This is a genomic window from Mesobacillus sp. (genome assembly GCF_047739415.1).
GTDB lineage: Bacteria > Bacillota > Bacilli > Bacillales > Cytobacillaceae > Mesobacillus.
Window position 1 is genome coordinate 1 of record NZ_JBIQOE010000184.1, and the last position, 57671, is coordinate 57671.

Sequence of the window (57671 nt, forward strand, 5' to 3'; positions counted from 1 at the left end):
TTTTTCAAGTGAAATAAACCCATTGTTTATTTTAACAAAATATAATTCAAAAAACCCCTTCGACATGAATTCTACCGTTTCTTTTGTCCAGCCTCTATGCTTGGCCAATTCACCGCCATACCGTTTAAGATCAAATGACCCTTTCTTTGCGAGGAAAGCATAAAACCATTTGAAATGCTCCCTGGTTGGCATAGTCGTGAAGAAATCGCTATTTTCTTTGTAAAAATGGACATAGATTCTTCCTGGATTTTTCCCGGCAAATAATTTCTCCAGTATCTCTTTGGAAGGCGGCAGATCCAACAGAACGACATAGGATTGGTCTAACTCAATTTGCTCAGCTTTCTCATATGTGGATACTAGTTCCAATGAGTCTCCGATTACTGAAGAAAACTTATTTTTTAAATCGGAGTTGAAGAGAATCCACTTAATATTACTCCCTGGAATCATATCTGGAAGCTTTTCCAATCTTTTAAGCCCTCGGAAATCGAATAGCTGCCAGGACTTGACTGCCACGTCCCTGAGAAAAATCTGCGGCTTCTTGATATTGTTCCATTCGTTGATCGACAGTTCGCCAATGACCGACAGCTTCGAGCTCGGCGAGATATGGTCATGGAGATGTCCAAAACCGAATCCTATTCCATCAATCACAGTCCCTTCCTCTTCTAGTGCCAGCTTAAGATGTGACTGATCTGCCCCTATCTTTCTCAGGGTTGAAATATTGGCTCCATCAATCAGCACTTTCGGTTTAGGGTTGCTTACGCCGTATGGAGAAAGCATTCCAAGTTCATTTATCGTTTCAAGCGTAATCTCTTTAACATCAATCCTGGCATCGATATGGGATACCGGAATTAAATCTTCTTCCTTCAGCTGCTCTTTTGCCAGTCCATTCAACCTTGACCTTAATGAATCAACATCATTAAGATTCAATGTCATGCCCGCAGCCATTGGATGTCCCCCAAAGTGCGGAAGGATATCCCTGCAGGTTGATAGATTCTTAAAAAGATCGAAACCGGCGATACTGCGTGCAGAACCCTTCGCAAGCCCCTTCTCTTTATCAAAACTGAGCACAATCGTTGGACGATAATATTTTTCAACGAGCTTGGAGGCTACGATACCAATGACTCCTGCGTTCCAGCCTTCCTTGCCGACGACAAGGACTGAATTATCTTCTATTGGATAATTCATTTCCACTTCAGCAACTGCTTCTTCAGCAATTTGTGAAACAATATTCTGCCGTTCTTTATTTATTGAATCAATTTCTTCCGCAAGCATCATCGCCTCTTCCGGATCATGAGTCATCATCAATTGGACAGCGGGGTCGGCACTGCCAAGTCGTCCGGCTGCATTAACCCTCGGGCCAATCATAAAACCTATTGTTTCTTCATCAATGGCTGCCCTATCTGTTTTAGCCAGCTTAAGAAGCGCATTCAAACCAGGTGTCTGGCTCGACTTCAATTTCTCTATTCCCCTCAGAGCAATCAGCCTGTTCTCGCCAAGCAGGGGTACTAGGTCGGCAATTGTCCCAATAGCGGCAAACTCCAACAAATGCTCCGGGACTCTCCCAAGCAAAGCGTGTGCAACCTTAAAAGCGACACCTACACCAGCTAAATCCTTGAAAGGGTATAGACTGTCGTCCAGCTTTGGGTGGATGATCGCAAACGCATCCGGAAGGACTGGACCCGGTTCATGGTGATCCGTTATGATCAGGTCGACACCTAGGTCTTTGGCAACAGTAGCTTCATGAAGAGCTGAAATGCCCGTATCGACAGTAATAATCAAGCCAACTCCGCTGTCTGCGGCACTGCGGAATGCTTTCTCATTAGGACCGTACCCTTCTGTAAAACGGTTCGGTATGTAATAGTCGGCGTTCGCTCCGAGTTCAGCCAGGGCGTTCATCAGGACCGTCGTACTGCTTACGCCATCTGCATCATAATCACCAAATACCAAAATGGGCTCCTGAGTTTCTATTGCCTTATTGATCCGTTCAACTGCCTTATCCATATCTTTCAGCAAAAACGGGTCGTGAAATTCGCTTTTTTGCCCAAATAAAAAATACCGGGCATCTTCCACGGTATCCAGTCCGCGATTAACTAACAGAGAAGCAGTCAGATGATTTATGTTCAGGTCTTTAGCGAGTGAATCTATTATTGTTTGGTCAGCTTTTTTAACAATCCACCTTGATTTCGGCTTTAACATACGTTCACCTCTCAGCTTTTTCATTATACAAAAGCAAAGAGCCGGTTTCAATGACAATGAATGCTAATATAGGACAATAAATTCATAGAATGAATGGAATTATCTCAAATATATTAAAATGAAGATCTCCCAAAATGTTGAACACACTCTTTAAAAAGTCCGTTGATTTCCGTTCCAGGCGATTCGCTTTCCGCGGGAAGAATATGAAAAAGACCACTTGCCGTCTTTCATAAGCAATTCTTCCTCGGGGCTGGAGCTGAGCCCGCAGGACTTTGAAGATTCTTCCTCGAACCTTCCTACGCACGATGGAAATCGTTAGCATTTTCGGAGGAGTCTTCGCACCTTCCAATACAATCAACTAAGGTTTATTAATGAATTTTGATATCGCCATAACCAATATAAAAGAGGAGAATTTTCTTGTCCAATTGACTGTTTTGCTGTCAACCAGATTAAATTAACTAGTTAGAATAATAAAAGAGGCGACTCTCTTGTTGAATTAAACAACTTTTGAGTCAGCCTCATCTCACTGATTAATGGATATCTTCTATTTCGTGCTGGGGTGCTGTTTCCTCCGGCAGAGTTTCCTTTTGGGCCAGCTGTTCTTCTAGTGAGTTGTTTTTCTTCTTCAATGTCTTTACTTCCCTTTGAAGCACAAACATCCTGAATAGACCGACAGAGCCAACAATGATTCCGCCCATCAACACAGATCCTAAGATGACCAAAATTAACGGCCATTCTGATTCCCCAAATAAATAGTTCACTGTTACTGGATCAACATTGATGACTGCAAAAACAGCAACAATCAATGCAAATGCAAGTCCTAACAGCAATGTCCATTGAAACTTCATGCTATCTCCTCCCCTGAGACTTATAGAATATCTACTCCATCTTCATAACTTCCACTCTCACTGTATGGGTTTATATGGACCAGAACGTTTTGGACATTTTTGTTTTCCATCAGTTTCTTTTTCACACTTTTCCCAATCCGGTGGCCCTGTTCTACGGTAATATGTGGATCAACAGATATCTTCAAATCAATGATAACATAGTGACCGTGCTCTCTGGCATGTAATTCATCCAAGTTCTTTACTTCTGGTATTGACTGTACAACATTCCTGAATTCTTCTGTATCCTCATCATGAAGCACATGGTCAAGTGTGCTGTGAATTGATTCCTTGCCAAGCTTCCATGCCATCCTGATGACCAGCAAGGCTACAAGCAGTCCGGTTACCGGGTCTGCATACTCTCCAGCCAGCCTATTCCAAAGATGCCACCCAGCACGGCAGCGCTGATCCCTATAAGTGCTGCTATGGAGGAATAGACATCCGATCTATGCTCATACGCATTGACGATCAGCGCATCACTTTTCAATTGCTTACCTAATTTGTATTTGTATCTGAACATTCCCTCTTTAACAATAATTGAAACGACAACAGCCACTATCGCGATTGCTTTGGGAGGTTCAATGGGATGCAAGAATGCCTCGATTGATGATCTGCCGATTTCGACTCCCACTAGCATCAGTAATACTGCAACAATGATTGCAGCAATTGATTCTACCTTTCCATGCCCGTATGGATGGTCTTCATCCGGCGGAGCTTTCGCTGCCTTGAGACCTATGTATACAGCTAATGAACCAGCTACATCCGATGCAGAATGGACAGCATCCGCTACAAGTGCTTTACTGTTCGCATGAATGCCTACTCCCCACTTTAATCCTGCAAGTATAATAATTCCGACAACAACAACCATTGCCGCAAATTCAGCATTCTTAAATCTAACATATTTTTCCAATAGCAAAATCCCTCCCTGTACAGAGCTTTGTATCTTCGTTGCTTCTTTTTCCGCCAAATTTAGTCTGTCGGCATTCCTTTTATATTATCCTGAAAAATGGTTTTTCTAACCAAAAAACAAAAAGTGCAAGCGCCTTGGTCAGCCCCGACAAGCGCTGCCCGCCTAAAACGCCACATCGTGTGGCTGGCGGTTTGCACGTCCTGTGCCTTAGAGGGCCGACCGGTGAAGTCGCTCTTTGACTTCATTGGGCGGACCGAAATCGAAAAGTATAGCCGACTGCCCAGAAACGCAGAAACTGGAGCCTCCGACAAAGAAGCCCTTTTTGCTTCTGTCGGCGGAGTTGAAGTTTCGGAGTTTCTAGGAGGCGCAACTAGACAACTCGAAAAGCGGAGGCGACTGCCCAACTCCGAAAAGCGCTGGAGGGCCTGACAGCGAAGTCGGTCTTTGACTTCATTGGCAGGACCGAAGCGTCTCGAGGAGTTAGGAGCCGCAGCTAGACAAGCGACTCGAGGGGCTAGGCGCTGGAGCTGGATTAAGATAACTTCATGAAGTTATCCACAACTCAATAATTTAATAAATTCCTTTACCATAAAAAATACCACGGGGGAACCCGTGGTATTTTAGTTTTGCTTTTATGAAATTAAACTTGCGGCTCATCTGAGTAGACTTTCTTTTCCTTGTAAGTCTTGATTGTGCCTTTTTTCTTAAGCTCTTTATTTTTCCATACATACCACAGCTGTGCTGCGATGAAAATCGAGGAATACGTACCGGCAATCAGGCCAATAAGGAGAGCGAAAGAGAAATTCCAGATTGATGTACTGCCGAAGATCAACAGAGCCACTACTGTTATGACAACAGTCAGAATTGTGTTGACCGAGCGGCCAAGTGTCTGGCGAAGAGCAGAGTTCACTACATCCGCAATATCTTCCGGTGTCTTCAAGCGTTTCTTCTTCACCATATTCTCACGCATTCTGTCGAAAGTAACAATCGTATCATTGATTGAATAACCAACAATTGTCAGGACGGCTGCGATAAAGGTAATATCCACTTCAAGCCTTGTGAGACTGAATAGAACAATGATAAAGAAAGCATCATGAAGCAGCGCTATTATAGCGGCCAGTGCCATGTAAATCTCAAATCGGATCGTTACATAGATAATGATCCCCACGGAAGCAATGGCAACAGCAATCATTGCATTCTTAGCCAGTTCTTTACCGATTGTTGGTGAAACAGTTCCTACATTCGGCTCGGCACCGAATTCTTCCTTGAAGTGAGATTTAAGCTCAGAGATCTTATCTTTGGAAAGAACTGTTTTAAATCTTGCAACGCCAATTTCACCATTATCACCGGAGATGACAATATCGTTTGTTTCCAAATCAACTTGCTTAAGCTCTTCTTTTAACTGTGCCGCTGTAAGTTTGCTGTCAGACATGACCTCTACCCTTGTCCCAGCCGCAAAATCTATTCCAAGATTCAGGCGGAACACAAGGAGTGCAATCAGACCAATACCGATAAGAACTGCAGATGCAGTAAAGAACTTGTTTCGGCTCTTGATAAAATCGAAACGATCGAATTTAGTTTTTAAATCTAGTGAATCTAAGCCTTCCGAGATATCATGAACTTCACTAGGTTTTACGCCAAACAATCCCGGCTTGTTTTTGAACAATCCGCTGTTCACTAGCAATCCAAGGAACAAGCGTGCACCGAAGACTGCTGTGATAAAGCTTGCCAGGATACTGATGATCAGCATCGTCGCAAAGCCTTTTACAGAGCTTGTACCATATGCGAATAATACAATCGCCGCAAGCAATGTCGTGATGTTGGCATCAAAAATCGTAGACAGTGAGCCTTTGCTGCCCGCGTCAAACGCCGCTTTGATATTGCGGCCAACCTTCAATTCTTCTTTAATCCGCTCATACGTTATGATATTCGCATCCACCGCCATACCGACACCGAGGATCAAGGCCGCGATTCCAGGCAGTGTGAGTACACCGTTCATCCAGTCAAATACAAGCAGGATGAGGTAAACGTAAATTGATAACGTAATAACTGCAACAATTCCAGGAATACGGTATAAAGCCAGCATGAATACGAAAACAGCAAGAATCCCGATGATTCCGGCAAAAATAGTTTCATTTAAAGCCTGTTCACCGAACTTCGCCCCTACTGAAGTAGAGTAGGTTTCTTCAAGATTAACCGGTAATGATCCCGCATTAAGCAATGAAGCAAGCTGTTGGGCTTCTTCTATTGTAAAATTACCTGTGATTTCAACATTTTTTTGATTTAAGATCTTATCAACGTTGGGATTGGAAAGGAATTTAGGTTCAGGCTTCATCCTTTCTTCCTTATAGGAATCCTTCCCTTCCTCGAAATCAAGCCAGATGATCAGCTGATTCTCCGGATACATATCACGGATTTCCTTTGTGATCTCCCCAAATTGGTCCCCATCTTTAAGCGTGATCGAAATGCTTGGCTTGTTTTGCTGGTCGAAGCTTTGCTTCGCGCCATTTTCTTCCAAGTCACTTCCATCCATCATGACGCGGTCGTTAACGTCACGGAAGGTAAGATTCGCTTCGGTTGAAAGGATTTCACGTGCTTTGTTCTGGTCTTTTACGCCAGCGAGCTGTACGCGAATCCGGTCATCACCTTCAATTTGGATGTTCGGTTCACTGACACCAAGGACGTTGACCCTTCTCTCAAGCGCTTCAGCAGTGCTCTTCAAGGTTTCGCGGTCAACTTTCTCGCCCTCTTTTCCATTTAGAGGCGTGACTTCATAAAGAACCTCAAAACCACCCTGCAGGTCAAGACCAAGTTTGATATCTTTCAATATGTTCTGGGTTGTTGCACCCATGGCACTTCCAATTAAGATCACCAGCAAAAAGAAGGCCACGATGCGGCTGCGTTTTACCATTATGTATAAATCCTCCTTATTCTTCGCACAAACATGCTGACAGACAAATATAACAATAAGACCAAAGAAAATAGACAGTAGCCAATTTATAGCATTCTAATTATGTAACAGTTTAAAAAAACTGTCAATTAAGCTTTTTCCGTAATCTCCATAAAGAAAGTCTCTATCTAGAAAAAATCGTTATCAGGATCTTTTCGGGTTTTATTACAAAATAGGTTAAGAAAAATAAGATGCAGTATCAAGAGTAAATGCTACTATGTACCATTTCAAACCAACCTATAAAAGCAGAAAAAATCTGCACCTGGATTTTTTTAGATAACTCAGCCGAAAGAGCTATTCCCCCTGCTACTTTAGAAGTTCCTTTCGTTCCTCTTCATCATCGAGCGCAAAGTCTCCCAGTTTGAAGGCTTCAACGGTGGTAAAATTCATTACGTCTCCGATTTTCGCGGATAAAATATCAGCGACGACTTCATACATCTGAATCTCTTCTTTCGGTTTTTTCCATTTTTTCTTAGTGAGATAATCCCATAATTCCTTTTCTTTAACCTGTTCATAACCGAATATTTTGAATTCTTCAATTTTGCTTTTCAACGCCGGCTTCACTTGATTGTAAAACCGTCCGTATTGATGGCTTGGATTCATCCCTTAGCCCCCTCGTCCAATTTTCTAGTCTTTTAATGTTTTAACCTTGTCATGCTTTGTCCACTTTCTTGCATATAGTTAATTGTATATGAAATATGCATTTTTGAGAAGGCAGGGAGCGGAATGTCGAAGTTTTTAAAAGGAACATTTATTTTGTTAATGGCCGGGCTCGTCACGAGAGTGCTTGGTTTCATAAATCGGATTGTCATTGCCCGTTCCATCGGAGAAGAAGGTGTTGGTCTTTACATGATGGCCTTCCCCACTTTGGTGCTTGTCGTGACGATTACTCAGCTGGGTCTCCCAGTTGCGATTTCAAAAAATGTGGCTGAAGCCGAGGCAAGAGGCGACTTCCGAAAAATCAAGAAAATCCTTGTCGTTTCGCTTGCAACCACAATATCTCTATCTATTGTCTTTACACCTGCTCTCATTTTCCTTGCTCCATACTTGTCTGAGACATTGTTCACGGATCCCCGGACACAATGGCCATTGCTAGCCATCGCACCAATCGTACCAATCGTTGCGGTATCTTCTGTTCTCCGCGGCTACTTCCAGGGAAGGCAGAATATGCGGCCTTCCGCAATCTCCCAGGTGATCGAACAGCTTGTCCGGATCACGTTGATTGCTGTTTTGACAAAGACTTTCATGCCTTATGGAATTGAATATGCGGCAGCAGGTGCCATGATTGCCTCTGTGATCGGAGAGCTCATTTCTCTAATCTATCTAATGACGACCTTCAAGCTCCGGAAAAAATTCAGGCTGCGGAAGAACTTTTTTCAGTTCGTCCATTCCGGAAAATCGACCTTGAATGATTTAATGAGAATTGCCTTGCCAACTACAGGTTCAAGGCTGATTGGCTCTGTTTCCTGGTTTTTTGAACCAATCGTCGTTGCACACAGTCTGGCGATTGCCGGTGTGGCCGCCGTGGCTGCCACGAAACAATATGGAGCTTTGACCGGCTTCGCCATGCCATTGCTGTTATTGCCATCATTCATCACCTATTCTTTGTCCACCTCTCTTGTACCGGCAATCAGTGAAGCGAACTCTCGCAAGAACATGAAGGTAATCCAACACCTTCTGCAGCAATCTTTGCGATTTTCCCTTTTGACAGGCGGCCTGGCGATCGTTGTTTTATATGTACTGGCTGAACCATTAATGACATTGATGTACGGGACGGCAAATGGTTCACAATTCATCAAGCTGATGGCACCATTCTTCCTGTTCTACTATTTCCAGGGACCACTGCAGGCAGCACTGCAGGCTCTTGATTTGGCGAGGGCAGCGATGATCAACAGCCTGATCGGAAATCTCGCCAAGACCGCTGTCATCTTCCTGTTGGCAAGCCAGCCAGCTTTTGGCATAAACGGTGTAGCCCTTGGAATGGTCATGGGGATCGTCCTGATCACCCTACTCCATTTCGCGACAATGCTTAAGGCCGTTTCATTCACCTTTTATGTAAAAGATTATCTAAAAGTACTTGCCGTTATCATTCTTTCGGGATCACTGGGTTTCCTGCTATGGGATTGGCTGGATGAAAGTCTTTCATTGGCAGTAAGAATTCTTATAAATGCAGGAACTGTAACCATCCTGTACTTGTCGCTCTCTCTTGCTCTCGGTCTAATCAGGAAAAATGAACTTTCGAAATTACGATCTGTAATTTCATCTTTTTTAAGAAGATAAGTAAAAAAACGTGGACATTGTCTCCACGTTTTTATTTATCCTTTAAGTCAATATAGAATTTTCCATTTTGGTAGCTACAAAAAGAAATCTCTCCTGGATCTTCATATCCCTGTTTTTTCAGTTGCTCCAACAGCCAGGAACTCGATTTGTCAATCATTCCAAGGTTATCCTCCTGGACCTCGCCGTCGATGATTAACGGCAGTGCAAGGCTGCTGCTGTCTTGCTCACCTTCCTGTTCTCCCTGTTTCTTTTGGAAAATGGACAGGGTACCTGATGGCTCCAAAATGGCATACTCCACATCGGCAATATCCCCTACATCCTTTTCTCTTAATTGAAGCAGCAGATCGTCAAAATTATATCTTTGCGACCGCATTGCTTTTTCATCGATTTTCCCATCATTGATTATGATTGTCGGCTTTCCATCGACGATATCCCTGAACTTTTTACTTTTTAGAGACAACATCGCCAATGTGATCTGGATGATGACAAGCACACTGATTGGGAGAAGCGTGTCAACTAATGGGTCTTTTGTATTCTCAATAGCCAGGGAAGCCATTTCGGCGATCATAATGTAGACTACCAAATCCAGGATGCTTAATTCACCGATTTCCCTTTTTCCCATTAAACGAAAAATCAACAGGATCAATAAATAAAGGAGAACTGTCCTAAAAAGGATGATGAAATATTGTTCCACGTTTCCCCCCGCCCTTCACACAGCATTCCTCTTTAGTCTTTAACGCAAAAGTAAATTCATACTTATTGTTTCAGTAATTTTTATCTGAGTTCCTGAATAAAAACTGATTCTATTTGTCCATTTCCATGAATATGCTTGTACTAGGCAATTCCCGTTTAGAGGGATTAGATTAGAGAGGAGAGGGGTTAATGGAATCTAAAAGTTTAGGCAGGGCCGTCCTGTACGGAGTGATTGCAATATTCCTGTTGGCAATCGTAAGCAGCTTTATATTTTCTCTTCTTTTAAAGTTCACCTCCGTCCAAGAATCTTCGCTTCAATACGTAATGACATCTATCTCTTTTTTATCGATTTTCATTGGCGGCTTTATCACTGGCGGAAACGGCAAAGAAAAAGGCTGGATGATTGGGGGAGCTACAGGGCTGGCATATTCTTTGATTATTTTCCTGTTCCAATACCTGGGTTATGACAGCTTATTCTCGCTTGAACAAATCATCTATCATATTTGCTATATCCTCACGGCAATGATGGGCGGCATCCTCGGGGTAAACATCGTTGGGGGAACCTCAAAGGCATAAAAAAGAAGCGAACAGAGTTCGCTTCTTTTTTCGTTACACACCTGCTGCTGATTCTCTGACATCACGAATCGCAGCGCGGTCATATGTAAGACGGCTTCCGTCTCCACATTTGATGACAACAGTGCCTTCATCAAGTGCATCAACAATTCCATGCAAACCGCCGATTGTTACTACCTTGTCACCTTTTTGCAAGTCACTTTGCATTTGTTGAACCGCTTTTTGCCTCTTTTGCTGAGGGCGGATCAATAAAAAGTAGAACAATACAAACATCAGTAATAGCGGGAATACTGTACCTAATAATCCTTCCATTCATTTTCGCCTCCTTTCATTGGTTGGCATTGTCCGCATAACGAAACAGCCTTAATAAAAGCAGTTTATTTAGAAGTTTTTGGCATTCGGCTTATTGTAGCCATATTGCTCAAAGAACTCTTCTCTAAAGTCCCCCAGACGGTCTTCACGGATTGCCTGTCTGACCTGCTCCATTAATTTTAGCAGAAAATAGAGATTATGGTAAGAAGTAAGTCGAATCCCAAACGATTCATCCGTTTTAATCAAGTGGCGGATATACGCCCTGCTATAATTTTTGCATGTATAGCAATCGCAGTTCGGATCTAATGGTCCAAAGTCACGCGCAAATTTCGCGTTCTTGACGACCAATCTTCCCTCGCTCGTCATCAATGTGCCATTCCTGGCAATACGAGTTGGCAGCACACAATCAAACATATCAATGCCGCGGATGGCGCCATCAATCAATGAATCTGGTGAACCTACCCCCATTAGATAGCGCGGCTTGTCCGTTGGCAGCCATGGTGTGGTGAATTCCAGCACTCTGTCCATGACATCCTTCGGTTCGCCGACTGAAAGTCCTCCGACAGCGTAGCCAGGGAAGTCCATTGAAACAAGGTCCTTGGCACTCTGCTTTCTCAATTCCTCATATTCTCCGCCCTGGACGATACCGAATAAGCCCTGGTCCTTTGGACGCTGATGAGCTGTCAGGCAGCGCTCTGCCCAGCGGGAGGTCCGTTCTACCGACTTTTTCATGTAATCATATTCAGCTGGGTATGGTGGACATTCATCGAACGCCATCATGATATCTGAACCAAGGGCGTTCTGGATTTCCATCGCTTTTTCCGGAGAAAGGAAAAGCTTGTCCCCATTTAAGTGATTGCGGAAATGGACGCCTTCTTCTTCGATCTTCCTGAACTCACTCAGGGAGAACACCTGGAAGCCGCCCGAATCGGTGAGGATGGCACGATCCCAGTTCATGAATTTATGCAGCCCGCCTGCCTCCTTGACTATTTCATGACCTGGCCTTAACCATAGATGGTATGTGTTGCTCAGGATAATCCCTGCACCCATTTCAACTAATTCTTCAGGTGACATTGTTTTAACGGTTGCCAGAGTGCCTACCGGCATGAAGACAGGAGTTTCAAAGGAACCATGAGGTGTATGTACACGACCAAGCCTTGCTCCTGTTTGTTTACAGGTCTTAATTAATTCGTAACGGATTGCTGACAATGTTTAAGCTCCTTCCAGAAGTGCAAATTCATTTTTCGTGTGTGTATTTTTTCGAAGCAAAGAAACTATAAAATCAACATTGCATCTCCAAAGCTGAAAAAGCGATATCTCTCTTCGACAGCTCTATTATAGGCATTAAGGACATTTTCCCGTCCAGCCAGAGCACTCACAAGCATGATCAATGTCGATTTTGGCAAATGGAAGTTGGTAATCATCCCATCGATTGCTTTAAACTCATATCCAGGATAAATAAAAATATTGGTCCAGCCATTTTCAGCAACAAATTTGCCATCATTGGCCGTTGCAATCGTTTCAAGTGTCCGCGTTGAAGTTGTCCCCACCGTAACTATGCGTCCGCCCTGTTCACGGACCGAGTTCAACAGCAATGCTGTTCCTTCTGTTACCTGGTAAAACTCTGAATGCATATCATGCTCTTCAATCGAATCAACGCTGACAGGCCTGAATGTTCCTAAACCCACGTGAAGAGTGATAAAAGCAATATGGATGCCCATTTCTTTAATTTCCTCAAGCAGTTTTTCTGTAAAATGCAAGCCAGCCGTCGGGGCGGCTGCAGAACCTCTTTCCCTTGCGAAAACCGTCTGGTATCTGTCCTTATCCTCCAGCTGCTCCTTGATATATGGAGGTAGAGGCATTTCACCAAGCTGTTCCAGCACTTCATAGAAAATACCGTCATAGGAAAATTTCAGATTCCTGCCGCCATGTTCAGCTTCCCCTGTGCATTCTGCGGTCAATAATCCGTCTCCAAAGACGATTTTTGTGCCTTCCTTCACTCTCTTCGCCGGTTTGACAAGCGTTTCCCACTCATCGCCCTCAAGCTGTTTTAGGAGGAGTACTTCAATTTTAGCGCCCGTGTCTTCTTTCATGCCAAAAAGCCTTGCTGGAAGAACTTTTGTGTCATTCAGGACGAGGCAATCACCTGGTTTGAGATAGTTTTTGATGTTCTTGAAAACATCATGTTCTATATTGCCCGATTCTTTATTCAGTACCATCAGCCTGCTTTCCGCTCTTTGTTCAAGCGGAGTCTGGGCAATCAGTTCCTCTGGCAAATGGAAATCAAACAAGTCTACTTTCATGTTGTCACCCTTACTAAGTATTCTTTATATTTTGTTCATGGGCCGCTCATCTGAATCGGCCGATAAAGTAAAAGATCGCAGATAAGATAATGCTTGCCAAAATGGAAGTAACAATCGGGAAGTAAAAGGTCGTGTTGCCTTTTTTAATGACGATGTCTCCCGGCAGCCTTCCCAAATTGACAAACTGCATAATAAAGCCAATGATGAAAATGACTGCACCGGCGATCATCACGAACTTTGCTGCACCTGTCATCGTTCAGGCACCTCCATTTCAAAATGTCGGTATACTGCCTCCGTTACAATTCTTCCCCTTGGTGTCCTCTGCAAAAAACCGATCTGCAAAAGATATGGTTCATACACATCTTCAATCGTCTGTGATTCCTCGCCGATGGTTGCGGAAATTGTTTCTAAACCAACCGGTCCGCCGCGATATTTTTCAATGATGCCCTTGAGTAATTTATGGTCTATATGGTCAAGACCCAAGCGGTCAACCTGCATCAGTTCCAATGCCTCCTGGGCAAGAGTTTCCTCTACGGCGCCATTGCCGCGCACCTGCGCAAAGTCGCGAACTCGCTTCAATAGGCGGTTGGCAATTCTCGGTGTCCCTCTCGATCTCCTTGCAAGCTCCTGAGCGGCAGGCCAGTCGATGTCAGTTTCCAAAAGCTCAGCTGTCCTGACGACGATATCAGTAAGCTGCCTCTCATTATAGTATTCCAACCTGCTCAAAACTCCAAACCTGTCTCTTAATGGAGCTGACAACGATCCAGCGCGGGTTGTCGCGCCAACAAGCGTGAACGGCGGAAGGTCAAGCCTGACCGATCGGGCACTTGGTCCTTTGCCAATGACGATATCCAGGCAGAAGTCTTCCATTGCAGGATAGAGAACTTCTTCAATCGTTCTTGGAAGCCTGTGAATTTCATCAATGAACAAGACATCACCTGGCTCCAATGCCGTTAGAATGGCGGCAAGATCTCCAGGCCTCTCAATTGCAGGTCCGGAGGTCGTCCTAAGATTGACGCCCATTTCATTGGCGATGATTGCCGCAAGCGTTGTCTTCCCCAAACCAGGCGGTCCATAGAGCAATACATGGTCCAGCGTTTCACGTCTCATTTTGGCCGCTTCAATAAACACTTCAAGATTTGCTTTTACTTTATCTTGGCCGATATATTGCCTGAGTGTCTGCGGACGCAGACTCTGCTCAAATGAAACATCCTGGTCGCCCGCTTCACTGGAGATGATTCGTTCTTCCATCTGTTTCTCACCCTTCTAATAAGCTGGTTAACAGATCATTTTTAACACAGCGTTACTTTAATAGCTTCTGTAATGCTTTCTTGATATATTGGTCTGTCGTCAACTTTTCTTTCTTCAACTCTGGAGTGATCTTGCGAATTTCCTTTTCCGAGTAACCCAGTGCCTTCAGTGCCAATACTGCTTCATCAAACTCGGTCGACTGGCTTATGGTTGCTGCTACCTCATCCGAATTGAAAAGGTTAGGGAAATAATCTGGCACAAGGTCATGCAGTTTTCCCTTTAAATCGAGTATCATTTGTCTCGCAGTCTTCTTGCCGACCCCTGGGAACTTTACCAGGAACGACTCATCTTCATTTTCAATTGCCTGAACCACTTGACCCGGTTCGCCGGATGCAAGGATGGCCAGTGCCCCTTTCGGACCGATTCCCGAGACATTCAAGAGCCTGGTGAAAAGGGCCTTTTCTTCACGATTCTTAAAGCCATAAAGAGCAATTAAATCTTCTCTGACATAATGATATGTAAAAATACAAATCTCTTTACCTGCTTCTTTCGTAAATGCAAATGGGTTTGGTGTCATGATTTGATACCCAATCCCGTTGTTTTCTATCACTATATATTCAGGACCGACGAAATCGACGGTACCTTTTATAAATTCATACAATACTCTCGCCCCTCTGCTTTGCTGTAACTCATTTTAACATACTCTTTTAAAAGGTATGAATAAAAATATGCGAAAAGGCGAACGTATGATCATTTTTATAAGAAAAGCGCAAGATCCTTGGTCAGCCCCGACAAGCGTTGGAGGGCCGACCGGTGAAGTCGCTCTTTGACTTCATCGGGCGGACCGAAACGTCTCGAGGGGCTAGGCGCTGGAGCTAGACACTTATCTAAGTGGATGAATTTATACTTTCTTATCCAGTAATAAAATCTCTCCGAAACCTTAGGAAACACAAATAAGAGCCAGTCAGCCCGGCTCTTCGCTGTTTTCCCTCACAGTGTATGGTTTAAAAGTCTCTAATACCTCTTCATAGCATTGTTTATTCCTGATTGGAATCCCTTTTTTCAATTGATCTCGTTTAATACTTTCAAGTCTGCCAAGGTCGATTTGAAAGAACGATTGAATGATATTCGAACCATCAGGCCTTCCATTAAAAATAGTAAGTACCCCTTCATCTGACAACCCGAAATAACCGTTTGTCTTCAATAGCGGCGATATATCATCATAATCCTGTCTGAACACAGCCTTATTTGCTTCCATATCTACTAGCTGCCATTCATCATATTTGGCCCAAAAGTCTTCCATGGACCAAATCGTTTCCTCAATACGTTCCTCACTCATTTCACCATCAAGATAAACTCTTTGCAAAATGATTGTGACCTTAAGAGGTTCATTGATTTCATCGACTGCTTCTTCAGGCTTCTCAGCAAAAACCGGCTCTGTCTGAAGTACTAAACTGTATACCGATAGACCCATTAGGAGCATAACAGTTGTACCGAACGCTTTAAATAAGTTGATTGAAGCCATTGCTGTCCACCTCTCTTATTTGCTAAAATTTTTCATTTTCTTTTTCAATAATAGTGTAGCCAAAATTATCTTATTTATCCTCTCTAAATAACAGCATAAAAATAGAAGGCAAGATGTTACTCTGCCTTCTACCAATGATTAAGGGTTCCAGTTGATGCTTTCTCTCGGATTCCCGTTCTTCCGGTCATAATCAATATTTCTTGTTCTGCTGAAAGTTCCTTCATCCTCTAGGATGCGCAGCATTCTTCCTTCTGTATACGGATGTACAGCCTTCTTAATTTTCTCATCTGTTTGTTTTTTCAGCGACTTATCCTTATATGTCACAGTCACTTGTACTTCGCGGCCAAATAACACGGACCTCACTTTATCAACATTGTCGACAGACTCGGCTGTAATCCCTACTTTGCGGGCCAATCTGTTATCTTGTTCAGTATTAGAGTAAATCCCAGCCTTGCCGCTTCCCCTGTGCTCACTAAGGTGTCCATGATAATTCAAATCACCGCGGCTATATCTATTATCTCTTTGGAAAAAGTTATGGTCGTGATCAGAACGAGGGACGGTTGGATTCGGAGGGTTGCCATTTTCATCACGCGACTGTAGCATTCTCCGCTTTCGGTCTTCGGCAGCTGTTCCCTCTTTCCCAAAATTATGGTCAAAAATTTCCGTGATCGCACCCTCTCGATCATCCATCACGTCAATTTCATTCCCTTTTTCATTCGAGTAATAGCCAAGTGGCTGCCCACCATCTGCATTCTGGCTTTGAACAGCGGCTTCATCATTTCCGTTGCAAGCCGCCAGTCCTATTGTGAGCAAGGAAGCTATAGGTACGAACAACATCTTTTTGTTCAATCGAAAAACCCCCATCCTAGCTAAAATGAGCACTTTTTTTCATGCTCATTATTAGAGTGCGGATGAGGCTGGATTTTCATTCTGACAGATACGTCCAAAAACCTAATCATTCAATCTCGATTTAACTTTTTCCTGGAATTGTTTCCTTTGCTGAAACTGTCCGACAGTCATTTCAACGATTGGTGCCAGGCTATACGGATGTGACTGGTTTCTGTTCCTCAACAAGCGGTTCCATTCCCTTAAAATATCCGCAGGGTACAATAGTCCGTATAAAAAGGCGTCAGAATCCAACCATTTATTCAAATGGTTTATTTTTTCCAGTGATTCAAATTGCCAATCCAAAAAAGGCAGGATACGGTTTGCATACTGCAGCATATCATATGCTCTTGATCCAGAGCTGATTAAATCAAAATCAATTAAGTACAGCTTTCCTTCCTTTGATCGAAGAAAATTGTGATGAGCTACATCCCCATGGAGGATGGATGGTGGCCCTGTTTCAAGATCTTTTCTCGAATTCACAAAATTCCTCAGAGAAAAATCCGCCCATTCCAGCAGCTCTTCGGTAATGGTTTTATTCACATAGAAATTAACTCCTGGCTGGTTTTCGGTAAATTCATTCTTTCGATGGTGCCATTTTTTCGCTAAATCTGTTTTCGGAAGCATGCCAGCATATGAAGGAACAAGCACCGATGTATGGTCATGGAACCGATTTAACAGTTCAACGCCTTCCTCTCTGTCTGCTTGAATTCCATAATCAAAACGCTTTTCATGGTGGTCTATATATTCAATACAACCATAGTATAACCCATGGAAATGAAGGGGATCTTTATTCTGATTATAAAATCGGTAGGATTGGTCAAAACCGGATTTTCGTAAAGATGAAGCAAATGCTTCTTGAATCTTTAATTTCCGCAGATCTTTATACCCTTTTAAAATAAATCGGGTATTCTCTGTTTTAATGAGAAAGACATCTCCTCTTAAATGGGTCATTTCCTTGATTCCAATGTTGAGTTCGCTATTTAAATAAGAGAAGAGACGATTGAAAAAATAATCGTCTCCACCTCTCTTGATGTTAATATTCATTGCTCTCTTCATCTTCGAAACGCGGCATCGGCATACCATAGCCTCCACCCATCGGACCTGCTCCATAAGGATTCATGAACCCCTGTGGACCCATGCCCATCTGGTATCCTTGGTGAGGGTTAATATGCATTCCTGGTGCTCCATGATAGCCTTGGTGCATCATCATATGGTGAGGATGGTGCATGCCTGCTCCCATCAAGCCATAAGGATTACCCATTTGTCCCCCGCAGCCACAATCATAGCCGGCACCCTGCACAGCCTGCTTAGGCATCATTGGCTGTTTCATCATTCCGCCCACCTGTGGCATTTGATTATCCATCATTCCACCGACCTGTGGCATCATCGGCATCTGATTACCCATCATTCCGCCTACCTGCGGCATCATCGGCATCTGATTATCCATCATTCCACCGACCTGCGGCATCATCGGCATCTGATTATCCATCATTCCACCCACCTGTGGCATCATCGGCATCTGATTATCCATCATTCCACCGACCTGCGGCATCATCGGCATTTGATTATCCATCATCCCGCCGACCTGTGGCATCATCGGCATTTGATTATCCATCATTCCGCCGACCTGTGGCATCATCGGCATCTGATTATCCATCATCCCGCCGACCTGCGGCATCATCGGCATCTGATTATCCATCATCCCGCCGACCTGTGGCATCATCGGCATCTGACCCTGCATCATTCCGCCTACCTGTGGCATTTGGTTATCCATCATCCCGCCAACTTGCGGCATCTGAGGCATTGGCATTTCTGAAGATTCGTCATCCATCATACCTCCGACTTGTGGCATTTGATTATCCATCATTCCGCCAACTTGTGGCTGCATAGGCATCTGATCCTCCATCGCACCTGCTACCTGAGGCATGTATGGCATCTGTTGCGGATATCCCTGCTCATACGGCGGGCAGTAGCCTGGTCCAGGCATGACCGGCGAAATCGGCATACCATGGAAGACTGGACCTGTCATTTGTGGAGCAGCATGATGAGGCATATTTTCCATAGCCGGGCTCAATGGCATTTGCATATTCGCAAAAGATGAAGATTCGATATCTTCTGCCGGCAATGCCATGTTAGGCATCATTCCTGGATATTGCGAAACTCCCTGTACCTGTGGATAAGGCATTTGCTGGGCTCCCAGATAGCCATAAGCTGGACCTGACATGGAAGGCGCCCCTGGATAACAGTTATAAGGATAAGGGATCATCGGCTGCTGGTAACCTCCTTGAACGAATGGCATCATTGATGGTGATTCATCCATGAAATCATTCTTTTCAATTTTTATCTCTGGCTTTATTTCTGGTTTCACATTTGGTTTCATCTCAGCTTTTGGCAACTGGGGCTTTATCTCTTGTTTAACCTGTGGTTTGACCTGCTGCTTTACTGGAGCCTTGACCTCAGGCTTTACCTCTGGTTTGATTTCCGGAAAAATATTATCTGGTTTTGGCGGGAGCTGCGGTTTCGGCTGTGGTTTCGGCTGTGGCGGCAGCTGCATATTAGCCATATTCATCATATAGTAATTGTTGATGTCAATCTCAGGCTTAATTTGCACTGGCATCTTCGGTTTATATGGTTTAACTGGCTCTTCCTTTGGAACAGGTTTAGGCATTTCTTTCTTCGGTTGTTCCTTAACTGGAGCCTCTTTTGGAACTTCTTTCTTCACTTCTGGCATTGGCATTGGTTTCTCTTTGGCAATCGGCATTTCCTTTTTGCCACCCATATTGATTTTTGCTTGAGGCGTTCCACCTGCGATTGGAGCTTCTTTTTTTACTGTTCCTCCAGCAGTTGGAACTTTTATTTTCATACCGGGCATAATCATATCAGGGTTGCTGAGCTGTGCGTTCATCTTTTTCAGCTCTTCAAAGTTCACGCCGTACTTTTTGGCGATTTTCCAAAGAGTATCCCCTTTCTGTACGATATGGATTTTCACTCTGATTCCCTCCTATGGCATAAGTCCATATATTGTATGTGGGTGTGGGCAAATTGCTAACAATCTTCAAAAAAACTTATGCTTCTATGTAAATAAATATGTTTTTCAGCAGGAGATTAAGCTTTTCCCATAAAAAAATCCTCCCCGGTTTGGGAAGGATTTCAATTTACGATTGCTCAAGCATGCGGTTTAAGGCAAGCTTCGCATTAAATGCTGTTTCTTCATCCACTTTTATAAGATTAATTTCCTGACTCTGGATTACCGAATCCAGACTCCAGGCAAGATGCTGCAGGTCGATTCTGTTCATTGTCAGGCATGGGCACATATGCGGGTTCAAAGAAATAATCTGCTTATCTGGATGTTGTGAAATCAAACGATTCACCAAATTCATTTCTGTCCCCACCGCCCAGGATGACCCGGCAGGAGAAGCTTCGATGGCTTCAATAATATAATTTGTAGAGCCTGCCTTATCTGACAACGCAACAACTTCACGTGAGCATTCAGGGTGAACAATGATTTTCATGTCCGGGTATGCTTCACGGACATGGGAAATATTTTGCACTGTAAAATTCTCATGAACAGAGCAATGGCCTTTCCAAAGTATAACCTTCACTTTTTCAAGCGGGCCCTCAAATTCAAGGATATTCTCAATCGGGTTATAAACGGCCATTTCGTCCAGATTGACGCCGATATTAAAAGCAGTATTCCTTCCTAAATGCTGATCTGGAAGGAAAAGCAGGCGTTCCTTTTTTGAAAAAGCCCATCGCACCATCTTCTCAGCGTTGGAAGACGTCACAGTAGCACCGCCATTAGCTCCGACAAATGATTTGATTGCTGCCGTGGAATTCACGTACGTTAACGGCAAAATAGTTTCCCCAAACAGCACCTGCAGGAACTCCCAGGCTCTTTCTGTCTGGTAAATATCTGCCATATCCGCCATCGAACATCCCGCCCTCATATCAGGAAGGTAGACCTTCTGACTTTCGGTAGTTAAAATGTCGGCCGTCTCAGCCATGAAATGGACGCCGCAGAACACAATATGTTCCGCTTCCCTGTTCTCTGCTGAAAGCTGGGCTAATTTCAATGAATCTCCTGTAGCATCAGCGAATTGAATGACTTCATCTTTTTGATAATGATGACCAGGGATAAAGAGCTTCTTGCCCATTTTCGCCTTAATACTCTTGATCATGTCCTCAAGTTCCTGCACAGACATATTTTTGTACTTATCAGGAAGCATCCTAGATTTCGTTTCGAGCGCCTCCAATATATTCATATGCTACAGCCCCTTTCGTTTCAGCCATCACTTTTGCGCTAATATCCAATGATTTTACAGAGTGCGTGAGGAATCCAAGAGAAATATAATCTACACCGCAATCTCTATAGCTATGGAGGTTATCGAGCGTAATGCCTCCAGATGCTTCTGTTAAAATCCCTGCTGGAACATTGCCGATCCATTCCTCGATTTGTTCCGGAGTCCTGTTATCGAACATGATGCAGTCAACTTTTGAGTCAATTGCTTCAAGAAGCTGATCCTTTGTTTCGATCTCAACCTCGACCTTCACCATATGCCCAAGATTTGACCTTACTGCTTCAACGGCATTGTTGATTGAGCCCGCGAATGAGATGTGGTTATCCTTGATCATCACAGCGTCATACAGCCCATAACGATGATTGAAGCCTCCGCCGCAGCGAACTGCATACTTCTCAAGCATCCTGAGACCCGGGGTAGTTTTACGCGTATCACAGATTCGCGTTTTTGCGCTGTCCAATACTCTGACAGCTTCATTCGTTTTCGTCGCAATCCCGCTCATCCGCTGTACAAGATTAAGAACGACTCTTTCTGCTTTAAGCAAATCGGAAACCCTGCCGGTGATCAACGCAAGCTCTTGACCCTTTACAACTTTCTCTCCATCTTTCACATTCAGGGTTAACTGACTGCTCTCATCAAGCAGCCGGAAGCCAGTATGGATGATTTGCTCACCACAGAAAATCCCTTCATCCTTGGCGATTAAAACGAGACTTCCTTTATGTTCATTGCCGAAAATCAGTTCACTGGTGACATCACGTTCACCTATATCTTCAATAAAAAATTGTTCAAGTAGCAAGCGCAGTTTGATTGAATTCATGCTTACCATCCTTTACGTTTTTTCGTTGATGGATGATTTGTTTCTTCATCCAATTGGCGTTATCTTCATGAGGAAAATCTTTCCGAAAGTGCCCGCCCCTGCTTTCCGTCCTTTCCAAAGCAGACTGTGTGATTAAGGTGGCGGTGATGTACATGAAAAGATTGTTTAATTCAGATGGCTCCAAATGGTCCAGCGAAGCCTCCAGCCATCGATCTAGGCTGAACTGACCAAGCCACTCATTCTGTAAGATCAGCAATTCTTTTGTCCGGACAATCCCTGTTCGGTCCATCATGGTTTGTTTTAGTAAGTCCATGTCAGGAAGCTCACCTTCAAATTCAATTTGATTCATGTTAGCTTCTATTTTGGCAAGTTGATTTTGAATTCCCATGATACTTACTGCTTTTCTATTGGCATCTTGGTGGCTGTTGATCCATTCAGCAAGGTTTTCGCCAACAAACATGCCCTCCAATAGGGAATTGCTTGCCAATCTGTTTGCACCGTGGATTCCTGTGCATGCAGTTTCACCGATTGCATACAATCCAGGGATGCTTGTTTGGCCCTGCAAATCAGTCTTTATCCCGCCCATGATAAAATGGCTCCCAGGCACAACAGGGATCAAGCCTTTTTCAATTTCTATTCCATGCTCGGTACACAGCTTGCTAATCGTTGGAAAGCGGCTACTGAAATCATGGATGGTCGAAATATCTAAAAAGATTTGAATTCCTCTTCGTGAGTAGTCATAAATGGTTTGCGAGACAATGTGACGCGGTGCCAGATCCTTCAGCGGATGAATTCCTTTCATGATCCGCGTGCCTTCAGCAGTAACAAGTACGGCCCCTTCACCCCTTACTGCTTCAGATATGAGACCTCTCGTCTTTCCATCTACATAAAGGAGTGTAGGGTGGAATTGCACAAATTCCATGTCGGCAAGCTCAGCACCTGCCCTGTATGCTAGCGCCATTCCATCCCCGGTTGCAGTCTCGGCATTAGAAGTGAAGGCAAAGACCTGCCCGCAGCCGCCCGTAGCCAGGACAACGTGGGGAGCAAGATAAGTTTCATTCGTTCCGTCCATGCGCTTAGCTTTAACACCGATACAGCGCGTTGCATAACTATCTAAAATGAGCTCATATACAAATGTGGATTGTTCAATTGAAATATTGACATCCAGGTTCGAGAGCAAAAAGTCGACCATATGCTTACCAGTTGCATCGCCTCCGCTGTGGACAATCCTCTTTTCACTATGAGCCCCTTCCATTCCCAGAAGCAATTTCCCATCTCCGTCTTCATCAAAGCGGCAGCCTGATTCCCATAATCCTTTTATCAATTCAGGTGCTTTCTTGGTAATTTCAAGTACAGCTTCAGAATTATTGTGATGAGCACCAGCTTCCAGTGTGTCGAGATAATGCAAGTAAGGATCGTCGCCCGGTGCAATCGCTGCTGCGACCCCGCCCTGTGCAAGATAAGAATTCCCTGCTGTCAGCTCCTTCTTTGTGAGAATAATCACATTTAAACTCTTTGCTAATTTATTGGCCAATTGTAGTGCGGCAATCCCGCTGCCAACAATGATTACATCTGATTGTTTCATATAATGATAGCCTCCTGGATTAACAGGTGTCTTGACATCTATATTTACACACATTTACACTGTTGACAAGAACTTTTATTTTTTATAGTTATGGTACGATTCTATTAACATGCAGCCCCCGGGCATTTATTGGAATATCCTCTGACAGTAGTTCTTTTGACAGCCAGGTTTTGGGTGCATTTTGGAGTGTTATGTGACCGGTTTTCTCCTTTTGGACAAAGACCGGGCACATATACGGGCTTTATGTTACCGGTTTCCTCCTTTTGAACAAAGACCGGGCACATATACGGGCTTTATGTTACCGGTTTCCTCCTTTTGAACAAAGACCGGGCACATATACGGGCTTTATGTTACCTGTTTCCTCCTCTTGGACAGAGACCGGGCACTAATGAAGGGTAACCATACCAAATTTCAATCTAGGAGAGAACCTATGAAATATTTCGATTACGCTGCAACTTGTCCGCTTGACCAGGATGCGGCAGATATTTTTATCCAGGCATCGACAAAGTACTTTGGGAATAGCCAGAGCCTTCATGAGACAGGCAGTGCTTCTGCTAATTTATTAGAGAGTTGCAGACAGGAATTCTCGCGCTTGCTTGGTGTTGAAAATGCGGGGATTTATTTTACAAGTGGGGGTTCTGAAGCGAGTTATCTTGGGATTATGGCGCTCCTCACTGCCAAAAGAAAACACGGCAATCATATTATTACCGGGGCCGCTGAACATTCCTCCGTCTATAATTTGATGAAAAAGCTTGAAGGGGAAGGATGGGAGATCACATTCCTCCCGTTGAACCGAAATGGCAAAATTGAAATTGCGAGTTTCATCGAAGCTGTCCGACCCGAAACTGTGCTAGTTTCGATTCAGCATGGCAACCCTGAAGTCGGAACAATCCAGCCGATCATCAATCTTGCTGATCATTGTCGCTCTAAAGAAATACTGATTCACACGGACTGCGTGCAAACCTTCGGAAAAATTCCAGTTGCTCCACTGGCCAGCTGGGTAGATGCCCTTTCGATTTCAGGCCATAAGTTTTACGGACCTAAAGGAACTGGAGTGGCTTATGTAAACCCCAAGCTTGCCTGGAAGCCTTACATAGATGGAACTGTACATGAAAGAGGCTTCAGGCCTGGCACGGTAAATGTCCCGGGAATCGCAGCAATGACTGCAGCAGCGCAAAAAGCACATTCTCTCATAGATACAGAAACGAATAGAGTTAAAAAACTGAGAGAGGCTCTTATTGAAACCCTTTCAGATGTCAGGGATTCAATCGAGTTTTTTGGAACTGAGGGCGATGAACAACTTCCAGGTATTTTGGGAATGGCGATAAAGGGAGTGGAGGGACAATACGTCCTGCTTGAATGCAACCGCAAAGGATTTGCGATTTCAACCGGTACAGCTTGTCATACCGGCATGCTGTCACCAGCGAAGACGATGTCTGCAATGGGAATCAACGGGAAACAGGCAAAGGAATTTTTCAGAATTTCGTTCGGGAGGGAGACTAGTCTGGAAGATGTAGTCGTCCTTGGGAAAATGCTTGCAGCAATCACTGCACAAGTGTCGGCCGTTTAACTTTAGGTTGATTTTATGGTAAAATTTTCGAATGAAGAAGTCGAAGGAGCGATCGGATTATGAAGGAACCTACGAAAATTCTCGGAGATGAACGCCGTGCCTACATCCTGAAACGTCTGCAGGAAAGTAGTGAACCCATCACCGGAGGCGAGCTTTCGGCGATAACGAATGTAAGCAGACAGGTCATTGTTGGCGATATTACCTTGCTTAAAGCCAAAAACCAACCAATCATTGCTACCAGCCAGGGATATCTATATATGCATGCATCCCGTCCTTCAGCAGCGGAAAGGATCATTGCCGTCTCCCACGGCCCTGAAAGGACAGAAGAAGAACTCCTGCTTCTTGTCGATCACGGGGTAACCGTTAAGGACGTGAAAATTGAGCACCCCGTGTATGGGGATTTAACAGCTTCCATCATGGTCTCAAATAGAAATGAAGTAAAACAGTTCATGAAAAAAATCAGGACAACTAACGCTTCCTACCTATCGGAGTTAACGGACGGAATCCACTTGCACACAATCTCCGCTCCAACGGAAAAAGCACTGGATGAAGCAGAAGAAACGCTACGCAAAGAAAAATTACTTATTGATTTAGAATAGGGATATAAAAAAATCCATCAAATTGATGGATTTTTTTATATCTTATGGCTTGAATAACTTCCAAGCATTTTAACAGTGCAGCCTAATGCCTCTATTTCGGCAATGGCTCCTGGAATTAATACGTCATCCATTTTCAAGTTAATATCGATAATGAAAAAGTATCTTCCCAACCCTGTTTTCATTGGGCGTGATTCAATTTTAGACAGATTGAGCTTCCGCCATGAGAAAGCAGATAAAACCTGATGCAGTGCTCCTGCCCGATCCGAAGGCAGTGTAATCATCAAGCTTGTCTTCGCCTCTTTTGTTGGAGCCATGTAAATGTCATGATCTTTCTTCGCCAGCACAGCAAATACGGTATGGTTATAGCTGTAATCATGGACATTTTGCTCAGCAAAGGCTAATCCATACTCCTCAGCAGCAAGGCTATTTGCGATTGCCGCGATGTTCCGTTCCGGATGGCTCTGTACATACTTAGCCGCTGCTGCTGTAGATGACATATGTTCAAGAGGAATTCCTTTGAATTCTTTATGTAAAAATTTATGGCACTGTGCTAGTGCGTGTGGATGGCTGCAAATCAATTCAGCTTCCTTCCACTTTTCGATATGATTCAGATGAACCAGCAGATGCTGCCTGATTGGCACCACCGCTTCCCCAACAATCTGGAGATCTGTTTCATGGACTAAATAATCGATTGTGACATTAACTGAGCCCTCGATGGAGTTTTCCAGCGGTACGATTGCTGCATCAATTTCTCCCGTTGAAGCAGCATCCATGCATTCTGGTATACTAACAAATGGAATCCTCTTAGCCTCTTTAAACAATTGCCGGGCAGCATAGTCCGTAAATGTTGCTTCCGGTCCAAGATAACCAATATTCAAGCCCATCTCCCCCTGCTACCCTCTTTAAGCACCTGACCCCAGCACTTCAACTTTTTCTACGAATTCCAGTCTTTTCAGCCTTGCGAGCATCTCATCCATTTCGACTCTCATTTCGGTGACATTCAAGCTTAGCGTTACATTCGCCCTGCTTTGCAGAGGAATCGTCTGATGGATGGTCAGAACATTGCAGCCAGTAGCAGCAACCGTACTCAGCAGTTCTGAAAGCGTACCAGACCGGTCTTCAAGCTGGAAAAACAGCGTAATGATTCGTTCCTTCACCACTGTATGGAACGGAAAGACCGTATCACGGTATTTGTAAAATGCACTCCGGCTCAAGTCGACCCTTTGAACTGCATCCCAGACCGACTCTGCTTTACCGCGTTCGATCATTTCCTTTGCCTCAAGCGTCTTCTTCATCGCCTCAGGCAGGACATCTTCACGAACAAGATAAAACTTCCTATCTTGATTTTGCTTCATCTCCACCACCCCATCAGAATGCCAGCCTTTTTTATTTTTGCTTTTAAAAATAACCATTAAGAAAACAATCATTTTTTAAAGAGGAAAGCCGACTAACCTGTTGCTGGCTAATCGACTTTCTAAAATCATTTAAGCCTATTCCACGAATTCAAATTCATATTCAAGCAGCTTGACTGTATCTCCATCTTTCGCGCCTCTTTCACGAAGTGCATCATCAATGCCCATGCCGCGCATCTGGCGGGCGAACCTTTGGACGGATTCATCCCTTGAGAAATCAGTCATCTTGAACAGCCTTTCAATACTGTCACCAGAAATGACAAATGTTCCATCCGAATCACGGGTAATCTGGAATTCCTGTTCTGCTTTTTCATGCTTGTACATCACGCGGTTTTCATCTTTTTCTAATTCCTCTTCTTCAATGAGAGGGAACTCCGGAGTTTTTTCAATCAGGTCAGCTACCGCGAACAATAATTCACGCAGACCTTCTCTAGTAACAGCTGAGATAGGGAAAACAGGGTGTTCGTCCCCTAGCTTTTCCTTGAACGCTTTCAGGTTTTCTTCCGCATCTGGCATGTCCATTTTATTAGCTACAATTACTTGTGGTCTCTCCGTCAACCTCAAGTTATATTCTTTCAATTCATTATTGATCGTTAAATAATCCTCATATGGATCGCGGCCTTCTGTTGCGGCCATGTCGATTACATGGATGATGACGCGTGTACGTTCGATATGACGCAGGAATTGATGCCCAAGACCCACTCCTGAATGTGCACCTTCAATAAGTCCAGGCAAGTCTGCAAGCACGAAGCTTCTGCCATCTTCCGTTTCAACCATACCGAGGTTCGGGGCAATGGTCGTGAAGTGGTACTCCGCTATTTTCGGTCTAGCTGCTGAAACAACAGACAACAACGTCGATTTCCCTACGCTTGGGAAGCCTACTAGCCCTACATCCGCAAGGAGTTTCAATTCCATGACGATTTCTCTTTCTTGTCCTGGTTCACCTTTTTCGGAAAGCTCTGGTGCCGGGTTGGCCGGTGTTGCGAAACGTGAGTTGCCACGTCCGCCGCGTCCGCCCTTCGCGATGACAGCCTTCTGGCCATGCTCTACCAGGTCAGCAATGATCGCGCCAGTCTCGGCATCAGATACGATTGTCCCTGGTGGAACCTTTACAATCATATCCTTCGAATTTTTACCATGCTGGTTTTTAGACATTCCGTGCTCGCCGCGCGGTGCCTTGAAATGGCGCTGGTATCTGAAATCCATCAGCGTACGCAGTCCCTCTTCCACCTGAAAAACTACATTTGCACCGTTACCGCCGTCGCCGCCAGCAGGACCGCCCTTCGGAACATATTTTTCACGTCGGAACGCGACCATTCCATCGCCGCCGTCCCCACCTTTTACATAAATTTTAACCTGATCGACAAACATTATGTCATTACCACCTGTCTGAAATTTGTTATCGCTTCTATGTTTCCCTATAGAGATTCCATAAAAACTTCTATCGTTAATTCCCCATCGACCACGCCATCCGACATTACTTTCATATTGTAACCCGGCTGCTGGCCAAGGAACCTTAACAAGCGATTTTTATCATTTATTATTCCGCTAAAATCAAAAAAGAACCCGATTCCTTTCTCCTGCGGTTCAATTGTGACGGAGAGATGATTTTCCTGATATTGTTCAATCGAAGAATTCAATGCATCAAAAAGCTGCTCTGTCCAGCGAGTCAACAACTGGTCATCTAATCTGTGGAAGTTCTGGGAGTCCATTACTTCATATTCCAATTGGAAATGATGATTCTCCCAATTGCAGGTTAACAATGTAGAGGCAAACTGAGGAAGATGTAAATTAGATAGCTTTGCATCCTGCCTGGCTTCCATGATAATTTCTTCAATGATCTCTTTAGCCCGGTCCACTTTATTCAGCGATAAATTCCCTTTAATTAGTTGAAGCTGATTCATCCAATCATGGCGTGCATGACGCAAAACCTCGATTGTATCCCACTCTTTTTTCATACACATACTCCTACTCATAAGACTGCTTGGTGTAAGTATAACAAAAAAGCCATTCTGCGTAAGCTAATTATGTATTTAGTTAGTTGGATTTCTTATCATATTTATTATTTTTAGGCTCTGTTAAACAAGACTGTTGATTTTCGTTCCAGGCGCTGCGCTTTCCGCGGGAAGAATTATGAAAAAGCCCAACTGCCGGCTTTTTCAAGGACGAATTCTTCCTTGGTGGCTCGGGAAGCCTCCTCGTCGTTACACTCCTGCGGGGTCTCCCCTGACCCATGCTCCCGCAGGACATTGATTGAGCTTCCTCGAGTTCGCCCACGCACGATGGAAATGCGTTAGCATTTTCGGAGGAGTCTACGCGCCTTCCACTACAATCAACAGGATGCCATATCAAACCTTTAACATAGCCTATTTATAGTTCTTGAAAAAAGCTTTCTGCAAACCTCAAGCCATAAAATACAAGAAAACCCTAACCGCAGTGGTTAGGGCTTCTCTTTGGCTTACGCTTCTTGAGCTGCAGGATAAACACTTACTTGCTTGCGGTCACGGCCAAGACGTTCGAATTTAACGACGCCGTCAACCTTAGCGAATAGAGTGTCATCTCCACCTTTACCCACGTTTACACCTGGGTAGATTTTAGTTCCGCGCTGACGATAAAGGATAGAACCACCAGTTACGAATTGACCGTCTGCACGCTTAGCGCCAAGACGCTTTGCGATTGAGTCACGTCCGTTCTTAGTTGAACCTACACCCTTCTTAGAAGCGAAGAATTGAAGATCTAATCTTAACATTTTGTTCCACCTCCTACTGTTTGAAGGTTAATTTTATGTGCTTTCCGTACTCTTTTTCCATCGATTGCAATGTAATGACCATGCTTTCAAGGAGCAATTGGATTTTCTCCTGTGTTTCCTCCGGCAAATTGTCGGGAATTTCACAGCGGAGAAAGCCATCTGCGCCTTGTTCAATGTCCGGGGTGACCCCTGTCAAACCAATGATGGAATTGACAGTTCCGATCGAGATGGTCGAAACACCTGCACAGACAATGTCACTGCCATGGGCAGCGAATCCAGCGTGGCCGCTAATCGTAAACGATTGGATGCTTCCGGATTTTGTACGATTAATCGTTGCACGAATCATGGTAATCCGCCCTAATTAAGCGTTGATCTTTTCGATAACAACTTTAGTGTAAGGCTGACGATGACCTTGCTTCTTACGATTGTTCTTTTTCGCTTTGTACTTGAAAACGATGATTTTCTTTTGACGGCCATTCTTTTCAACTTTAGCTGTTACAGTTGCGCCTTCAACTACTGGGCTACCAACTTTAACGTTATCGCCACCTACAAAAAGAACCTTGTCAAAAGTTACAGTTTCGCCTTCAGCAGCGTTTAGCTTTTCAATGTAGATTGCTTGTCCTTCTTCTACCTTTACTTGCTTGCCGCCAGTTTCGATAATTGCGTACATTCCAGTGCACCTCCTCATTAGACTCAGACTCGCCATCAACAGGCGTTGCAGATTGCAATCTTACTAACCTGGTGTGAGCGGTTGTAGCACGGGTGCTACAAACAATAACATTAAAATACTACCATATGCCGAGCGAAAGTGTCAACATAATAATCGGTGTTCTTTTAATGGCCAGCTTTGGTTCAACCGAATTCTATCGATGCACCAACCTTAAGGATTTCATAAAAAGGTTTCGCCGCGTCTGACACCGAGAATTTTATCTTAAAGCCAAGTGCTTTTTCAAGCCTCAATTTATGGATATCAGCCTCTCCGGAAAAATGGAGGATGACCTCCTTCGTCGCGGCTACGTGAATTTCTTCGTAATCGGAGTACTTGTACCCCCAAAGCGTGCGTTCGAGTCTGTAAGCGACGGTTTCCGAGCTCAGTACCTGGCCAGTACCTCCGCATGTCCAGCATTTATCAGTCAGCGTCTCGGCCAACGACTGTTTTGTCTTTTTTCTTGTAAGCTGAAGGATACCCAACTCGGTAAAGCCGATGATTCGTGTCCGGCGCTCATCCAAATGCAACTCTTTTTGAATAAGTTTCTGCACCTTTTCCCGTTCCGCATCACTCTTCATATCAATAAAATCAATCAGTATGATGCCAGCAAGATCCCTGAGCCTGATTTGCCTTGCCGCTTCGACTGCCGCATTCAGATTCGTTTTCATGACAGTGTCACGCAGATCCGTTTTGCCGGAAAACTTCCCTGTGTTCACATCGATCATCGTAAGTGCCTCACCCTGGTCAATGACCATGTAGGCTCCTTTTTCCAGCCAGACAACCCTTTTAAGCAGCCGCTCGATTTCTTGCTCGATTTTATAAAAGGAGAAAATATTTTCTTTTCCATTATAAAACTCTAACTCTATCCCATCTGTAATATGGTGTTCAATACTTTTCTTAAAGTCAAGGCAATCAGTTACCACTTCACCACTTTCTAATGATAGAAGTGTTGCTGCCGCCTGCTCAAAAAAGTAGTCCCGACTGTGAACAATCCCTGGTTTCTTCATGCCTGATATGGTCTTTGCCATTAGAGCGTATTGTTCACGCTGCTGCTCAAGCTCACGGATGATTGCTTCCTCTGTCTGGCTCAGGCTTTCGGTCCTGAAAATGAGACCTTCCTCGGGCGTTTTGACCTGGCTGGCGAATTCTCTCCACTTATTTCTGACCTCTGGTGTTTCTGCCTTTTTAGAAACAGCTATGTATTTTCCCTGAGGCATATAGACAAGATTCTCACCCTGTAATTCAATGACTCCCGTCAGCCTCGCCCCTTTTGTACCAGCCGCATCTTTTTCAACCTGGACCAGCAGCTTTTCTCCTTGATGGACATACGAAGAGATCGAGCGATTTGCTTTATTTTCGGCGTCAGATAGTACATAGGATGCCAGCTTATCTTTTTGAAGAAACCCGCTTAATTCTTCGCCGAAATTGATGAATGCTGCGTTCATTCCTGGTATCACTTTTTCAACGGTGCCAAGATAAATATTCCCGACCAACGATTGCTGGCCTGGCTGTTCAATATATATTTTTTCAACTTCGCCATTCTTGACCAAAGCGAAGCGCTTTTCTCTCGAATTTACATTGATAATTAACTGGTTCATTGTTTCTCCTTAAACGTAAAAAAATACAGCGCAAAAGGTGTCTGCGCTGCATTTATTATCCTATTTTAGAAGGTGTAAAGCAAATCTCCTATTTTCGCTGACAATAACTTTTCATTGAAAAAAGCATGGAGCAATTCATTCTCATCCATGACCATTTCCTTGCCGTTCTGCTGCTTGACGATGATTGGATGCTTACAGCCGCGCTGGAACTTTTCAAGGACCTGGCCAACCATTTCATTCTCGGCTGCATTGATCGGCTTGAGCTCTCTCAAATCCACCTGCTTCCCATAATGCCTTTCCATCAAAAAACGCATGAACGTAAATCGCCGCTGCTTCCATTCATAGTAAAGTGAAAACGCCAAGAAACCGATGATGACCCAGACATTTAATGTCAACGGTGCGATGATGATAAGGACCGCCGAAAATATAATCAATGTTCCTGCTGAAACATATAACGTCCGCAGGTGGGCTTCCTGAAAGGATTTGTTCATTGATAACAGAATGAACACCAACTTACCTCCATCCAATGGCCAGATTGGGATAAGATTGAACAGGAGGACCATCATATTATATTGAATAAACAGTAGATGCCATTTTTCTGGAAAGACACCTATGATGAACATCAAATAGGAGAGTCCCATCAACCAAACATGCTGCAGGGGGCCAGCCAGAACAACGATCAATTCCTCTTTTAACGGCCTGTTCCCGTGCTCATCCACCTCAGCCACACCGCCAAATGGAAGCATGGCGATTTTCTTGATTCTCCACGAAAAAAAAGAAGCTGCAGCACCATGTCCCATTTCATGAACAAAAATAATCAGCAGCACCATCATCAGCTCTATAAAATGCGCGGTCGCAACAGCAAGGGCGATGATCACCCACAACAAAGGATGGATGTGTATTTTTCGCAATAACGCAATGGCTTTATTCAAACTTGATCACCTGGACGGGATCTACGAAGTCATCCCCTTTTTTTATGGCGAAATAAAATGAGCCTTTTATTCCATCTGTACTGTCCATAGCCGTACCTACCTTCGCTCCTTTAGAGATATACTCATAGAGGCTCACATCGATTTTATCGAGGTTCCCGTACCATGTTTCACTCTTGTCTGCATGCTGCACAATGACCGTTTTACCGAATCCTTCTTTCATACCGACAAAGTGGACAAGCCCTTCATCCATGGCTTCCACACCGGCCCCTTTGCCAGTTTCAATCTGAATTCTCTGGCCATTGTCGCCAAAATCTTCAAGGATCTTTCCGGATGCAGGGAGTGCATACTGGTTGTCTACGCTTAGTTCCTGTTTGTTATCATCCCCATCACTTTTTGCAGGAAGTAAAGCCAGCGGTTTGCCAAATTGGTTTTCATACCACTCTGAAACGGCAGCAAACTGGAATTCCTGGTCCATCGTATGCTTCACATATTGCTGGATTGTTTCTGCTTTTTCAGATGGACTTCGAAAAATGATCGCTACAATCAAAACAAGGCAAGCGGAAGCAAGTACCTTGAAAAGAAACACTTCTTTCTTGAATAGAGGATGTCCGCCTTCTCCTGGACCCATGTCATAAGATGGAATTCTGTCAAAACCATGCCGTTCTTCCTCCGTTGAGAAAAAGCGGTTATGGCTCATTTTCTCCATTCTTTCCCGCTCTCTTTTCCTTTTCATCATCCTTCTGCGTATATCATCAGCTCTCGAGTTCATCCAATCCCCACCATTCCCCTTGTACTCTAAGTTAGTACAAGTCTATGACCTGTCCAACAAGAGTATGACAAATTCGCTTATTGAATGTGAGGATTAAATAGAAAAGGCATCTGCCCTCGTATAGACGAGAAGCAGATGCCTTTTGATCAGCGGACTCCGAAGAATTTCTTAATCTTTGAAAATACGCCTTTATTATCGTTGTCTAATTGCTGCAATGGAACGGACTCGCCGAGAATCCTCCTGGCAATGTTCCTGTAAGCAATTGATGCTTTGCTATTTGGATTCAGTGCGATTGGCTCACCATGGTTTGATGCTTTAATGACTTCATCGTCATCGGCAACAATCCCGATTAAATCGATGGAAAGATGTGTCGTGATTTCGTCCACATCAAGCATGTCGCCATTTTTCATCATATGGGTGCGAATCCGGTTGATAACAAGTTTTGGTGATTCAACATTTTCTTCTTTTTCTAGCAGACCGATAATCCTGTCAGCGTCCCTGACCGCGGATACTTCTGGTGTTGTAACGACAATCGCCTTGTCAGCACCAGCAACGGCGTTTTTATAGCCCTGCTCGATTCCAGCCGGGCAATCGATGACGATATAATCGTAATCCTGCTTCAGTTCATTCACCAATTTCCTCATTTGTTCCGGCTGAACCGCCGTTTTATCGCTCGTCTGGGCAGCTGGAAGCAAATAAAGGTGGTCATCGAAGCGCTTATCTTTTACAAGTGCCTGATGGATCTTGCATCTTCCTTCGATTACATCGACAAGGTCATATATAATGCGGTTTTCAAGCCCCATGACAACGTCCAGGTTACGCAAGCCGATATCTGTATCGACCAGGCAGACTCTTTTGCCTTGAAGGGCCAAAGCTGTACCTATATTAGCAGAAGTTGTCGTTTTGCCAACTCCGCCTTTTCCGGATGTAACTACTATCGCTTCTCCCACTTTAGAGGCCTCCTTCGAATCTAGTTAAATTAGGTCTTTTCTTCATTAAAACTTGCAATCTATCAACAACAATCTGTTGACTGTCTGATATGTAAGCACATTCCATCACGCGGCTATCATCTTCAGGGACATGGTCAGGAGCCCGGTTGATGCAATCACTGATCCTGAGCTGTGAGGGCTTCATGACAGAAGCAGCAATGACCGCTTCGTTATTCCCTTCTGTACCAGCATGTGCAACCCCTTTCAAGGCACCCATGATAAAAATATTCCCTGTTGCCTTGACCGTTCCTCCGGGATTGACATCTCCAATAAGCAGCAAGTCCCCTGTTATCTCAAGAACCTGCCCTGAACGGATCACTTTAGCAACAGGCACGATTTCTGTTTCCTGACGAAGCCTCTCAGCTTCCTCTCTAGTGATCACATTCGTCTCAAGGTCCTCAACGATTAAGTTTCTCTTCTGGCGGATCAGGTCTTTCAGCTCTTCCTCCTGAGCCTTTGTAAGGTACCTATTTCCTACCTTCACCTTAACCGAAAGCAGCTGTTGCTCCTCCTGAACACGAGTTGAATTCGAAAGCTTCCTATCGAGTTCCTTCTTCAATTCATCATAGGAGCAAGTATCGTCCAAATGGAGCGTAAGTCCATCTTTTGTTCCTTTTATTGTCACATTTTGTGTTTTCTTCATACTGGATGTTCACCTCATAAGAAAAGCGCAAGCGCCTTGGTCAGCCCCGAAAAGCGTTGAAGGGCCGACCAGTGAAGTCGTTCTTTGACTTCATTGGTCGGAACGAAACATCTCGAGGGGCTAGGCGCTGGAGCTAGACACTATTCTAAGTGTAAAAGTTAAACTTCTTATCTCATAAGAAAAGCGTAAGACAATTGTCTGCTAAAAAAGTAATTTCTTATATCACCTGAAAGAAATTCGACAAGTGTCCGCTGAATTCCTTTATTTGAATAGCCTTCACCAATTTTTCTATTCCTCGATGCTTCATAGATTTTTTCGAGGTGTCCTCCAAAATCCATTCAGACAAGGACTATTAATCGTTTCTAAGTCTATCTGCAGCGTTCTCGAACTGTTTTTTAAATGGATAAGCAGCTAAGATGATAAAAGCAAGATTTAAGATCAAAGTCGGGACTAATCTTATTTTAACATAGGTCGAAAAGTCCAGGTCAGTAATTTTTATCAACAGCATCAACTCGTAGACTCCAACTTCCAAAAGCGCAATACCAAGAAGCGAAAGGATTGCAACAATCAAAATATTGGTCTGAAGAACCCTTATCATATTTGCGATCAAATAGGCGATGAACGGAAACATGAATAGATAGATTCCGATGATTTCTGTGTAGATGACATCAAAAAGCAGTCCAAATATAATTCCATATAGAATTCCATGCTTTGGGCTCAGGTAAGCTGTCAAAAATAAAATCCCAGCCATGAGGAAATGCGGAACAAGAATCCGGTCACTGTTGAATAATTCTGCAGGCAGAAGTTCGACAAACAAACTTTCCAGGATGAATAACAAAGCGAAAAGTGCCGGGAGCAGGAAACGGATCAATTGCCTTCCTCCTCACCTTCACTATCTTCCAAGCTTTCTTCAAGATCCACTGAGACCATTGATTTCTTGACAACCATGACATGTTCCAAATCATAAAGATTTGCTTCTGGCTTAATATATGCTGTTTGATTCAGGCCAAATTGATCCGGGACAACCTTGACAACCTTGCCGATTGGAAGGTCTTTTGGGAAGATTCCACCCATACCAGTCGTGACAACATTCTGCCCTTTTTCAATTTCGGCATCATACGGAAGCCCTTTTAACAAAAGAAGCTCTTTCTTCTTGTCATACCCTTCGATTGTGCCGTAAAGCGGCTTTTCTGCCTGGAGAATCGCAGAAATCCTGTTGGTCGGGTCAATGGAACTAATCAGCTGCACGGTTGCCGAAAATGGTGTCGTGCTCTTAACCTTGCCAATTAATCCTTTTGCAGTGATAACGGCCATGTTTTTTTCCACGCCGTTAGAAGCACCTTTATTGATGATAATTAGTTCATTCCAGCGTTCTGGACTTCTGGCAATTCTGATTGCCTGGATTGGTTCATAGTCTGCTAGTGATTCTTTCTTATCTAAAATTTCCTGAAGCTCCTCGTTTTCTTTTTCAAGGGAGTATACTTTCGCTTCAAGGCGGGCCATATCATCAACGCGTTTCTTCAAATCTTTGTTTTCCTGATATGTATTTTGCAAGTCTTGAAGGTTTTCGATTAAACCGGCAATATAATTCGCAGGCCTTGAGACAACGGATTGTACCCAGCTTGTAGAGTCTTTGACAAACTGCTCGGGCCATGTCAATTCTTCTCTTTCCCTTAAAGAAAATCCAATCAATGCCACGAGGACTATAATGCTCACAAGCAGCATTATCAGGCGTTTATTAAAAAAGAACTGTGGCATGATTTACACCTCTAATCTAAAAAAATGGATTACAGAAGAGGAGGGAAGTGGATTTACCCCGCTTCCCTTCTTCCTATTACCTGGATTCTTTTGCTTTAGTCTTGAATAAATCAATATGATCCAATGCCTTGCCTGTACCAATTGCAACACAGTCAAGCGGGTCTTCGGCAATCAAAACCGGCATCTTTGTTTCTTCACTGATGACCTTGTCCAAATTACGCAGCAATGCGCCTCCGCCAGTGAGGACAATTCCTCGGTCCATGATGTCTGAGGCAAGTTCTGGCGGGGTTTTTTCAAGCGTCAGCTTAACAGCATCAACAATGGCATATACTGTGTCACGCAGCGCTTTGGCAATTTCTTCTGCCGTGATTTCAATTGTCTTAGGCAGTCCTGTCAGCAAGTCACGGCCGCGGATTTCCATATTTTCAATCCCATCGGCGTCTCCTGCTGAACCAACTTCCATTTTAATCGCTTCAGCTGTTCTCTCACCAATCATCAGGTTGTAGGTTTTACGGATATAATTGATGATTGCGCCATCCATCTCATCACCTGCAATGCGGACAGATTGAGATGTAACGATTCCGCCAAGAGAGATAATCGCGACTTCTGTCGTACCGCCGCCAATGTCGACAACCATGCTGCCAGTTGGCTCCCATACAGGAAGGTTTGCCCCAATTGCTGCTGCAAACGGTTCCTCAATCGTAAAGGCATCTCTTGCGCCCGCCTGGCGAGTTGCGTCAATAACTGCACGTTCCTCGACAGCTGTTATTCCAGAAGGAACACATACCATTACATACGGCTTGCCGGCAAACCAGCCTTTATTCTTCGTTGCTTGTTTAATATAGTATTTCATCATTGACGCTGTTGTCTCGTAATCAGCAATGACGCCATCCTTCATCGGCCGTAAGGCTACAACATTACCTGGTGTACGCCCGATCATATTTTTCGCATCATTACCGACAGCAACGATATTTTTTGTATCCGTCTGAAGCGCCACAACGGACGGCTCTCTCAAAACAATTCCTTTTCCTTTTACATAAACAAGTGTATTAGCAGTACCAAGGTCGATTCCGAGGTCTCTTGTTCCAATCCCAAACATATTTGTATCTCCCTTTCTTAACAAAAAATGCAATAAAAGAACAGGCAATCTATAACAAAATTAGTTGATTGTTCATAGGCAGATTTCCTGACAAATTTTTAACTTTGTCCGCAAAAATCATAAATTATATTATATCGCAACGTCAATCAAAATCCTAGTATCATACATACCCTTTTTCCTTCAAACTAACATATTTATTTTCCCCAATGATCAAATGATCTAACAATTCGATTCCGACAATTTTACCAGACTCAGCAAGTCTTTTCGTCACTTCTATATCTTCCCTGCTTGGGGTAGGATCTCCGGATGGATGGTTGTGGACGCAAATGACAGATGCTGCTGACCGGCGTACCGCTTCTTTATATACCTCTCTCGGGTGGACAATGGAAGCATTAAGGCTGCCGATAAATATCGTCTGCCTGTGGATCACCTGGTTTTTCGTATTCAAATACAGGCAGACAAAATGCTCCTGTGTCAGGAAGCGCATATCATTCATTAAATATTTCGCACCGTCTTCCGGTGAGCGAATCACATAGCGTTCATCAAGGGTATGGTTGGCGATGCGCCTGCCGATTTCAACTGCTGCGAGGACATGGATCGCTTTCGCTTTTCCGATTCCTTTAATTTGCGTTAACTCTTCCAGTGTAGCATCTTTTAGAAGGCGGAGGCCCTCAAACTGGGAAAGCATTCGGTTTGCAAGCTGGAGGACTGATTCCTCCCGCGAGCCTGTACCAAGCAACAGGGCAAGCAATTCATGATTGGAGAGGCTTTGGGGGCCATTTTGGACGAATCGCTCCCGCGGCCGCTCATTTTGCGGATAATCTCTGATCATTAATGAATTTGTAGACAATCGATTTTCCTCCCGGTCATTGATTATGACGAGGGAAGTGTAGAAGAAGTTTCTGTGGCTTTCTTTTAATAAGGAAGGTTGTAACCAATTTTTCTTAACTCCCTGATCAACCTGGATACAGGCAGTCCAACAACTGTGTAATAATCCCCACTGATTTCTTTGACAAGCATGCTTCCGAACCCCTGGATTCCATAGCCGCCTGCCTTATCGAATGGTTCACCGCTCTTTATATAGGTGTCGATTTCTTCATCTGACAATTCCCAGAACGTCACATCTGTTTTTTCATAAAAACGCGTTTCCTTCTCAGGGGAGATGATTGATACTCCTGTGTAGACTGAATGGGTGTGCCCAGACAGCTTTTGGAGCATCTGTAAGGCTTCTTGTCCGCTTTCAGGCTTCCCAAGGATTGTTCCATCGTGGACCACAACAGTATCTGAGCCAATCACGAAACAATCTGGATAGTCTTGAACCACAGTTCCCGACTTTCTGGAAGCAAGCTCCATAACCGCTTCAGCAGGGCTCAGGGACTCACTGAAACTTTCGTCTGCATCACTGCTCGAGATTTCGAATTTCAAGCGGAGGTTTTCAAGAAGTTCTTTTCGCCGTGGAGAAGAAGAGGCTAAAATGAGGCGTTGCATAAAATCACCTTTCTTTTCTTTTTGCATCAAAGGGAGATACAAGCTAATACTATCAAAGTTCACCAATTCAAACAATCTTAAGTCCTTATTCTGGCAAAAAAAATCAGAGCCTGGCGCATTTTGCCGAAGGCTCTGTTAATTTGTACAATTTCCCGGAAAATATTCTTTCTCCATCCCGACAAAAAATCGATTACGGGCAGGTCTTACTTGCCAATCGAATGATAGGCTGACAGGAATGACAGAAGGTTTTTCTCCATTTCCGCCAGCTGGTTGGCATCCTTGCTTTTTTGGTAGTTTATAAAAGCTGCACCCGCCCTCTCCATGCTCGCCTTAACCTTCAGAACGGTTGGATCCTTTACACTCTTATCTTCAATTTTGCTTATCATCGCATGGTAGCTTTCTGCTTTTTTCACTTCCTCCGGCGCAGCTGCTGATCCGCTCATCAAGATTGGATAGATTTCCGGTGCCTGCTTGAGGAATTCCGATTCAGCTGGTGTTAAGCCCGCTGCCGTTCCACCTGAAATTTCAAATGGTTTTGCGAACACCTCAACCCCTTTGGCTTTGAGTGCCTCTGCCTGTTGTTTAGCAGCCTCAATGCTCCCTGCAGTTCCTAAATAGACGGCGAACTGTCCATTTACAGGAAATAACTCACCTGTGACTCCCTGGCCAGCCAGAAGATTCACCCTTTCCTTGGCAGCAGCCTCTGTTGTGAAGACACCGTTCTGGACAATGAAGACAGGAATTGATTTTAATTCAATCGATTCTTGCCCGGCTGCCGGACTCTCTGCTGCCGACCCGGCTTTTGGCGTCGTGACGGCTGGTGCAGCTGTATCTGGTTCTGATGGCAGGAATTTAAGGAATGTCACCCCAAACGCCGTTCCAAGCAAAACAGCAAAAAGGACATTCATAATAATAGTCGTATAAAGACGATTGTTCTTTTTAGTCTTAGTATTCCAAACCGAAATGCCGATGCTTTTCTTTTTCGGCTTTTTTTCCTGCTTTGGAGCAATTTTGTATTCTTTGATGATTTCCTCTTCTACGGGATCCGGCAAGATCCAGTCAAAGCTCTCCTCAGCCTTTTCCTGGGCTGCCGCTGTTTCATTCAACGCTGCATCATTGTCCAGCGGATACACCTTGCTCTGGTCTCCACGGATCTCGTTGATCTGGTAACTGCTGCTTTTTTCTTTTTTATATTTAGTTTTTTCAAAGGCTTCCTCTTGTATAGGTTTCTTTTTGCTGCCATTATCCTGCAATTTTTTGTCTCCCTGAACCGGACGGTCCTTGCCATTAATCTTGATAGTGATTGTCTTTCCTTGCTTGTCCAATGCTTGTACCTCCCCCTGCCCGTTCGTATTTTGCTCCATCCTATCATATAGGCAAAAAAAAATAACAAGACTTTTGTCGTCTTGTTATAGAATGCTTTCGTCAATTTTTTTACTAGATTAATTTTCGTCCGTTCCTTCTGTTCCATCCTCGTCAGACTCATCTTGATCTGTAAGGTTATCTTCTGAATAATCTCCGAAAGTTGGGAATGGATTGCGTTTGTTTGCAGGCTCGGGTGTTTCGATTTTTGGATTGTAGTCTTTTAATTCCGCTAGTTCTGGAAAATAAAAGGCATTGATTGTTAACGCCATTTCTATCGGCGCTTCTTCATCTGATAGAGTGAAGATTTCCTGTGGCCCGCTAAAAGAGATAGATTCTACCACTATTATTCGCCTAAGAGATTCTAAGGCTGAAATGAATTTCTCGAGGCTAAAGTAGTTATCTGCTTTAACATTGATTTGTGCTGTTGTTTTCACTAGTCCGTCCGGCATCTCTAGTTGTGGATTCGTTACTTCCACCTCAGGATCGGAAGTATCAACCTGATTCTCTGACTCAGCAGTAACCTGTTCTGAAGATGATATTTCCGGTTGTATTGTAGTGGCAGCCTGCTGGCTAGCATTGAATTCGATTGAAGTAACAAAGCTATTTGAAATGACCTCTGCTTTTTCAATGCCAAGGACTAACTGCTCAACCATCGGGTCAACCGGGAGCCTTTTTTGCAACTCAGCTGAACTGCTAAAATCTGTTTCATTGACTGAAGCAAGTCTTGCTACCAATGTTGAATTAAGCTGCTGCTCCATTTTTAATTGACTTTCCTTTAACGACAAACTATGACTTAAAGGAGCTAGATAAAGATAAAAAGCAGCTAGATAAATTAAAGCAGACACTATCACTGCAACCAAAAGGATTAAGTAATGCTTCTTTTCTAATCGGAGGTTCATGATCCATCTCCTCCTTCAACAGCTGCCGGTTTAAACAAGTCAGGATTGAACACAATCTTATAGGCGGCACTATACCTCGGCAGTATTTCCACTTCAGAATCATCGCTTAATCCGGCCTCTTCTTCAATCTCAGCGGCTACGACATTCATTAGTTCAGCTTCCCTCACCCATTCCGACTGTTTTAGGGAACTCAAGTAAAAGGCAGCATCTCTTGCAGCATCATATTGAATTGTGACAAGGATAGAATCCATGTTGCTATATTCAAAGCTTTGGATAAATCCACGTTCCGGCAGCAAGGAAATGATGTTTTGCATTATCGGTACTGTTTGCACCGGGTACTGCTCTATCCATTGAACAGCTTCCTGCAGCTTGATTACCGAATTCCCAGCGTTTTCTTCAGCCAATTTTTCCTGCTGTACATTATTCAATTTTTGAAGAGTCGAGATTTTCTTATCGATAAGTTCCATTTCATTTCCATAGCTTCTGCCCTGAAAATATATGATGGAAATAGTAATCGCAATTAAAATCAAGATTATAGCGGCGATAATAAGCTGTGATGATTTTCTACGTTCTTTTTTTGGTAAAAGATTAATTTCAACCAGCATTATTACACCTCTTTCAAGCCAAGCCCAAGAGCAAGGTTATACGCAACTGGTAATCCTTCCGAGTTGGAGCCCATTGCATTCATATTGATAGTCGATACATTCATACCGAACCGATCTTTCATATCAACAATTGCCCGATCCAGCATTGGATGGTCACCATTTACTAATAATCGAGTTACCTCTTTTTTTCCCTGAGTCAGGGAAAAACGATAAAAATCCATAAGTTTGGCAATATCCCGATATATTTCCTCAAGCTGGAATATAATATCTGAAACTTCACCTTCATAAACGATTTCCGGACTTGAATGATCCTCTCTGTGTCGGGAAAGCTTCCAGTTATCCTTAAGGTCACCAGGGATATGGCGCATAAAAACAGGGATTTGCTCTTCAAAAATGCACAGACTGACAACATCAAGGTCAAATTGGACAGTCAGCAATACTTCGTTTTTCACAGCCATGTCATGATGGTGATAGAGACGATAGATTGCAAGTGGGGAAATATCCGCGGCAACCGGCTTAAGCCGGACACTTTTAAATAAATCCTCAAACTCAAGTATGTATTTTTCGGGTGCTGCAAATAAGAGAATCTCTTTCTTGTTGTTCTCTGTTCCCAGCGTGATCGTGTCGAATACTGGATCTTCAAAAGGCAAATGGATGGTTGAGCCCATCTCCAAATATAAGTACCCTTCGATTTCGTCTTCATTGATATCAGCAGGAATAGTTACCTTCCTAATAATGACAAGGGAATCTGGTACGATGAAGCGGATTTCCCTTTTAGTTATCTTCCACTCAGCAATGCACTCATCCAGTATATTCGATAATGTGGCAAAATCGAGGATTTTACCATCTGAGATGATTCCTGGCGGTAAATATCTCTCTCCAAAATGATTCACTGTAATCGGGTTCTTCTGCTTTAACTCCACAAAACGAATTGAATGGTCATTGAGCACGATATTGACGATTTTGTTACTGCTGGAAAATAAGGAAAATGCCATGATTGAAACTCCTTAATGTATTACTGTACTTAGACTGATGTTAATTCTTGTATTTTAATTTGCTGTTTATATAAGTTAGAATCCAAGCATGAAGAATTGAAGATACCATTCTAAGATTTCTTCACCAAAGAAATAGGCTGTTAGACTACCAAGGGCAATGAAAGGACCGAACGGAATGGCTTGCTTTCTTTTCACAAATCCAAGGAGCATGGCACCAATGCCGAAGAAAGCACCATAAAAGGTAGCAAAAAAGAAGGATAGAAGCATAGTCTTAAAACCAATTGCGAAGCCAATCAACGCAAAAAGCTTGATATCGCCGCCGCCCATCCCCCCCTTGCTGATGAGGGCAATAAATAAGAGGATCATGAATCCTGCAACTGCTCCAGCGATTGAGTCCCACCAGGGTGAGAGAGGAAGAAATATACGCTCAACAATAAAAATACCCGCAAAAACAAGAAGCACCTTATCGGGAATAACCATGTAAGCAAGATCGGAAACCGTAATGATGATGAACAATGAAATCAAAGTCAGGGCAATGACCAATTCACCGCTCCACCCAATCAAAAGATAAGCTACCGCAAACAGCATGCCCGTCAAAAGCTCAAAAAAAGGATAAACGGGCGAAATGCCGACCTTACACTGGCGGCACTTCCCCCTTTGAATAAAATATGAAACTACCGGAATCAATTCAGACGCTCGCAGCTGATGTCCGCACTGCGGGCATGACGACCGCGGCGCCACGATTGATTTTCCTTCTGGGACCCGGAGACCTACTACGTTGTAGAAGGAGCCTAGGACTAGACCGTAGATTAATAACAACAGAGTCATTCATTAATTACCTGTGAAACCTAACAAATCCGCTTCTGTTGCGACAGTTGTATTCGTTGATGCATCATAGGATGAAATGTCTTTCACTACCCCAACGCCTGGGTGTCCTTTGATACTATAAGTTTTATCTGCAGTTGAATAGGTAACTGTATAACCAGCACTATCAGTTTTAACATTCTCAACCATATCAGACAATTCCCCTACAGTCGCACCATCAGTTGCTGCTTTGGTATGCTTCCATGATGTAAAAGAGCTATTCGATGCATGCGACAATTTTGCCGCATTAATGATTTGTAATGCTTCGGCTACTTTTGCATCATCCTTAGTTTTGTTGATTATTCCCCCTATACTAGGTACTGCTATAGCAGAAACAATCCCCAAAATAACAACTACAGCCAAAAGTTCGACCAGAGTCAAACCTCTTTGATCTTTCATTTTTTTCTTGATTGCTTTAAACATAATAATCTTCTCCTTTTAGTTAATTTTACCTATGACTATTGGAATATGTATCTAGTCATATTATAAATGATAGGATATAAATTTCATATAAAGAATGTGTAGAGAATTGTCTCTTTTTAGTCAAAATCAATTTACATGATTGAATATGTCGAACATTGGAATCATGATGGAGGTAACAATGGTTCCGACAAGTCCAGCTAGTATGACAATCATTATTGGTTCAATCAAGGATTTTAATTGATCTGTACTGTTCTCTACTTCTTTTTCGTAGAAGTCGGCTACTTTTCCAAGCATCGCATCCAAAGACCCTGTTTCTTCCCCGATGGCAATCATTTGTGTGACTAGCGGCGGGAACGCCCAGTGCTTCTTCATAGGTCCAGTCATTGATTGTCCAATCTCGAGCGCATCACGAGATTCCCTGACGACTCTTCCTATCACTTCATTTTCTACAACATTTTCAACAATCGACAAAGCCTGTAGAATGGGGACTGAACTCGAAAAGAGAGAACTTAGTGTTCTTGTCAATCGGGCGAGAACTGCTTTTTGCATCATTTTTCCGAAAATCGGCATCCGCAAAATTGCGAAATCGAGATAATATTTTGTTTGTTTATTTTTCTTCATTGCCGATAGACCTGCAACAACACCAACCAGTAACAACAGAAGCAGCCACCAAAAGGATTGCATGAACTCACTTGCACCAAGAACAAATTTGGTGATTGCCGGCAGTTCCCCGCCAAAATCCTCGAACATGCCAACAAAGGTAGGCACAATCGAAACTAATAAAAAGATAACAACCAGTATCGCAAGTATTGCGATCACGGCTGGATAACTGATCGCGGCGATTACCTTCTGACGAGTGTTATGCTGCTTCTCATAATGTTCAGCAAGCCTCTCCAGCGTCTCATCCATATTTCCGCCAGCCTCTCCTGCCTTTACCATATTAATATACATGGATGAAAAGATTTTACTGTGCTTGGCGGTTGCAGCTGACAGCTGGACACCTTCCCGCAGCTCTGCTTCGATGTCCAGCAGTGCCTTCTTCAATGCTTTACTATCCGTTTGCTTCGCTAAAATTTTAGTGGATTCCACAACAGAGACTCCGGCTTTTAACAAAGTAGCAAACTGGCGTAAATAGATGACCAGATGCTGCAGCTTAACAGGATTTCCGATGGTAATATCTTTTGTAAGCCAAGTTTCAGGCACTTCTATGATCTCTGTTGTCCTGATTCCTTCCTCACGAAGCTTTTCCAGTGCTTCACGTTTGGAACCGGCCGTGATCGTGCCTGAGCGTTTTTTTGTCCGGTCGCGCCCGGAATATTTAAACCGTGCCATATCAAATCATCTTCTCCAGAAGGTATGGTTCAGCGGTTACCTTGGAGATAATTCCTCGCTGAACAAGCTCCTTGATATCCATTTCGAGTGTATGCATCCCATGAATTCTTGAAGTCTGCATGATACTTATAATTTGATGGATTTTTTCGTTCCTGATTAAATTCGACACGGCCGCATTATTGATTAAAATCTCCGTTGCGCTTCTGCGCCCTTTTTTATCTATAGTAGGAAACAACCTCTGGGAAATGACTGAAACAAGGACCGATGCAAGCTGGATTCGAATCTGTGCCTGCTGTCCCGGCGGGAAAACATCTATTATTCTATTGATTGTAGCCGGGGCGCTCGATGTATGGAGTGTGCCCAGTACAAGATGCCCGGTTTCAGCAGCAGTGATCGCCGTCTGTATTGTATCTAGGTCACGCATTTCGCCGACCAGGATGACATCGGGATCCTGTCTAAGGGCCGCTCGTAATCCATTAGCGAAATTATTCGTATCCAGACCAATTTCGCGCTGGTCAATAATGCTGTTTCCATGCTTATGCAAATATTCAATCGGGTCCTCTAAGGTGACAATATGCTTACGCATTGTCGTGTTCATATACTGGATCAATGACGCCAGTGTAGTAGACTTTCCGCTTCCGGTCGGTCCTGTCACCAGAACCAGTCCCTGAGGTTTCTCGGCAATTCTTTTAAGGATTTCCGGAAGCTCCAGCTCTTCTAATGTAGGGATTCGTGTAGGAACGATCCTGACTGCCAGGGAAACGCAGCCCCTTTGATGGTAGGCATTTACCCTGAACCTTGAGATGCCTGCTATTCCATATGAAAAATCCAACTCACCTTTCGACTTGAACAGATCCCAGGAATTTTCGGGCACGATGGCTTTTGCCATTTCTTCTATTTCATCCGGTGTAATCGTATCTGTCCCATATCTTCTTAAGTCCCCATTGATTCTCATCACTGGGGGAATACCGACAGTTATGTGAATATCTGAAGCCTTAAGTTCAAAGCCTGACCTCAGCAAATGCTCTATTTTTTCTTTCATGCTAACTCCCCGCTTATTCTGTTATAGCTACCCTTAAAACTTCCTCAGTAGTGGTGAGTCCCTGTTTAATCTTCAGCAGTCCGTCGTCAATCAGGAAAATCGTTTTATTTCTGACAGCGATTTCCCTTAATACCGTGACAGACTCTTCATTCATGATCGCTCTGCGAAGTTCATTGTCCACCGCCAGCACCTCATGTATGGCCAACCGGCCGCGATATCCTGTCATATTGCAGGAAGAACACCCTCTTCCCTTCCATACAGTATCAACCGGAATACTTCTTTTTGAAAAAATGTCCCGTTCACGTTTTGTCGGCTCATGAGCCTCTGCGCAGTCCCGGCATACCCTTCTGACGAGCCGCTGGGCGACAACTCCGCTTAACGAAGATGCGACAAGGAAAGGTTCGACACCAATGTCCAGCATTCTTGTTACAGAGCTCAGTGCGTCATTCGTGTGCATCGTGCTGAGTACCAGGTGTCCGGTCAAAGAAGCTCTCACTGCCACTTCAACTGTCTCTTTATCGCGTATTTCACCAACCATGATGATGTTCGGATCCTGTCTAAGGATAGACCTTAGTCCTGCCGCAAATGTCATGCCAACATTGGGATTGACCTGGATTTGATTAATTCCCTCAATCTGGTATTCTACCGGATCCTCAATTGTAATGATGTTAACCTCTTCACTATTCAGCTTGTTCAACGCGGCATATAGAGTAGAAGATTTCCCGGAACCAGTAGGACCAGTAATTAAAACGATCCCATTAGGTTTTGAGATCATGTTCGTAAATCGATTGAGATTATGTTGGTTGAAACCTAGCTTCTCGATATCATTTAATGTACTGCCCATATCGAGTATACGCATGACGACCTTTTCTCCAAAAACGGTTGGCAAAGTAGAAACACGAAGGTCAATAGGATGAAAATCAAGATTTGCTTTGATTCTTCCATCCTGAGGAGTCCTGTTCTCAGTGATATCAAGATTCGCCATAATCTTAATCCGGGCGATCAGCACGTTTTGCATGTGCTTCGGCAGCACCCGTTCCACCCTCAGGATTCCGTCTATACGGTAGCGGATGACAACCTTTGTTTCCTGAGGGTCGATATGAATATCACTTGCCTTGTTGGCAGAAGCATTTGATAGCAATTGATTCACCAGTCTGATGACAGGAGAATCCGCCTCTGTCAAACTCTCTTCCTGAACAGTTTCCATTACTGGAGTGCTGATGCCAATTAAATCATCAAGTCCATCATTATTATCGTAGTATTTATTAATTGCGCGAATGATATCGTCCTTGGTCGCTATCGCTGTTTCAATATGGAAGCCAGTCGACAACCTGAGATCATCCACCGTGAAAAAGTCCATCGGATCCGCCATTGCAACAAATAGCTTTTCCCCTTCTTTTTTCAGAGGAATAACTAAATTACGTTTCGCCGTTTCTTTTGGTATAAGTGTAAAAAGCTTCGTATCGAATGGATAGCGATACAAACTGATATGCGGGATTCCCAGCTGGAACTCGAGAACTTCAATTAGCTGTTGCTCTGTTATAAGCCCTCTTTGCAGGAGTGCATCTCCAAGCTTTTGGCCGGCAGCTTTCTCAGCTAATGTGGCTTGTAACTGATCTTCTGAAAGCAGCCCTGTTTCGACTAACAAGTCGCCAAGCCGTCTTCTCATTTGTCTCATATTCCTCACTCCTGAATTGGCTTACTTTGGTTCTTCATTCGGTTTGCCGAATAGACCGTCCTCTTCTATGTCAGCTTCTTTATCAGTTGCATCTTCACCTTCATCTTCTCCAAGTGAAGTTTCTCCTGCGGACTGGTCTGGCTGCGCGTCCGAATCTCCAGCTCCAGGTAAAACTACAGTATCCTCCCCGGGAGCAGTGCCAGATTCAGGTACAGTGGCAGCTGCTTCTAAAGGATGGACTTCTATACGATGGACAGGAGGGTAAAAATCTTCTGACAGTACCTCTGTTTTCAATAATTCTCCCTTTTTAGAATGAGTTTCACGAACGACCTTCACTATTACACCAGGAACGCCTTCCACTTTTACAGATTTTTGTCCAACATTTATTAGTGGAGAGAATTGCTTGATTATCCTCGGTTGGAATTCCTGCTTGTCCAAAGTGTGTATACTATAATTGTATAAGAATGGCGCTCCATTAACCGAAACTTCCAGGTCTGGGCTATTCCAGTTGAATACAATTGTATATGTGGAAGCATTAGGATTATAAACACTAAAATCCATTCTCTTATTAAATTGAACCTTTGCTTCAAACCCCGGTTCAATATTCTCTTGCATCTGCCTGCTTATATGCCTTTCCGATACGTGGAAGTTCGTGGGCAGGATTGCCTGATAGATTGCAGTGGCTATTTGGCTATAAGTATGGTCCGATAGCTCGGGTAATTCGCTTTCCTTTACGAGAGATGCCAGCGAGAACTGTGACTCAGCTTCCAGCACAATTGTTGGGAAAGATTTTATAAAACTCAAAAACTCTTCATTTTTATCATTTAGTTTTATTGATGCAGCTGAAACTTCGATTGGTTCTTCTTGAGGAAGATACCTGCCCAACTCGATGACAATATTCTCATTAAATCCTTGGATTGCTACAATTAAATCGTTTTCCATCTCTTCCAGGTTCAAACGGGTAATGATAGTGTCGGGTAAAATCCCACTTAAAGATTCCATTTTAACGACTAGTTCATTCTGTATTCCGTCACTTGCAGAGCTAACTGTCTGGTCTGTTAATAAGGTGAAACTTTCCGCGCTAACTGAGTAAGCCTGCTCTTTATGTATCAATGCCACTTTAGCGTTGGAAGACCATTCGTTCCAACGTGCTTCCAACAAAGCTTTCGCTTCTTCTTTCGTTTTGTTTGATACATCGATCGTCCCGATGAAAGTATGACCCGAAAATATAGATTCCACATCTTTTTTAGAGCTCAAGGCTGAAGCGCCAAAATAAGTGAAACTGTATGTAAATAAGGAAAAAACAATGAGAATCAAAGAGATTTTTATTATTTGGCGCGTTTTCACATAAATCCCCCTCTAAAAAAAGATTGTATTGTACTAAGAAGGCTGGGTTTCGTAGGCTGCATTGTCAACTTCTTCTTTTGGAGATTCAAAATTCAGCATAGGGATTACCTCTAGTTCACTCAATTCAAATTCACGATTGTTTCTTGTTTCCAAAAATGAGATATCCTCTATCATTCTTATTTCTTCCTCTTTTGAGGAAACAGCCTTTTCGAGATGTCTCTCATTCAAAGCCGGATCGAAATTTTCATCTTTATCCATCGATTTTTGCAGATCCTGATGAACGTCCAATTTGGTTGAATCACCTGTATCCATTACCCTTGAAATTGCCCCAACAGATTCAAGATTTACTGTTGTCCTGCTGGTTATTACGTATCCTGCCGAAACAGCTATTAATACCATAACCAGTAGTGACTGCCAGGGCGAGACAATCAAGCTAAAAGCCAATCCCAAAGAACCAACTACAGGAGCGGTGACAACAATTTCCTTTTTCTGCCTTTTTTCCAGGCCAAATGGAATGATGAAAATGAGTCCAGCGCTCAAAACTGTCGATAGAAATAGAAGTAAAAGGCTTATCATTGTCTCACTCCATGCTTCGTTGTATTCGTTACTTTTTTATACATAAATCAGCAATATATCAAACTATTATCTGTTAATACGACAAATTTCACTCTCTTCTATTGTATAATAAAATTAATAGATTTAATAGACGGAGGAGCAATGACTTGGGCAGAAAGTTGGATGACCAAAAAGGAATCACTTTGCTGGAAGTATTGCTGTCAATCGTACTTCTTGTTATAGTTCTTACATCTTTCGCTAGTTTTTTCACACAATCAGCACTGTTTGTGAAGAAAAATGAAGACAAGATCAGTACAACCCAGACAGCCCAGCAGATTGTGAATTTAATAGAAGTAAAGCTTACCAAGGAAGTGCTGAACACCAGCAATGAATGTCCAAATCTTCCATGTAACCTTGATGAAGATAAATTATCAGGGCTATTGGGCCGTTCATTCGGTAGTTCACAAAAGATCTTCGCTGAATTCAGTAAAGGTGCAGAAGGATTAATTGCCGTGGAAGTGTCTGTACAAGATACCAACAACCCAGAAAGTAACTCAAGGACTTTTACATATATAAGAAGGTGATATCTTGAAAGACGAACGTGGACTTACATTATACGAACTGCTCGCTGCGATTTCGATCTTAATGGTCGCTTCTGCTCTCATATATGGAGTTTTCTTTGGATTCAACAAAAACTATAATCAAATCTCAGCTAAAAATAATATGGACCAGGCAGCGAACGTTATCATAGCAACAATCAAGCAATATCATTTAAAATACGATGAATATATCATCGACTACAATGCCGCGACGCAATCAGCGCAAATTGGGGTGGCGACCAGTGAACAAATACTTGGTGATGCCAGATATTCACTACAAATCAAGGCCGGTATAGATGAACCAGAGTCATTTACGGGGGAAAAAGTAATCGATTCGAATAGTCCTATTTCGATTCATCTAATCATCAAGGATGAAACAGGACAAACTCATGAAATGGAAACCATGATCAAAAGATATTAGGAGGGGCTCGTGATGAAAAATGAAAAAGGCTATGCACTTGTCCTGGTTTTACTGATTATCACGCTCACCTTCACCTTCGCCATATCATTGAGTGGAATGGCCCTTTCAGCCCGCAAGCAATTCAACAAGACAGACGAGATCAATCGGGCCACTGACCTTGCTGAAATGGGAGTCGCTCATTATGAGGCAATATTATCTAAATTAGTTAAAAACGCAAATGATGAAGCAAGACAAACAGTGCAAACAGCTTTCGAAGCAGCCACTCAAAATCCGAATACTCCAATTCCTAACTATGATGACCTTTTTTATATTTCTTTATCACGTAAGTTAACAGAAAATCCCTCTGTGATATTATCTATCGATGAAGGCAATTCTTATGAAATATTAAATCCTATAATCGCTAAACATGTTGAGAACATCTCAATCTCTTTCAACAGCAAGGGAAAAACAGTTAATGAGGAAAAAGAGCTGAAGGGTAAGCTTACGATTAATAAAAATACAGATTCACGCGACGGAGAATTTATTCCAAATAGGAACACATTCGAAAATATTGAATTGGATGATTTTGAAATCAAGGGCGGAAAACAGGAAGAAACCTATACAGCATCCACTTACTTTCAGAAAACAGTAACCCTTAAAGGGAATACCACTTTAATCATTAAAGGAGACACTTTCTTTAATTCAGATGTTACATTAAAGGGCGGAGATACTATTTTCATCTTCGGCGATGCCTACTTCTACAAGCCTTTGTCTCCGATTATAAAAGGAGAAAAATCCAAGATTTGTATTTTGGGTACACCCTACCTTTTAAAAAACCAAAAGCTTGTAGAATACACCTCTTTTGATGGAGGAGATACCGATAGCTGTCCAAAACCAATACTAGACAATGAGTGGTCGATCGACCCTGACAATGGTATGAAAGTTGAATATTAGATAACAAGGCTGACCCACACAGGGACAGCCTTTTCATTTCACATATTCCGCAACCCGATTCCGGCCGGATCGCTTGGCTCCTACATATAATGCTCTGTCTGCGTGGCGGATTAATGCCAGTGAATCTTCGGCGTCCTGCGGGGCAGTGGCTACTCCGATTGAGGAGGTGATGCTGACATGCAGCTGCTTTCCTTCTTCATCCATCGATTGCAAGAGAGTGAAAGGCTCATTGGCAATCAACAGCCGGATTTGTTCTGCCAGTTTCAGGGCATCGCCTTTCATCATGTCAGGCACCAGGATCACAAACTCTTCTCCGCCATAACGGGCAACAGTGCCAATATTTCCGATTCTTTTACTAAGCCGTTCACCAAGCTCGATTAAAATCTCATTTCCACTTTGGTGTCCGTATGTATCGTTGACTGATTTGAAGTGGTCGATGTCGAGCAGGATCAGGGATAGGAGGTCCCTTTCACCTTTTTGTAATTTACCGAATTCTACAGATAGCATGTTTTCAAAATAGCGATAGTTGTATAGCCCCGTCAATGCGCAGCGTTCGCTATTTTCCTTTGTTTTCTCATGATGCCTTGCATTTTCCACGGCCACCGCAAAATGGGAGCACAGGATATCGACGATCATCAGCTGGGATTTCTCGAAAGCCCTTTTTTTATTAGCTGCAAGGACAAGTACACCTACTACCTGATTGTTACGGACGATCGGCACACTTAAGATGCTCTCAGCGCTTGGCGGGATATAACCTGAATTGATTTGATTCCATTCTTTTTTTGAGTTATAAAGTACAGGCTTTTTCTCTGCCCAAACAAGACCGCTTATCCCTTTCCCTTTTTCAAGTGGGGCGGCAACCGGATCAAGGACTTCCCCGAATTCAACTTTATGAATCAGTTTCAATTCCCTTTCTTCCTCTACGTCGAGGATGTACGCATAATCAACCGGCAGCATCTCGATCAGTTTTTGGACGAAGAGATCGATCACTTCGTCGGCTTTCAATCTTTCGGCCAGCTGATGCCCTATTTCAGACGCACTCTGCAAGAATTGATTTACCTTATCGCTTGAATAATAGAGACTGAGGATAATAGACAAACTTGCAAAAGGAATCCCGACGAATAACAACGCGATTGAGCCCATATCCTTGCTTAGTTCGTAAAGAACAAAGCCGATTGGAAAAGTGATTATGGTCGTTACGGTTTCCCAAATGAAGTCTTTTCCAAAGTATGGACCTTCCAGCTTAAACAGCAGTGCCTGGATTGAAACCAAAATAATCGTATTGATGCCAAAGTTGCTAATCCCATACACCGCTCCAAGGAATAAATAGTACGGATCCGATGATAGATGCTCACCATGTGTTCCACCAAGGGCGTAAAACAACAGCCCGCTAAATAGCGAAACAATGAAGAACATCAACGAATTTAAAGGGAATTTGTGTATATCAGATTTTGGAACCCTGAGCCTGATTAAAAGCGTCAGGACAGAAACTTGCATTAACACCATTTCTATGAAAATACCGTGTTTAAGGAAAACTGCGAGTGATACCCACTGGATTAAGAAAATAGGGGTATTGTTGACAACGAGCGGCATTGCAGCCACAACGCTCATCAAGATAAGAAATGGGATTACTTCCCCTATACTCACTTGTTCAGGTGGATAGACTTGATAGGTAATCCAGATCCCGACTGGAACCACCAACAGCCAGGCGAACCAAATAGATTTTTTGATCACGGGGCTAATCTTCATCTACCCACCTCCTTTTCATCTAGGTAAAAAGTCTTACTCATTTAAATATTAGCAAATCTTTTGTCGAATGTCATAATTTTCTTACTTATTATTCAGAAAATGTTTAATCACGGGTTTTGCTTCTGACAGGAAATAGAGGGAGCCTGTTACGATCAGGATTTCATCACGTTTTAAATTTTTGATTTTATCCTGTAGGAACGGTCGATACTGATTTGCTATCTCTTTGTTTCCCCTGTCTGTCCCTGCATTCATCAGCTCTTTTCCTGATGCTGCACGGGGAAAATCGAAGCTTGTGAATACGAGCTGGTCAGCGGTCTCCTCCAGAGTCGCGATCATCTTGTCCAATTTCTTGTCTTTTAGAGCAGCAAAAAGGATGTTAATCTTTTTATCGGCATATCGAGATTTTATTTCATGTGCTAGCGCATTTATTCCTTCTTCATTATGTGCGCCATCGATCAGGACTAAAGGGTTTTCACTTAAAATCTCAAGCCGGCCGGGCCAGTATGCTTGAGTCAGGCCTTCCCTTATGTGCTCTTCCTCAATCATAAAGGAATAGTAGTTTGCAAGGACCTGGCTAGCCATTACGGCACAGGCAGCATTGTCTACCTGATGTGACCCAATCATGGATGTTTCAAGCTTCTGAATCTGGCCGAACATGCTGGAAAATGAAAATTGTTCTCCCCGCTCTAAAGACTCTCTTGCATTTGTTGAAAATTCATCCCCCAGTTGGTACTGAGGAGACTTGCCTTCAATCGCTTTTTTTCTAATGACATCCAGTGCTTCAGGCTGCTTCACTCCGGTAATGATGCTTACACCATTCTTGATAATACCTGCTTTTTCAAAAGCAATTTCTTCATATGTATCACCAAGGATTGCTGTGTGGTCGAGCCCAATGCTGGTGATAATCGATAGCAGCGGGTGAATGACGTTAGTCGAATCGAATCGGCCGCCAAGACCTACCTCGTAAATGACAACATCCACAGGAGACATTTTCGCAAAGTAGTATAAAGACATTGCCGTGATGACTTCGAATTCAGTCGGTCCGCCCAGTTCAGTTTGGTCCAATTCATCTGCCAGAGGCTTAATCACATTTGTCAGCTCAATCAGTTCCTGATCATTGATAGGCTGGCCATTGATGCTGATTCTTTCATTGAATTGCTCAAAGTATGGTGATGTAAAAGTTCCAACTCTATATCCTGCCGCTTGCAGAATCGAGCGAAGGAATGTGACAGTTGAGCCTTTTCCATTTGTACCGCCGATGTGGATAGTTTTAATCCTTCGTTCAGGATGGTTCAGCCTTTCTAGCATCCATTCCATTCTTGAGAGTCCCGGTTTGATTCCAAGTCTCAGTCTTGCATGGATCCAATCAATTGCCTGTTCATATGTATCAAACATGTAACACACCTCAATTCAAGATGAAGACGAACCAATACTGGTTCGCCTTCAAGTTTTTGTTATCTTATTGTAATTAGTTTCTCAATTCGTTGATGCGCGCTTCGACTGCTTCACGTTTTTCCAGATAGTCTTTTTCTTTTGCGCGTTCTTCGTCGATGACTTTTTCAGGAGCTTTCTTAACAAAGCCTTCGTTTGCCAGCTTTTTCTGAACGCGTTCTACTTCTTTATCAAGCTTCTCTTTTTCCTTTTGAAGGCGGGCGATCTCTTCATCGATGTTGATCAGCCCTTCAAGTGGCATGATGATTTCGAGACCTGTAGCAACTGCTGTCATTGCTTTTTCAGGAGCGTTGACTTCAAGCCCGATTTCAAGGTTCTCTGGATTACAGAAACGAACGATGTAGCCGCGGTTATTTTCAAGCATGCTTAATGTCTTATCATCCTTCGCCTTTAGGAACATATCAACCTTTTTGCTAAGTGGTGTATTCACCTCAGAGCGTATGTTTCGTACAGAACGGATGACTTCAACAAGAAGCTTCATATCGTCTGCTGCCTCTTTATCAGACAGATCCGGGTCAACCTTCGGCCAGCTTGCAACCGTAATGGACTCCCCTCCATGAGGAAGGTTCTGCCAGATTTCTTCAGTAATGAATGGCATGAATGGGTGAAGCAGGCGCATCGTGTTGTCAAGAACGTATGCAAGGATGGATCTTGTCGTCTTCTTGGCAGCTTCGTCTTCGCCGTATAGCGGAAGCTTTGCCATTTCAATATACCAGTCACAGAAATCATCCCAGATGAAGTTGTAAAGAGCTCTTCCGACTTCGCCGAACTCATATCGGTCTGACAGCCTTGTTACCGTTTCGATCGTTTCATTCAGCCTTGTCAAAATCCACTTATCCGCAACAGATTTCTCACCGCTCAAATCGATTTCTTCGTACTTCATGCCGTTCATGTTCATCAAGGCAAAACGTGATGCGTTCCAGATTTTATTGGCAAAGTTCCATGTCGCCTCAACCTTTTCAGTGCTGTAACGAAGGTCCTGGCCCGGTGAGCTTCCAGTTGTCAGGAAGTAGCGGAGTGAGTCAGCACCGTACTGGTCGATGACATCCATCGGATCAACACCATTGCCTAGTGACTTACTCATCTTACGGCCATCCTCTGCACGAACGAGTCCGTGGATCAGTACATCCTTGAATGGCCTTTGTCCAGTGAACTCTAGTCCCTGGAAAATCATCCTTGATACCCAGAAGAAGATGATGTCATAACCCGTAACAAGTGCGTCGGTTGGGTAGTGTCGCTTATAGTCAGCTGCTTCCTCATTCGGCCAGCCCATTGTTGAGAACGGCCATAACGCTGAGCTGAACCAGGTATCAAGAACGTCATTGTCCTGCTGCCAGTTCTCTGGGTCTGCTGGTGGCTCGTGGTCAACATATACCTCGCCTGTTTCTTTATGGTACCAGGCAGGAATTCGGTGACCCCACCATAGCTGACGGGAAATACACCAGTCACGGATGTTTTCCATCCAGCGCATATAAGTGTTTTCGAAGCGCTCAGGTACGAAATTAACCTTCGCTTCTTTGCTCTGAAGGGCGATTGCTTCATCAGCAAGCGGCTGCATTTTAACGAACCATTGAGTTGATAGGTATGGCTCAACTACTGCTCCGCTTCGCTCAGAGTGTCCAACAGAGTGCA

Annotated in this window: 57 protein-coding genes, 1 pseudogene and 1 other annotated feature (1 of these 59 running past the window's edge); of the genes and pseudogenes, 8 read left to right on the forward strand and 50 right to left on the reverse strand. The window is 43.5% G+C overall.

Annotated elements, in window-relative coordinates:
- The 3 genes and pseudogenes from recJ to ACH0QE_RS14465 form a co-directional block, all read right to left on the reverse strand.
- A partial coding sequence (recJ, locus tag ACH0QE_RS14455; RefSeq protein ID WP_415801301.1) for a single-stranded-DNA-specific exonuclease RecJ occupies nucleotides 1-2196 on the reverse strand: 2196 nt, incomplete at its 3' end.
- A 530-nt stretch (nucleotides 2197-2726) separates the two neighbouring features.
- The gene (locus ACH0QE_RS14460; protein ID WP_415801302.1) at nucleotides 2727-3044 is read right to left on the reverse strand and encodes a LapA family protein; all 318 of its coding nucleotides are present in this window, start codon (nucleotides 3042-3044) and stop codon (nucleotides 2727-2729) included.
- A gap of 20 nt (nucleotides 3045-3064) precedes the next feature.
- A pseudogene (locus ACH0QE_RS14465) lies at nucleotides 3065-3990 on the reverse strand (cation diffusion facilitator family transporter).
- A gap of 222 nt (nucleotides 3991-4212) precedes the next feature.
- Here ACH0QE_RS14465 and ACH0QE_RS14470 point away from each other — a divergent pair.
- Entirely contained in the window at nucleotides 4213-4419 is a 207-nt protein-coding gene (locus tag ACH0QE_RS14470; protein ID WP_415801303.1) for a hypothetical protein, read from the forward strand.
- Between the two features lie 211 nt (nucleotides 4420-4630).
- Here the strand turns inward: ACH0QE_RS14470 and secDF are convergent, their stop codons facing one another.
- Complete coding sequence (gene secDF / locus ACH0QE_RS14475; RefSeq protein ID WP_415801304.1) at nucleotides 4631-6901, reverse strand: protein translocase subunit SecDF; 2271 nt, start codon at nucleotides 6899-6901, stop codon at nucleotides 4631-4633.
- A 345-nt stretch (nucleotides 6902-7246) separates the two neighbouring features.
- Nucleotides 7247-7543 carry a post-transcriptional regulator gene (locus ACH0QE_RS14480; RefSeq protein WP_415801305.1) on the reverse strand — a complete coding sequence of 99 codons (297 nt, stop codon included), beginning with the start codon at nucleotides 7541-7543 and terminating at the stop codon, nucleotides 7247-7249.
- Nucleotides 7544-7666: 123 nt separating this feature from the next.
- Between ACH0QE_RS14480 and spoVB the strand changes: the two genes are divergently transcribed.
- Nucleotides 7667-9220 (forward strand): stage V sporulation protein B, encoded by a 1554-nt coding sequence (gene spoVB / locus ACH0QE_RS14485; protein ID WP_415801306.1) that lies wholly within the window; start codon nucleotides 7667-7669, stop codon nucleotides 9218-9220.
- A gap of 31 nt (nucleotides 9221-9251) precedes the next feature.
- Here spoVB and ACH0QE_RS14490 read toward each other — a convergent pair whose 3' ends face one another.
- The gene (locus ACH0QE_RS14490; RefSeq protein WP_415801307.1) at nucleotides 9252-9914 is read right to left on the reverse strand and encodes a DUF421 domain-containing protein; all 663 of its coding nucleotides are present in this window, start codon (nucleotides 9912-9914) and stop codon (nucleotides 9252-9254) included.
- A gap of 188 nt (nucleotides 9915-10102) precedes the next feature.
- Between ACH0QE_RS14490 and ACH0QE_RS14495 the strand changes: the two genes are divergently transcribed.
- The gene (locus tag ACH0QE_RS14495; RefSeq protein ID WP_415801308.1) at nucleotides 10103-10489 is read left to right on the forward strand and encodes a TIGR04086 family membrane protein; all 387 of its coding nucleotides are present in this window, start codon (nucleotides 10103-10105) and stop codon (nucleotides 10487-10489) included.
- A gap of 33 nt (nucleotides 10490-10522) precedes the next feature.
- Here ACH0QE_RS14495 and yajC read toward each other — a convergent pair whose 3' ends face one another.
- The 13 genes from yajC to nadB form a co-directional block, all read right to left on the reverse strand.
- Complete coding sequence (yajC, locus tag ACH0QE_RS14500) at nucleotides 10523-10798, reverse strand: preprotein translocase subunit YajC (protein WP_415801309.1); 276 nt, start codon at nucleotides 10796-10798, stop codon at nucleotides 10523-10525.
- 69 nt (nucleotides 10799-10867) lie between these two features.
- Complete coding sequence (gene tgt, locus ACH0QE_RS14505; RefSeq protein WP_415801310.1) at nucleotides 10868-12007, reverse strand: tRNA guanosine(34) transglycosylase Tgt; 1140 nt, start codon at nucleotides 12005-12007, stop codon at nucleotides 10868-10870.
- Nucleotides 12008-12072: 65 nt separating this feature from the next.
- Nucleotides 12073-13101, reverse strand: a complete 1029-nt coding sequence (gene queA / locus ACH0QE_RS14510; protein WP_415801311.1) for a tRNA preQ1(34) S-adenosylmethionine ribosyltransferase-isomerase QueA — start codon at nucleotides 13099-13101, stop codon at nucleotides 12073-12075.
- A gap of 46 nt (nucleotides 13102-13147) precedes the next feature.
- Nucleotides 13148-13354, reverse strand: a complete 207-nt coding sequence (locus ACH0QE_RS14515) for a DUF2905 domain-containing protein (protein ID WP_214739246.1) — start codon at nucleotides 13352-13354, stop codon at nucleotides 13148-13150.
- Entirely contained in the window at nucleotides 13351-14352 is a 1002-nt protein-coding gene (ruvB, locus tag ACH0QE_RS14520) for a Holliday junction branch migration DNA helicase RuvB (protein ID WP_415801312.1), read from the reverse strand. The genes ACH0QE_RS14515 and ruvB overlap by 4 nt, the downstream gene beginning before the upstream one ends.
- Nucleotides 14353-14404: 52 nt before the next feature.
- Nucleotides 14405-15013, reverse strand: coding sequence for a Holliday junction branch migration protein RuvA (gene ruvA / locus ACH0QE_RS14525; protein WP_415801313.1), 609 nt, complete (start codon nucleotides 15011-15013; stop codon nucleotides 14405-14407).
- Nucleotides 15014-15316: 303 nt separating this feature from the next.
- The gene (locus ACH0QE_RS14530) at nucleotides 15317-15877 is read right to left on the reverse strand and encodes a BofC C-terminal domain-containing protein (protein ID WP_415801314.1); all 561 of its coding nucleotides are present in this window, start codon (nucleotides 15875-15877) and stop codon (nucleotides 15317-15319) included.
- Between the two features lie 138 nt (nucleotides 15878-16015).
- Nucleotides 16016-16726, reverse strand: a complete 711-nt coding sequence (locus ACH0QE_RS14535) for a YhcN/YlaJ family sporulation lipoprotein (RefSeq protein WP_415801315.1) — start codon at nucleotides 16724-16726, stop codon at nucleotides 16016-16018.
- Nucleotides 16727-16828: 102 nt separating this feature from the next.
- Nucleotides 16829-17809, reverse strand: a complete 981-nt coding sequence (locus tag ACH0QE_RS14540; RefSeq protein ID WP_415801317.1) for a phosphotransferase — start codon at nucleotides 17807-17809, stop codon at nucleotides 16829-16831.
- Nucleotides 17799-19754 (reverse strand): SafA/ExsA family spore coat assembly protein, encoded by a 1956-nt coding sequence (gene safA, locus ACH0QE_RS14545; RefSeq protein ID WP_415801318.1) that lies wholly within the window; start codon nucleotides 19752-19754, stop codon nucleotides 17799-17801. The genes ACH0QE_RS14540 and safA overlap by 11 nt, the downstream gene beginning before the upstream one ends.
- A 166-nt stretch (nucleotides 19755-19920) precedes the next feature.
- On the reverse strand, nucleotides 19921-21027 hold the full coding sequence (gene nadA, locus ACH0QE_RS14550; protein ID WP_415801319.1) for a quinolinate synthase NadA: 1107 nt from the start codon (nucleotides 21025-21027) through the stop codon (nucleotides 19921-19923).
- Nucleotides 20993-21880: a carboxylating nicotinate-nucleotide diphosphorylase gene (gene nadC / locus ACH0QE_RS14555; RefSeq protein WP_415801320.1), complete on the reverse strand. Its 888-nt coding sequence runs from the start codon at nucleotides 21878-21880 to the stop codon at nucleotides 20993-20995. The genes nadA and nadC overlap by 35 nt, the downstream gene beginning before the upstream one ends.
- A complete protein-coding gene (gene nadB / locus ACH0QE_RS14560) occupies nucleotides 21849-23465 on the reverse strand; it encodes an L-aspartate oxidase (protein WP_415801321.1) in 1617 nt (538 codons plus the stop codon). Before nadB ends, nadC begins: the two co-directional genes overlap by 32 nt.
- A gap of 430 nt (nucleotides 23466-23895) precedes the next feature.
- Here nadB and ACH0QE_RS14565 point away from each other — a divergent pair, with 430 nt between their 5' ends.
- Both ACH0QE_RS14565 and ACH0QE_RS14570 read left to right on the forward strand, forming a co-directional pair.
- Nucleotides 23896-25035 (forward strand): IscS subfamily cysteine desulfurase, encoded by a 1140-nt coding sequence (locus ACH0QE_RS14565; RefSeq protein WP_415801322.1) that lies wholly within the window; start codon nucleotides 23896-23898, stop codon nucleotides 25033-25035.
- 59 nt (nucleotides 25036-25094) lie between these two features.
- Nucleotides 25095-25634 carry a transcription repressor NadR gene (locus tag ACH0QE_RS14570; RefSeq protein WP_415801323.1) on the forward strand — a complete coding sequence of 180 codons (540 nt, stop codon included), beginning with the start codon at nucleotides 25095-25097 and terminating at the stop codon, nucleotides 25632-25634.
- A gap of 35 nt (nucleotides 25635-25669) precedes the next feature.
- On the opposite strand, the gene pheA is transcribed toward ACH0QE_RS14570, so the two are convergent.
- The 28 genes from pheA to ACH0QE_RS14710 form a co-directional block, all read right to left on the reverse strand.
- Nucleotides 25670-26518 carry a prephenate dehydratase gene (gene pheA / locus ACH0QE_RS14575; RefSeq protein WP_415801324.1) on the reverse strand — a complete coding sequence of 283 codons (849 nt, stop codon included), beginning with the start codon at nucleotides 26516-26518 and terminating at the stop codon, nucleotides 25670-25672.
- 18 nt (nucleotides 26519-26536) lie between these two features.
- Complete coding sequence (locus tag ACH0QE_RS14580; protein WP_023627152.1) at nucleotides 26537-26989, reverse strand: ACT domain-containing protein; 453 nt, start codon at nucleotides 26987-26989, stop codon at nucleotides 26537-26539.
- Nucleotides 26990-27124: 135 nt separating this feature from the next.
- Nucleotides 27125-28417: a GTPase ObgE gene (obgE, locus tag ACH0QE_RS14585; protein ID WP_415801325.1), complete on the reverse strand. Its 1293-nt coding sequence runs from the start codon at nucleotides 28415-28417 to the stop codon at nucleotides 27125-27127.
- Between the two features lie 47 nt (nucleotides 28418-28464).
- The gene (locus ACH0QE_RS14590) at nucleotides 28465-29004 is read right to left on the reverse strand and encodes a Spo0B C-terminal domain-containing protein (protein WP_415801326.1); all 540 of its coding nucleotides are present in this window, start codon (nucleotides 29002-29004) and stop codon (nucleotides 28465-28467) included.
- A gap of 500 nt (nucleotides 29005-29504) precedes the next feature.
- Complete coding sequence (gene rpmA / locus ACH0QE_RS14595; RefSeq protein ID WP_079509900.1) at nucleotides 29505-29795, reverse strand: 50S ribosomal protein L27; 291 nt, start codon at nucleotides 29793-29795, stop codon at nucleotides 29505-29507.
- Between the two features lie 13 nt (nucleotides 29796-29808).
- Nucleotides 29809-30141, reverse strand: coding sequence for a ribosomal-processing cysteine protease Prp (locus ACH0QE_RS14600; RefSeq protein WP_415801327.1), 333 nt, complete (start codon nucleotides 30139-30141; stop codon nucleotides 29809-29811).
- A 15-nt stretch (nucleotides 30142-30156) separates the two neighbouring features.
- On the reverse strand, nucleotides 30157-30465 hold the full coding sequence (rplU, locus tag ACH0QE_RS14605) for a 50S ribosomal protein L21 (RefSeq protein ID WP_023627147.1): 309 nt from the start codon (nucleotides 30463-30465) through the stop codon (nucleotides 30157-30159).
- Between the two features lie 15 nt (nucleotides 30466-30480).
- Nucleotides 30481-30558 (reverse strand) — a sequence feature (ribosomal protein L21 leader region).
- An 89-nt stretch (nucleotides 30559-30647) separates the two neighbouring features.
- Complete coding sequence (locus ACH0QE_RS14610; protein ID WP_415801328.1) at nucleotides 30648-32102, reverse strand: Rne/Rng family ribonuclease; 1455 nt, start codon at nucleotides 32100-32102, stop codon at nucleotides 30648-30650.
- Nucleotides 32103-32167: 65 nt separating this feature from the next.
- Complete coding sequence (locus ACH0QE_RS14615) at nucleotides 32168-33034, reverse strand: M50 family metallopeptidase (protein ID WP_415801329.1); 867 nt, start codon at nucleotides 33032-33034, stop codon at nucleotides 32168-32170.
- Nucleotides 33027-33803, reverse strand: coding sequence for a peptidoglycan DD-metalloendopeptidase family protein (locus ACH0QE_RS14620; RefSeq protein ID WP_415801330.1), 777 nt, complete (start codon nucleotides 33801-33803; stop codon nucleotides 33027-33029). Before ACH0QE_RS14620 ends, ACH0QE_RS14615 begins: the two co-directional genes overlap by 8 nt.
- Nucleotides 33804-33949: 146 nt before the next feature.
- Nucleotides 33950-34753, reverse strand: a complete 804-nt coding sequence (gene minD, locus ACH0QE_RS14625; RefSeq protein ID WP_041964017.1) for a septum site-determining protein MinD — start codon at nucleotides 34751-34753, stop codon at nucleotides 33950-33952.
- Nucleotide 34754: 1 nt separating this feature from the next.
- A complete protein-coding gene (gene minC, locus ACH0QE_RS14630; protein ID WP_415801331.1) occupies nucleotides 34755-35435 on the reverse strand; it encodes a septum site-determining protein MinC in 681 nt (226 codons plus the stop codon).
- A gap of 352 nt (nucleotides 35436-35787) precedes the next feature.
- Nucleotides 35788-36306, reverse strand: coding sequence for a rod shape-determining protein MreD (gene mreD, locus ACH0QE_RS14635; protein WP_415801332.1), 519 nt, complete (start codon nucleotides 36304-36306; stop codon nucleotides 35788-35790).
- On the reverse strand, nucleotides 36303-37193 hold the full coding sequence (mreC, locus tag ACH0QE_RS14640; protein ID WP_415801333.1) for a rod shape-determining protein MreC: 891 nt from the start codon (nucleotides 37191-37193) through the stop codon (nucleotides 36303-36305). Before mreC ends, mreD begins: the two co-directional genes overlap by 4 nt.
- A gap of 76 nt (nucleotides 37194-37269) precedes the next feature.
- The gene (locus ACH0QE_RS14645; protein WP_415801334.1) at nucleotides 37270-38292 is read right to left on the reverse strand and encodes a rod shape-determining protein; all 1023 of its coding nucleotides are present in this window, start codon (nucleotides 38290-38292) and stop codon (nucleotides 37270-37272) included.
- Nucleotides 38293-38452: 160 nt separating this feature from the next.
- Nucleotides 38453-39142 carry a RadC family protein gene (radC, locus tag ACH0QE_RS14650; protein ID WP_415801335.1) on the reverse strand — a complete coding sequence of 230 codons (690 nt, stop codon included), beginning with the start codon at nucleotides 39140-39142 and terminating at the stop codon, nucleotides 38453-38455.
- Nucleotides 39143-39207: 65 nt separating this feature from the next.
- On the reverse strand, nucleotides 39208-39780 hold the full coding sequence (locus tag ACH0QE_RS14655) for a Maf family protein (RefSeq protein WP_415801336.1): 573 nt from the start codon (nucleotides 39778-39780) through the stop codon (nucleotides 39208-39210).
- Nucleotides 39781-39983: 203 nt separating this feature from the next.
- Nucleotides 39984-41105 carry an SPOR domain-containing protein gene (locus tag ACH0QE_RS14660; protein WP_415801337.1) on the reverse strand — a complete coding sequence of 374 codons (1122 nt, stop codon included), beginning with the start codon at nucleotides 41103-41105 and terminating at the stop codon, nucleotides 39984-39986.
- Nucleotides 41106-41222: 117 nt separating this feature from the next.
- On the reverse strand, nucleotides 41223-42044 hold the full coding sequence (locus ACH0QE_RS14665) for a hypothetical protein (RefSeq protein WP_415801338.1): 822 nt from the start codon (nucleotides 42042-42044) through the stop codon (nucleotides 41223-41225).
- Nucleotides 42041-42649, reverse strand: a complete 609-nt coding sequence (locus tag ACH0QE_RS14670; RefSeq protein ID WP_415801339.1) for a hypothetical protein — start codon at nucleotides 42647-42649, stop codon at nucleotides 42041-42043. Before ACH0QE_RS14670 ends, ACH0QE_RS14665 begins: the two co-directional genes overlap by 4 nt.
- A gap of 2 nt (nucleotides 42650-42651) precedes the next feature.
- Nucleotides 42652-43644 (reverse strand): type IV pilus biogenesis protein PilM, encoded by a 993-nt coding sequence (pilM, locus tag ACH0QE_RS14675; protein ID WP_415801340.1) that lies wholly within the window; start codon nucleotides 43642-43644, stop codon nucleotides 42652-42654.
- Between the two features lie 75 nt (nucleotides 43645-43719).
- Nucleotides 43720-44472 carry a prepilin peptidase gene (locus ACH0QE_RS14680; RefSeq protein WP_415801341.1) on the reverse strand — a complete coding sequence of 251 codons (753 nt, stop codon included), beginning with the start codon at nucleotides 44470-44472 and terminating at the stop codon, nucleotides 43720-43722.
- Nucleotides 44473-44475: 3 nt separating this feature from the next.
- Nucleotides 44476-44931 carry a type IV pilin protein gene (locus tag ACH0QE_RS14685; protein ID WP_415801342.1) on the reverse strand — a complete coding sequence of 152 codons (456 nt, stop codon included), beginning with the start codon at nucleotides 44929-44931 and terminating at the stop codon, nucleotides 44476-44478.
- Between the two features lie 126 nt (nucleotides 44932-45057).
- Complete coding sequence (locus tag ACH0QE_RS14690; RefSeq protein ID WP_415801343.1) at nucleotides 45058-46263, reverse strand: type II secretion system F family protein; 1206 nt, start codon at nucleotides 46261-46263, stop codon at nucleotides 45058-45060.
- A gap of 1 nt (nucleotide 46264) precedes the next feature.
- Nucleotides 46265-47305, reverse strand: a complete 1041-nt coding sequence (locus tag ACH0QE_RS14695) for a type IV pilus twitching motility protein PilT (protein ID WP_415801344.1) — start codon at nucleotides 47303-47305, stop codon at nucleotides 46265-46267.
- Nucleotides 47306-47318: 13 nt separating this feature from the next.
- Nucleotides 47319-48983 carry a GspE/PulE family protein gene (locus ACH0QE_RS14700; protein WP_415801345.1) on the reverse strand — a complete coding sequence of 555 codons (1665 nt, stop codon included), beginning with the start codon at nucleotides 48981-48983 and terminating at the stop codon, nucleotides 47319-47321.
- A 21-nt stretch (nucleotides 48984-49004) separates the two neighbouring features.
- Nucleotides 49005-50330 (reverse strand): VanW family protein, encoded by a 1326-nt coding sequence (locus tag ACH0QE_RS14705; RefSeq protein WP_415801346.1) that lies wholly within the window; start codon nucleotides 50328-50330, stop codon nucleotides 49005-49007.
- Nucleotides 50331-50363: 33 nt separating this feature from the next.
- Entirely contained in the window at nucleotides 50364-50906 is a 543-nt protein-coding gene (locus ACH0QE_RS14710) for a hypothetical protein (RefSeq protein ID WP_415801348.1), read from the reverse strand.
- A gap of 146 nt (nucleotides 50907-51052) precedes the next feature.
- Between ACH0QE_RS14710 and ACH0QE_RS14715 the strand changes: the two genes are divergently transcribed.
- Genes ACH0QE_RS14715 through ACH0QE_RS14725 form a run of 3 tightly spaced genes read left to right on the forward strand, consistent with a single transcriptional unit; the run spans nucleotide 51053 to nucleotide 52838 of the window.
- Nucleotides 51053-51469, forward strand: a complete 417-nt coding sequence (locus tag ACH0QE_RS14715; RefSeq protein WP_415801349.1) for a type IV pilus modification PilV family protein — start codon at nucleotides 51053-51055, stop codon at nucleotides 51467-51469.
- 4 nt (nucleotides 51470-51473) lie between these two features.
- Entirely contained in the window at nucleotides 51474-51905 is a 432-nt protein-coding gene (locus ACH0QE_RS14720) for a PilW family protein (RefSeq protein ID WP_415801350.1), read from the forward strand.
- A 12-nt stretch (nucleotides 51906-51917) separates the two neighbouring features.
- Entirely contained in the window at nucleotides 51918-52838 is a 921-nt protein-coding gene (locus tag ACH0QE_RS14725; protein WP_415801351.1) for a hypothetical protein, read from the forward strand.
- 33 nt (nucleotides 52839-52871) lie between these two features.
- Here ACH0QE_RS14725 and ACH0QE_RS14730 read toward each other — a convergent pair whose 3' ends face one another.
- From ACH0QE_RS14730 to valS, 3 genes are all read right to left on the reverse strand, one after another.
- Entirely contained in the window at nucleotides 52872-54587 is a 1716-nt protein-coding gene (locus ACH0QE_RS14730) for a sensor domain-containing diguanylate cyclase (protein ID WP_415801352.1), read from the reverse strand.
- 81 nt (nucleotides 54588-54668) lie between these two features.
- On the reverse strand, nucleotides 54669-55982 hold the full coding sequence (locus ACH0QE_RS14735) for a bifunctional folylpolyglutamate synthase/dihydrofolate synthase (protein ID WP_415801353.1): 1314 nt from the start codon (nucleotides 55980-55982) through the stop codon (nucleotides 54669-54671).
- Nucleotides 55983-56055: 73 nt separating this feature from the next.
- Nucleotides 56056-57671, reverse strand: part of the annotated coding region (valS, locus tag ACH0QE_RS14740; protein WP_415801354.1) for a valine--tRNA ligase (this coding region is incomplete at its 5' end). 392 nt of the annotated region lie beyond the right edge of the window; 1616 of its 2008 annotated nt are in view.

What these genes read in the sequence shown, in the direction of transcription:
- ACH0QE_RS14460 (WP_415801302.1), bottom strand. Translation starts at nt 3,044, where the DNA reads ATGAAGTTTCAATGGACATTGCTGTTAGGACTTGCATTTGCATTGATT.
- secDF (WP_415801304.1), bottom strand. Translation starts at nt 6,901, where the DNA reads ATGGTAAAACGCAGCCGCATCGTGGCCTTCTTTTTGCTGGTGATCTTA.
- ACH0QE_RS14480 (WP_415801305.1), bottom strand. Translation starts at nt 7,543, where the DNA reads ATGAATCCAAGCCATCAATACGGACGGTTTTACAATCAAGTGAAGCCG.
- spoVB (WP_415801306.1), top strand. Translation starts at nt 7,667, where the DNA reads ATGTCGAAGTTTTTAAAAGGAACATTTATTTTGTTAATGGCCGGGCTC.
- ACH0QE_RS14495 (WP_415801308.1), top strand. Translation starts at nt 10,103, where the DNA reads ATGGAATCTAAAAGTTTAGGCAGGGCCGTCCTGTACGGAGTGATTGCA.
- yajC (WP_415801309.1), bottom strand. Translation starts at nt 10,798, where the DNA reads ATGGAAGGATTATTAGGTACAGTATTCCCGCTATTACTGATGTTTGTA.
- queA (WP_415801311.1), bottom strand. Translation starts at nt 13,101, where the DNA reads ATGAAAGTAGACTTGTTTGATTTCCATTTGCCAGAGGAACTGATTGCC.
- ACH0QE_RS14515 (WP_214739246.1), bottom strand. Translation starts at nt 13,354, where the DNA reads ATGACAGGTGCAGCAAAGTTCGTGATGATCGCCGGTGCAGTCATTTTC.
- ruvB (WP_415801312.1), bottom strand. Translation starts at nt 14,352, where the DNA reads ATGGAAGAACGAATCATCTCCAGTGAAGCGGGCGACCAGGATGTTTCA.
- ACH0QE_RS14530 (WP_415801314.1), bottom strand. Translation starts at nt 15,877, where the DNA reads ATGGCTTCAATCAACTTATTTAAAGCGTTCGGTACAACTGTTATGCTC.
- ACH0QE_RS14540 (WP_415801317.1), bottom strand. Translation starts at nt 17,809, where the DNA reads ATGAATATTAACATCAAGAGAGGTGGAGACGATTATTTTTTCAATCGT.
- nadA (WP_415801319.1), bottom strand. Translation starts at nt 21,027, where the DNA reads ATGAATATATTGGAGGCGCTCGAAACGAAATCTAGGATGCTTCCTGAT.
- nadC (WP_415801320.1), bottom strand. Translation starts at nt 21,880, where the DNA reads ATGAATTCAATCAAACTGCGCTTGCTACTTGAACAATTTTTTATTGAA.
- nadB (WP_415801321.1), bottom strand. Translation starts at nt 23,465, where the DNA reads ATGAAACAATCAGATGTAATCATTGTTGGCAGCGGGATTGCCGCACTA.
- ACH0QE_RS14565 (WP_415801322.1), top strand. Translation starts at nt 23,896, where the DNA reads ATGAAATATTTCGATTACGCTGCAACTTGTCCGCTTGACCAGGATGCG.
- ACH0QE_RS14570 (WP_415801323.1), top strand. Translation starts at nt 25,095, where the DNA reads ATGAAGGAACCTACGAAAATTCTCGGAGATGAACGCCGTGCCTACATC.
- pheA (WP_415801324.1), bottom strand. Translation starts at nt 26,518, where the DNA reads ATGGGCTTGAATATTGGTTATCTTGGACCGGAAGCAACATTTACGGAC.
- ACH0QE_RS14580 (WP_023627152.1), bottom strand. Translation starts at nt 26,989, where the DNA reads ATGAAGCAAAATCAAGATAGGAAGTTTTATCTTGTTCGTGAAGATGTC.
- obgE (WP_415801325.1), bottom strand. Translation starts at nt 28,417, where the DNA reads ATGTTTGTCGATCAGGTTAAAATTTATGTAAAAGGTGGGGACGGCGGC.
- ACH0QE_RS14590 (WP_415801326.1), bottom strand. Translation starts at nt 29,004, where the DNA reads ATGAAAAAAGAGTGGGATACAATCGAGGTTTTGCGTCATGCACGCCAT.
- rpmA (WP_079509900.1), bottom strand. Translation starts at nt 29,795, where the DNA reads ATGTTAAGATTAGATCTTCAATTCTTCGCTTCTAAGAAGGGTGTAGGT.
- ACH0QE_RS14600 (WP_415801327.1), bottom strand. Translation starts at nt 30,141, where the DNA reads ATGATTCGTGCAACGATTAATCGTACAAAATCCGGAAGCATCCAATCG.
- rplU (WP_023627147.1), bottom strand. Translation starts at nt 30,465, where the DNA reads ATGTACGCAATTATCGAAACTGGCGGCAAGCAAGTAAAGGTAGAAGAA.
- ACH0QE_RS14610 (WP_415801328.1), bottom strand. Translation starts at nt 32,102, where the DNA reads ATGAACCAGTTAATTATCAATGTAAATTCGAGAGAAAAGCGCTTCGCT.
- ACH0QE_RS14620 (WP_415801330.1), bottom strand. Translation starts at nt 33,803, where the DNA reads ATGAACTCGAGAGCTGATGATATACGCAGAAGGATGATGAAAAGGAAA.
- minC (WP_415801331.1), bottom strand. Translation starts at nt 35,435, where the DNA reads ATGAAGAAAACACAAAATGTGACAATAAAAGGAACAAAAGATGGACTT.
- mreC (WP_415801333.1), bottom strand. Translation starts at nt 37,193, where the DNA reads ATGCCACAGTTCTTTTTTAATAAACGCCTGATAATGCTGCTTGTGAGC.
- ACH0QE_RS14645 (WP_415801334.1), bottom strand. Translation starts at nt 38,292, where the DNA reads ATGTTTGGGATTGGAACAAGAGACCTCGGAATCGACCTTGGTACTGCT.
- ACH0QE_RS14655 (WP_415801336.1), bottom strand. Translation starts at nt 39,780, where the DNA reads ATGCAACGCCTCATTTTAGCCTCTTCTTCTCCACGGCGAAAAGAACTT.
- ACH0QE_RS14665 (WP_415801338.1), bottom strand. Translation starts at nt 42,044, where the DNA reads ATGAACCTCCGATTAGAAAAGAAGCATTACTTAATCCTTTTGGTTGCA.
- ACH0QE_RS14670 (WP_415801339.1), bottom strand. Translation starts at nt 42,649, where the DNA reads ATGCTGGTTGAAATTAATCTTTTACCAAAAAAAGAACGTAGAAAATCA.
- pilM (WP_415801340.1), bottom strand. Translation starts at nt 43,644, where the DNA reads ATGGCATTTTCCTTATTTTCCAGCAGTAACAAAATCGTCAATATCGTG.
- ACH0QE_RS14680 (WP_415801341.1), bottom strand. Translation starts at nt 44,472, where the DNA reads ATGACTCTGTTGTTATTAATCTACGGTCTAGTCCTAGGCTCCTTCTAC.
- ACH0QE_RS14685 (WP_415801342.1), bottom strand. Translation starts at nt 44,931, where the DNA reads ATGTTTAAAGCAATCAAGAAAAAAATGAAAGATCAAAGAGGTTTGACT.
- ACH0QE_RS14690 (WP_415801343.1), bottom strand. Translation starts at nt 46,263, where the DNA reads ATGGCACGGTTTAAATATTCCGGGCGCGACCGGACAAAAAAACGCTCA.
- ACH0QE_RS14695 (WP_415801344.1), bottom strand. Translation starts at nt 47,305, where the DNA reads ATGAAAGAAAAAATAGAGCATTTGCTGAGGTCAGGCTTTGAACTTAAG.
- ACH0QE_RS14700 (WP_415801345.1), bottom strand. Translation starts at nt 48,983, where the DNA reads ATGAGACAAATGAGAAGACGGCTTGGCGACTTGTTAGTCGAAACAGGG.
- ACH0QE_RS14710 (WP_415801348.1), bottom strand. Translation starts at nt 50,906, where the DNA reads ATGATAAGCCTTTTACTTCTATTTCTATCGACAGTTTTGAGCGCTGGA.
- ACH0QE_RS14725 (WP_415801351.1), top strand. Translation starts at nt 51,918, where the DNA reads ATGAAAAATGAAAAAGGCTATGCACTTGTCCTGGTTTTACTGATTATC.
- ACH0QE_RS14730 (WP_415801352.1), bottom strand. Translation starts at nt 54,587, where the DNA reads ATGAAGATTAGCCCCGTGATCAAAAAATCTATTTGGTTCGCCTGGCTG.
- ACH0QE_RS14735 (WP_415801353.1), bottom strand. Translation starts at nt 55,982, where the DNA reads ATGTTTGATACATATGAACAGGCAATTGATTGGATCCATGCAAGACTG.